The sequence below is a fragment of the Streptomyces sp. NPDC058525 genome, from assembly GCF_042719495.1.
Taxonomy (GTDB): Bacteria; Actinomycetota; Actinomycetes; order Streptomycetales; family Streptomycetaceae; genus Streptomyces.
The window spans coordinates 1-57,224 of sequence record NZ_JBHXNP010000043.1 but is presented as its reverse complement, the minus strand read 5'-3'; the positions used below and the strand labels follow the sequence as shown (position 1 = coordinate 57,224).

General features: G+C 69.5%; 49 protein-coding genes and 6 pseudogenes. 24 read left to right on the top strand and 31 right to left on the bottom strand.

All coding sequences use genetic code 11. The annotated features are described in order from the left end of the window. Window positions 1-259: 259 nt before the first annotated feature. Together ACFWP3_RS20990 and ACFWP3_RS20985 are read right to left on the bottom strand one after the other, a co-directional pair. Window positions 260-2,200 carry an MFS transporter gene (locus ACFWP3_RS20990; RefSeq protein ID WP_384223140.1) on the bottom strand — a complete coding sequence of 647 codons (1,941 nt, stop codon included), beginning with the start codon at window positions 2,198-2,200 and terminating at the stop codon, window positions 260-262. Between the two features lie 10 nt (window positions 2,201-2,210). Next, the gene (locus tag ACFWP3_RS20985; protein ID WP_384223137.1) at window positions 2,211-2,918 is read right to left on the bottom strand and encodes a DUF6585 family protein; all 708 of its coding nucleotides are present in this window, start codon (window positions 2,916-2,918) and stop codon (window positions 2,211-2,213) included. A 293-nt stretch (window positions 2,919-3,211) separates the two neighbouring features. Here ACFWP3_RS20985 and ACFWP3_RS20980 point away from each other — a divergent pair, with 293 nt between their 5' ends. Further along, window positions 3,212-3,568: a hypothetical protein gene (locus ACFWP3_RS20980; RefSeq protein ID WP_384223135.1), complete on the top strand. Its 357-nt coding sequence runs from the start codon at window positions 3,212-3,214 to the stop codon at window positions 3,566-3,568. 644 nt (window positions 3,569-4,212) lie between these two features. On the opposite strand, the gene ACFWP3_RS20975 is transcribed toward ACFWP3_RS20980, so the two are convergent. After that, window positions 4,213-4,335, bottom strand: a complete 123-nt coding sequence (locus ACFWP3_RS20975; RefSeq protein ID WP_384223133.1) for a hypothetical protein — start codon at window positions 4,333-4,335, stop codon at window positions 4,213-4,215. Between the two features lie 568 nt (window positions 4,336-4,903). Here ACFWP3_RS20975 and ACFWP3_RS20970 point away from each other — a divergent pair. Next, on the top strand, window positions 4,904-5,440 hold the full coding sequence (locus ACFWP3_RS20970; RefSeq protein WP_384223130.1) for a hypothetical protein: 537 nt from the start codon (window positions 4,904-4,906) through the stop codon (window positions 5,438-5,440). Between the two features lie 765 nt (window positions 5,441-6,205). Then, complete coding sequence (locus tag ACFWP3_RS20965) at window positions 6,206-6,997, top strand: hypothetical protein (RefSeq protein WP_384223128.1); 792 nt, start codon at window positions 6,206-6,208, stop codon at window positions 6,995-6,997. A gap of 160 nt (window positions 6,998-7,157) precedes the next feature. On the opposite strand, the gene ACFWP3_RS20960 is transcribed toward ACFWP3_RS20965, so the two are convergent. Next, window positions 7,158-7,469 carry a hypothetical protein gene (locus ACFWP3_RS20960; RefSeq protein WP_384223126.1) on the bottom strand — a complete coding sequence of 104 codons (312 nt, stop codon included), beginning with the start codon at window positions 7,467-7,469 and terminating at the stop codon, window positions 7,158-7,160. 110 nt (window positions 7,470-7,579) lie between these two features. Between ACFWP3_RS20960 and ACFWP3_RS20955 the strand changes: the two genes are divergently transcribed. Then, entirely contained in the window at window positions 7,580-9,436 is a 1,857-nt protein-coding gene (locus ACFWP3_RS20955) for a hypothetical protein (protein WP_384223123.1), read from the top strand. 738 nt (window positions 9,437-10,174) lie between these two features. Here ACFWP3_RS20955 and ACFWP3_RS20950 read toward each other — a convergent pair. The 4 genes from ACFWP3_RS20950 to ACFWP3_RS20935 form a co-directional block, all read right to left on the bottom strand. Next, a complete protein-coding gene (locus ACFWP3_RS20950) occupies window positions 10,175-11,362 on the bottom strand; it encodes a hypothetical protein (protein ID WP_384223121.1) in 1,188 nt (395 codons plus the stop codon). A gap of 227 nt (window positions 11,363-11,589) precedes the next feature. Beyond that, the gene (locus tag ACFWP3_RS20945; protein ID WP_384223119.1) at window positions 11,590-12,558 is read right to left on the bottom strand and encodes an SGNH/GDSL hydrolase family protein; all 969 of its coding nucleotides are present in this window, start codon (window positions 12,556-12,558) and stop codon (window positions 11,590-11,592) included. A gap of 678 nt (window positions 12,559-13,236) precedes the next feature. Continuing rightward, complete coding sequence (locus ACFWP3_RS20940) at window positions 13,237-13,722, bottom strand: VOC family protein (RefSeq protein ID WP_384223117.1); 486 nt, start codon at window positions 13,720-13,722, stop codon at window positions 13,237-13,239. Between the two features lie 220 nt (window positions 13,723-13,942). Then, window positions 13,943-14,980, bottom strand: a complete 1,038-nt coding sequence (locus ACFWP3_RS20935; protein ID WP_384223115.1) for a hypothetical protein — start codon at window positions 14,978-14,980, stop codon at window positions 13,943-13,945. 65 nt (window positions 14,981-15,045) lie between these two features. Here ACFWP3_RS20935 and ACFWP3_RS20930 point away from each other — a divergent pair, with 65 nt between their 5' ends. Both ACFWP3_RS20930 and ACFWP3_RS20925 read left to right on the top strand, forming a co-directional pair. Further along, window positions 15,046-15,330: a hypothetical protein gene (locus ACFWP3_RS20930; protein ID WP_384223113.1), complete on the top strand. Its 285-nt coding sequence runs from the start codon at window positions 15,046-15,048 to the stop codon at window positions 15,328-15,330. Window positions 15,331-15,455: 125 nt separating this feature from the next. Next, window positions 15,456-19,373 (top strand): CHAT domain-containing protein, encoded by a 3,918-nt coding sequence (locus ACFWP3_RS20925; protein ID WP_384223110.1) that lies wholly within the window; start codon window positions 15,456-15,458, stop codon window positions 19,371-19,373. A 29-nt stretch (window positions 19,374-19,402) separates the two neighbouring features. Here the strand turns inward: ACFWP3_RS20925 and ACFWP3_RS20920 are convergent. Next, window positions 19,403-19,492, bottom strand: a pseudogene (locus ACFWP3_RS20920) (IS5/IS1182 family transposase); the annotation flags it as partial. 258 nt (window positions 19,493-19,750) lie between these two features. Beyond that, window positions 19,751-20,821 carry an alpha/beta fold hydrolase gene (locus ACFWP3_RS20915; RefSeq protein WP_384223108.1) on the bottom strand — a complete coding sequence of 357 codons (1,071 nt, stop codon included), beginning with the start codon at window positions 20,819-20,821 and terminating at the stop codon, window positions 19,751-19,753. A 747-nt stretch (window positions 20,822-21,568) separates the two neighbouring features. Between ACFWP3_RS20915 and ACFWP3_RS20910 the strand changes: the two genes are divergently transcribed. From ACFWP3_RS20910 to ACFWP3_RS20880, 7 genes and pseudogenes are all read left to right on the top strand, one after another. Beyond that, window positions 21,569-22,759, top strand: coding sequence for an ATP-binding protein (locus tag ACFWP3_RS20910; RefSeq protein ID WP_384223107.1), 1,191 nt, complete (start codon window positions 21,569-21,571; stop codon window positions 22,757-22,759). A gap of 404 nt (window positions 22,760-23,163) precedes the next feature. Next, the gene (locus ACFWP3_RS20905) at window positions 23,164-23,709 is read left to right on the top strand and encodes a YbhB/YbcL family Raf kinase inhibitor-like protein (protein ID WP_384223104.1); all 546 of its coding nucleotides are present in this window, start codon (window positions 23,164-23,166) and stop codon (window positions 23,707-23,709) included. 127 nt (window positions 23,710-23,836) lie between these two features. After that, the gene (locus ACFWP3_RS20900; RefSeq protein ID WP_384223103.1) at window positions 23,837-24,730 is read left to right on the top strand and encodes an AraC family transcriptional regulator N-terminal domain-containing protein; all 894 of its coding nucleotides are present in this window, start codon (window positions 23,837-23,839) and stop codon (window positions 24,728-24,730) included. Window positions 24,731-25,129: 399 nt separating this feature from the next. After that, on the top strand, window positions 25,130-26,107 hold the full coding sequence (locus ACFWP3_RS20895; protein WP_384223101.1) for a hypothetical protein: 978 nt from the start codon (window positions 25,130-25,132) through the stop codon (window positions 26,105-26,107). 518 nt (window positions 26,108-26,625) lie between these two features. Further along, complete coding sequence (locus tag ACFWP3_RS20890) at window positions 26,626-26,946, top strand: hypothetical protein (protein ID WP_384223098.1); 321 nt, start codon at window positions 26,626-26,628, stop codon at window positions 26,944-26,946. Then, window positions 26,913-27,020: pseudogene (locus ACFWP3_RS20885) on the top strand (terpene cyclase); the annotation flags it as partial. The gene ACFWP3_RS20890 and the pseudogene ACFWP3_RS20885, both read left to right, overlap by 34 nt. A gap of 67 nt (window positions 27,021-27,087) precedes the next feature. Next, a complete protein-coding gene (locus ACFWP3_RS20880; RefSeq protein WP_384223167.1) occupies window positions 27,088-27,708 on the top strand; it encodes a hypothetical protein in 621 nt (206 codons plus the stop codon). Between the two features lie 365 nt (window positions 27,709-28,073). Here ACFWP3_RS20880 and ACFWP3_RS20875 read toward each other — a convergent pair whose 3' ends face one another. From ACFWP3_RS20875 to ACFWP3_RS20855, 5 genes are all read right to left on the bottom strand, one after another. Next, entirely contained in the window at window positions 28,074-28,457 is a 384-nt protein-coding gene (locus tag ACFWP3_RS20875) for a hypothetical protein (RefSeq protein WP_384223096.1), read from the bottom strand. Between the two features lie 111 nt (window positions 28,458-28,568). Continuing rightward, a complete protein-coding gene (locus tag ACFWP3_RS20870; protein WP_384223094.1) occupies window positions 28,569-29,354 on the bottom strand; it encodes a hypothetical protein in 786 nt (261 codons plus the stop codon). Window positions 29,355-29,693: 339 nt separating this feature from the next. Continuing rightward, on the bottom strand, window positions 29,694-29,957 hold the full coding sequence (locus ACFWP3_RS20865) for a hypothetical protein (protein WP_384223091.1): 264 nt from the start codon (window positions 29,955-29,957) through the stop codon (window positions 29,694-29,696). Beyond that, a complete protein-coding gene (locus tag ACFWP3_RS20860) occupies window positions 29,954-30,259 on the bottom strand; it encodes a DUF6247 family protein (protein ID WP_384223089.1) in 306 nt (101 codons plus the stop codon). Before ACFWP3_RS20860 ends, ACFWP3_RS20865 begins: the two co-directional genes overlap by 4 nt. Window positions 30,260-30,482: 223 nt before the next feature. Next, complete coding sequence (locus ACFWP3_RS20855) at window positions 30,483-31,721, bottom strand: hypothetical protein (protein ID WP_384223165.1); 1,239 nt, start codon at window positions 31,719-31,721, stop codon at window positions 30,483-30,485. 424 nt (window positions 31,722-32,145) lie between these two features. Here ACFWP3_RS20855 and ACFWP3_RS20850 point away from each other — a divergent pair, with 424 nt between their 5' ends. Next, complete coding sequence (locus ACFWP3_RS20850; protein ID WP_384223087.1) at window positions 32,146-33,246, top strand: hypothetical protein; 1,101 nt, start codon at window positions 32,146-32,148, stop codon at window positions 33,244-33,246. 175 nt (window positions 33,247-33,421) lie between these two features. Here the strand turns inward: ACFWP3_RS20850 and ACFWP3_RS20845 are convergent, their stop codons facing one another. Then, complete coding sequence (locus ACFWP3_RS20845; protein WP_384223085.1) at window positions 33,422-34,459, bottom strand: hypothetical protein; 1,038 nt, start codon at window positions 34,457-34,459, stop codon at window positions 33,422-33,424. A 233-nt stretch (window positions 34,460-34,692) separates the two neighbouring features. On the opposite strand from ACFWP3_RS20845, the gene ACFWP3_RS20840 reads away from it, so the two are divergent. Beyond that, on the top strand, window positions 34,693-35,064 hold the full coding sequence (locus ACFWP3_RS20840) for an FKBP-type peptidyl-prolyl cis-trans isomerase (RefSeq protein WP_384223083.1): 372 nt from the start codon (window positions 34,693-34,695) through the stop codon (window positions 35,062-35,064). Between the two features lie 126 nt (window positions 35,065-35,190). Here the strand turns inward: ACFWP3_RS20840 and ACFWP3_RS20835 are convergent. Then, window positions 35,191-35,262: pseudogene (locus ACFWP3_RS20835) on the bottom strand (PPOX class F420-dependent oxidoreductase); the annotation flags it as partial. Between the two features lie 109 nt (window positions 35,263-35,371). Continuing rightward, the gene (locus ACFWP3_RS20830; RefSeq protein WP_384223081.1) at window positions 35,372-36,199 is read right to left on the bottom strand and encodes a DUF3626 domain-containing protein; all 828 of its coding nucleotides are present in this window, start codon (window positions 36,197-36,199) and stop codon (window positions 35,372-35,374) included. A gap of 372 nt (window positions 36,200-36,571) precedes the next feature. Here ACFWP3_RS20830 and ACFWP3_RS20825 point away from each other — a divergent pair. From ACFWP3_RS20825 to ACFWP3_RS20805, 5 genes and pseudogenes are all read left to right on the top strand, one after another. Further along, window positions 36,572-36,676, top strand: a pseudogene (locus ACFWP3_RS20825) (transcriptional regulator); the annotation flags it as partial. Between the two features lie 52 nt (window positions 36,677-36,728). Continuing rightward, window positions 36,729-36,887 (top strand): annotated as a pseudogene (locus ACFWP3_RS20820) (transcriptional regulator); the annotation flags it as partial. Between the two features lie 15 nt (window positions 36,888-36,902). Then, window positions 36,903-37,031 carry a hypothetical protein gene (locus ACFWP3_RS20815; protein WP_384223079.1) on the top strand — a complete coding sequence of 43 codons (129 nt, stop codon included), beginning with the start codon at window positions 36,903-36,905 and terminating at the stop codon, window positions 37,029-37,031. Between the two features lie 302 nt (window positions 37,032-37,333). Next, window positions 37,334-38,980, top strand: a complete 1,647-nt coding sequence (locus ACFWP3_RS20810; protein ID WP_384223077.1) for a PP2C family protein-serine/threonine phosphatase — start codon at window positions 37,334-37,336, stop codon at window positions 38,978-38,980. A gap of 17 nt (window positions 38,981-38,997) precedes the next feature. After that, on the top strand, window positions 38,998-39,525 hold the full coding sequence (locus tag ACFWP3_RS20805) for an SMI1/KNR4 family protein (protein ID WP_384223075.1): 528 nt from the start codon (window positions 38,998-39,000) through the stop codon (window positions 39,523-39,525). Window positions 39,526-39,597: 72 nt separating this feature from the next. Here the strand turns inward: ACFWP3_RS20805 and ACFWP3_RS20800 are convergent, their stop codons facing one another. From ACFWP3_RS20800 to ACFWP3_RS20770, 7 genes are all read right to left on the bottom strand, one after another. Continuing rightward, entirely contained in the window at window positions 39,598-41,634 is a 2,037-nt protein-coding gene (locus tag ACFWP3_RS20800; RefSeq protein WP_384223073.1) for an ATP-binding protein, read from the bottom strand. A gap of 102 nt (window positions 41,635-41,736) precedes the next feature. Next, window positions 41,737-42,609 carry a MurR/RpiR family transcriptional regulator gene (locus ACFWP3_RS20795; RefSeq protein WP_384223070.1) on the bottom strand — a complete coding sequence of 291 codons (873 nt, stop codon included), beginning with the start codon at window positions 42,607-42,609 and terminating at the stop codon, window positions 41,737-41,739. Window positions 42,610-42,773: 164 nt separating this feature from the next. After that, window positions 42,774-44,066: a cyanophycinase gene (locus ACFWP3_RS20790; protein ID WP_384223067.1), complete on the bottom strand. Its 1,293-nt coding sequence runs from the start codon at window positions 44,064-44,066 to the stop codon at window positions 42,774-42,776. Window positions 44,067-44,254: 188 nt separating this feature from the next. Continuing rightward, window positions 44,255-45,469, bottom strand: coding sequence for a M20/M25/M40 family metallo-hydrolase (locus tag ACFWP3_RS20785; RefSeq protein WP_384223064.1), 1,215 nt, complete (start codon window positions 45,467-45,469; stop codon window positions 44,255-44,257). Beyond that, window positions 45,466-46,218 (bottom strand): amino acid ABC transporter ATP-binding protein, encoded by a 753-nt coding sequence (locus tag ACFWP3_RS20780; protein ID WP_384223162.1) that lies wholly within the window; start codon window positions 46,216-46,218, stop codon window positions 45,466-45,468. The genes ACFWP3_RS20785 and ACFWP3_RS20780 overlap by 4 nt, the downstream gene beginning before the upstream one ends. Window positions 46,219-46,226: 8 nt before the next feature. Further along, complete coding sequence (locus ACFWP3_RS20775; RefSeq protein WP_384223061.1) at window positions 46,227-47,189, bottom strand: amino acid ABC transporter permease; 963 nt, start codon at window positions 47,187-47,189, stop codon at window positions 46,227-46,229. A 2-nt stretch (window positions 47,190-47,191) separates the two neighbouring features. Further along, window positions 47,192-48,115 carry an ABC transporter substrate-binding protein gene (locus tag ACFWP3_RS20770; RefSeq protein ID WP_384223058.1) on the bottom strand — a complete coding sequence of 308 codons (924 nt, stop codon included), beginning with the start codon at window positions 48,113-48,115 and terminating at the stop codon, window positions 47,192-47,194. 341 nt (window positions 48,116-48,456) lie between these two features. On the opposite strand from ACFWP3_RS20770, the gene ACFWP3_RS20765 reads away from it, so the two are divergent. From ACFWP3_RS20765 to ACFWP3_RS20755, 3 genes are all read left to right on the top strand, one after another. Continuing rightward, window positions 48,457-49,563, top strand: coding sequence for a hypothetical protein (locus ACFWP3_RS20765; protein ID WP_384223055.1), 1,107 nt, complete (start codon window positions 48,457-48,459; stop codon window positions 49,561-49,563). 178 nt (window positions 49,564-49,741) lie between these two features. Then, complete coding sequence (locus tag ACFWP3_RS20760) at window positions 49,742-50,503, top strand: glyoxalase (protein ID WP_384223052.1); 762 nt, start codon at window positions 49,742-49,744, stop codon at window positions 50,501-50,503. A gap of 138 nt (window positions 50,504-50,641) precedes the next feature. Next, window positions 50,642-52,135: a M1 family metallopeptidase gene (locus ACFWP3_RS20755; RefSeq protein WP_384223049.1), complete on the top strand. Its 1,494-nt coding sequence runs from the start codon at window positions 50,642-50,644 to the stop codon at window positions 52,133-52,135. 16 nt (window positions 52,136-52,151) lie between these two features. On the opposite strand, the gene ACFWP3_RS20750 is transcribed toward ACFWP3_RS20755, so the two are convergent. Continuing rightward, window positions 52,152-52,844 carry an N-acetylmuramoyl-L-alanine amidase gene (locus ACFWP3_RS20750; protein ID WP_384223046.1) on the bottom strand — a complete coding sequence of 231 codons (693 nt, stop codon included), beginning with the start codon at window positions 52,842-52,844 and terminating at the stop codon, window positions 52,152-52,154. Between the two features lie 309 nt (window positions 52,845-53,153). After that, window positions 53,154-53,636 (bottom strand): hypothetical protein, encoded by a 483-nt coding sequence (locus ACFWP3_RS20745; RefSeq protein ID WP_384223043.1) that lies wholly within the window; start codon window positions 53,634-53,636, stop codon window positions 53,154-53,156. 498 nt (window positions 53,637-54,134) lie between these two features. Here ACFWP3_RS20745 and ACFWP3_RS20740 point away from each other — a divergent pair, with 498 nt between their 5' ends. Beyond that, entirely contained in the window at window positions 54,135-54,503 is a 369-nt protein-coding gene (locus ACFWP3_RS20740) for a helix-turn-helix domain-containing protein (RefSeq protein WP_384223040.1), read from the top strand. Between the two features lie 18 nt (window positions 54,504-54,521). On the opposite strand, the gene ACFWP3_RS20735 is transcribed toward ACFWP3_RS20740, so the two are convergent. The 4 genes and pseudogenes from ACFWP3_RS20735 to ACFWP3_RS20720 all read right to left on the bottom strand — a co-directional run. Then, window positions 54,522-55,055, bottom strand: coding sequence for a Fic family protein (locus ACFWP3_RS20735; protein ID WP_384223037.1), 534 nt, complete (start codon window positions 55,053-55,055; stop codon window positions 54,522-54,524). A gap of 112 nt (window positions 55,056-55,167) precedes the next feature. After that, complete coding sequence (locus ACFWP3_RS20730; RefSeq protein WP_384223034.1) at window positions 55,168-55,905, bottom strand: hypothetical protein; 738 nt, start codon at window positions 55,903-55,905, stop codon at window positions 55,168-55,170. A 457-nt stretch (window positions 55,906-56,362) separates the two neighbouring features. Further along, complete coding sequence (locus tag ACFWP3_RS20725; protein WP_384223032.1) at window positions 56,363-56,611, bottom strand: hypothetical protein; 249 nt, start codon at window positions 56,609-56,611, stop codon at window positions 56,363-56,365. After that, window positions 56,608-57,126 (bottom strand): annotated as a pseudogene (locus ACFWP3_RS20720) (molybdopterin-dependent oxidoreductase); the annotation flags it as partial. The pseudogene ACFWP3_RS20720 and the gene ACFWP3_RS20725, both read right to left, overlap by 4 nt. Window positions 57,127-57,224 lie beyond the last annotated feature (98 nt).

Sequence of the window (57,224 nt, the reverse complement as noted above, 5' to 3'; positions counted from 1 at the left end):
GGTCATCGGCGCGCTGCCCGGCCAGCAGAGCCCCTTCGGCCGCCGGCCCGCGCCGGGCGAGGACGCCGCGCGGGAAGCCATCGTGGCCCCGCGGTGCCGCTCAGCTCCCCGCCCACCGTGGTCCCGAGGGGCAGCAGGTCACCCCCGAGGAGCTGATGGCCGTGGCGGTTCGCGAATTCGCGCTTCGCATCGGCGCCGACCAGGCCCGCGCCGCCCTCTGACCGGTTGCCCGGCCCGCCGAGGATCTGCCCCCGGGCAATCAGTGGTGGTACCACCCCAGGGCCATGAGCAGGGCTACGGCGCCGACGTTGGCCAGGGCCACCGTGAGGAAGTACCCGACGGGGGCCTGCGCGGTGATGCCGGATGGCGCAGCGAGTGTGCCGGCCGTCCTGGTCTGCCGCCATACGAAGGCCGCGACCAGAATGCCGCCGAGGGCCAGCAGACTGAGCGCTCCCCATATATCCACGATGTGCAGGGTGTCCAGGCTGACGCCGTAGACGAGGGCGGCGATGCCGCCGGAGCCCAGCAGCACGCCGGGCAGGTCGAAGCGAGCGCCGGTGCTGCCGGGGTGGTCCTGCACCAGGGCTGCCACTCCGGTTACGGCGATCACGGCGAAAGGGATGCTGGCGTACAGGAGCCATTGCCCGCTCACGTCCAGGTGGGGCGCCCCGTGTAGCAACGAGCCGAGGGCTGGGCCGCTGCCCGCGACCGCGACGTAGATTCCGAAGGCCTTGCGGCGTTCCCTTGGTTCGGTGAAGGACATGGATACCAGGCCCGGTACGGACGAGGAGACCAGCGCGGCGAAGGCGCCCTGTAGGCCCCAGATCACGTCCAATGCGCTGGCATGGTCCATGCTGCCGCTGACTGCGGTGGCAATCGCGAAACCCACCAGGCTGATGATCAGCATCCGTTTGCGGCCCACGCGGTCCACGATGCGAGCGCCGAACAGCAACAGCCCGAGGAAGGCGAGCACATAGACGGACTCGGCGACGTCCCACCACCTCGACACGTCGAACGGAGACGCGGCATCGAAGAGCACGACCCACTGCGCCAGAGCGAGGACCAGCAGGCCCCACCAGCGCCTGGGATGCGGGGCCGGCGGGTCCGGGAGGCCGGCCGGTGACGTGGGTGCGCCCCAGACGCCGGGCGGCGGGGTCGGGGATGCGCCGAAGGCGGGCTCGGCCCCGGAGTGCGCGGGGGCTGTCGGGGCGTAGGCGGGCGGCGGGGTCGGAGGCTGGGCAGGGAGGATTCGGGGGTCTGGCCGCGCGGCGGGTGCAGCGGCGGGTGCAGCGGCGGGTGGAGCGGGGGCGTAGTCCAGCAGATGGGCGGCGCGGCGGCCGATCCAGGCCAGTACCGCCCCCGGCAGCCACTCACCGGCCTGCTCGGTCGCCGTGCGGGCCGCCACTTCCTGGGGGGTGGGCCGCTTGGCCGGGTCCTTGTGCAGGCAGGTGCGTACGAGATCGACAAGGCTGTCCGGTACGCCGGTCAGGTCCGGCTCCTCCTCGGCGATCCGGAAGAGGTGGGCGTTCAGGCCGGAGTCGGCGGCGCCGAACAGGAGGCGGCCGGTGGAGGCGTAGACGAGGAGCGCACCGAGGCAGAACACGTCCGACGCCGGGGTGAGTTCGAGTCCTCGTACCTGCTCTGGGGACATGAAGCCGGGCGAGCCGATCAGCATGCCGGTGCGGGTGTGCAGGCTGTCCCCGGTCAGGCTGTCCATCGCCCGCGCGATGCCGAAGTCGATGACGCGGGGGCCGTCCACGGTGACCAGGACGTTGGACGGTTTCAGATCGCGATGGATGAGACCCGCCCCGTGTACGGCTTGCAGGGCGAGGGCGAGCCGGTTGGCGAGGGTACGGACCGACTGCTCGGGCAATGGCCCGAAGTCCTGGCCCACGACGGTGGTCAGGTCGGGCCCCGGTATGTACTGGGTCGCCACCCACGGCACGGCGGCCTCGGTGTCGGCGTCCAGGACGTCGGCCGTCCAGGCTCCGCCCACCCGCCGGGCCGCGGCCACCTCGCGGGCGAACCGCCTGCGGAACTCGGCGTGCTCGGCGTGTTGGGCCTGGACGACCTTGACGGCGACCGTGCGTCCCAGGTCGGAGCGGCCCAGGTAGACCAGGCCCATCCCACCCGCGCCTAGGCGGGCGATCAGACGGTACGGGCCGATGTGCGTGGGGTCTTGCCCCGTCAGCTGTTCCACGGCGGCGGGGTCAACCCTTCAGGTTCGGGCTCAGATGGCGGCACAGCCTCATGAAGAGGTCGAGATTGGGAATCTGGAACACTTTCGCCATCTCCGGAGCCGTCGACCGCCTCTGCGAGCCGTTGAACATCAGGGTGCCGGAGTGGAGGCCGAATTCGGTGATCTCTGGCCAGGCGACCGAGTACTTCTTGTCCGAAACGCCGTGCTGGTCGGCCGTATAGGGGCCGAAGTTGACCCTCTCGCCCTGCTGGATGCGCGCGACCGTCCCGGCTAACTGGGCGCGGGTTACACACTCCTGGATGTGGTCACCCCACATGTGCGGATAGAGGAACCCGGCGCCGTTCACCCACGAGGTGATTCCGAGAGCCGTCTTGTCGGACTTGAACAAGGGGGGCCTGCCGAACCCTATGTTCAGCGCGTTCCCAGCCGGGTCGATCAGCGTCGAGCAAGCGTCTGATGCACCGCCGTTGACGGTGGTGCGGTACTGAAGGACGCGCACGGTCTGCCAGTCGTACGCGGCCGTGTAGCCGTCCGGCGCCGTCACGATCAGACCGCCCTTGAAGAAGTAGAGCCTCCAGTCCCGCCACTTCTTCCACCCGAAGCCCTGCTTCGTCGCCAGCGTGTCAACCCAGTCACCCAAGCCATTCTGGGCGGCGAGAGCAGCGGCGGACGCGGTCGGCCGCTCGGTGCGGATGTGCTCGATCTCGTCCTTGGCCATGTGGCGATCCCCCGGGATAGACAACGGAGATCCCAAGGTAGAACAAACATCCAAGACGCTGGCAGGGATTGCCCAGTATCGATTGCCCAGTATCGATCCTTCCCTGCCCACATCCGGCAGCCCGCAGTGCCAACCCGCGTCCCGACGCCCCCACCGCGGTCTCGCGACGGCGCGGCCCGGCCGGTGCAGGGCGTCAACGTCGACGGCCGTGAATCGTTACTCCCGGCCCGGCGGCCGGTTCTCCCTGGCACGGAGCCGGCGGGGCTCCCCTCCGTGAGCCGGGGAGGCACACCATGGTCCTGGGCAGCAGTCTGCACGTGTCGGACAACATGCTCGTCATCACCATCCACGAGCCCGTCACCACCGAACAGCGCGCCGCCCTGGTCCGCGACATCAATCTCCTGCTCGAGGAACACAAGCCCGCCGGCCTCGTCCTCAGCGTCACCGCCGCAGCCGCAGCCGCCACCGCAGCGACCGTCTCTGTGGTCCTGCGCGTGCACCGCCACTGCACCGACAACGGTCTGCCCATGACCGTCGCCACACCACCCGCCGCGGCCCGCTACCTCATCAAAGCCAACCAGCCCACCCTCCCCGTCCACACCGACACCCACGACGCCCTGCAAGCCGCCCGCACACTCCTGCGACGCTGACACCCACAGCCCCAGCCCCAGCCGGTCAGCGCGCGGCGTGCCTGAGCGGCGCGGGTCAGCCGTTGTTCGCGCGGTCGTAGAGCCGCTGATGCCACTCGTTGCCAGGAGCGGGCCTGCCGGACAGCACGGGGTAGGGCCCGTCTCGATGAGATGCAGCAAGCTCCAGGCCATGCCGTAGCAGTCGTCGGGGCCGAAACAGGAGACGAGAGCCTGAGCCTCTTCCCCAGTGACCGGCCCCGCGATCTGGCGGAGCTGCTGATCACGCCGGCAGATTTCCTCTTCGCTCGCGTCCCAGTCAGGGAGCGGGCCGTCAGAAACGAACGCCTGCACTTCGGGTCTCATGCTCGAATAGTCGGCCGCCACCGCCTCCGTGGGCAAGGCTTCTTCGCAGGTCAGGTGCGTGACGCTACGTGAAGCGATGCCCTCAGTGGGGGAGTCACGTGTCGCCGGGCCCTCGGGCGGGACGTGCCACAGGAGGAGCACACCGCCGGCGTCGGGGTGGGTACAGGCGTGGTCGAGTGCGGTGTCGGTCCGGTGGCTGGTCCAGGACAGGCCGGCCGCGCGGGCGCCGGGGATCCGCGCCCTGCTCCGTCGACTGGCCGACAAGGCCGGAGCCGAGGCCTTCCTGTTGGTGCACCGCCGGCTCAACGAGGAGTTTGCACCTCCACGCCGAGCCCGGCCAGCCGGCCAACGATGTGCGCGGCGAGCGATTCGCGGGCGACATTGAGGTGGCGCAGCTTGGTCTCCGAAGGCCTCGTTGACGGCATCCCTGGCAGCGTGCCACGCCTCGGAGAACGCCTCAGGGTCAACATGCCGGCCGCGACGCAACGCGCCGAAGGTGTCCAGAATGAGCACATGCCATGCCCGCGTGGTCGCGCGCATGCGGGTCAAGCGTTCTGTCGCGGCTATCTGTCGGGCACGTGTCTCGAGAGCCGTGCTCTCGCTCCGCAGCTGCCTGTCTGTCCAGTTCGGCCACCCGTAGCTCGAACTGCTGTTGACGCTGCAGGAGATCCTCCTCGCGACGCTGTTGCGCACGTTCCCGCCCCTCCTGCCGTAGCAACGCCTCCCGCCGCTCTGCCGCCTGCAGTCGGTGCAGCAGCAATGGCCCAAGTACTGCGCCCCCTGCACCAAAGACTGCCCCACCGACTGCCCCGATCAGCGCGTACAGCGCTGCCGCGTCCGCCATGGCGCAGATTCTGCATGGACGCCGTTCCCACTGCGGTACGTGACAAAGAACCCGGCTGTTCTGAACTAGCGGCCTTGAGATGCGCCCCCCTCAATTCCCTCATACTGTTATAAATCGGTCACTAAGAGCGACTTCGAGGGAGATCTCTCATGTCGGTGGAAGAACGGCAAGCCATCGCCGGCAGGGTGATGGCCCTCAGAGAGCTCATGTACGAGGTCGTTGATAGCCGCAGTCCGCTTGTCCCTGAGCCTCTTCGGCCAGGGTTTCAGGCCGCGCTCCGGGACCTCGATGACCGCCGCGCCTTCGAGGAGGTAGTTGCAGCCCTGCAACCGCCTGACATCGAAGAGGCTCTCGACCGTGTCGGTCTGTTGGGGCAGCAATTGGCGCTGAAGCTCACCGTCATCGACTGGGCCTGGGACCGTGCTGATGGAGCATGGCGGCTTGCTCAGCAAGCTGGTTCCCCTGAGGAGCCCGAGGCAGAGGACGCCGCGGCCTTCGACGCTGCGGATCCGCCCGGCGAGTCAGATCCAGGGCGCCGAGCCCGATGGAGGCGTGCTCGCAAGCTCCTGGCCAAGGTGCTCAAGATCATTGACGATCTCTTCGCCAGCCTGATCAAAGCCATTCCCGGTGTTGGGGAACCCATCGTTGAGGCAAAGCAAGCGCTGGAATCAGTCCTCGATCGGTGAGGCGTCAGGTGATCCTTGCGGCAATGTCACCGTACGCGGGCATCCCCGGTTGACTGTTTTTCGGTTTCGTGACCCCTGCGCATCTGGTTCGATCCCAGCAACCGGTTGGCCGGGCCGAACATAGCCCGCGCCACGTGGTAGCTCAACGGCCGAAACGGAGCATCCACCACACCCACCGCCCCGGCCCCCGCGGCACCCCTGCCCGTCACGCCTCCTCCTGGTACAGCCGCAGCCACACGAACGCGTCCGCCGACGACGGCACGTGCTGATACGCCGAGCGGGTAGGGAGTGCGGGGGGGGAGGGGAGACCGATGGCCGTGTAGAAGGTGGCCAGGGCACGGACCTGCAAGCCGCGGCAGGGCCCGGTGGCCGCTGCCGAACGGGCGGGCCTGTCGCCCGGCGGCTGCTATTCCTCCGGCCAGACCTGCGGGTCCTTGCCGCCTCGGACCCGCCTCTGTCCCGAGAAGGCGGGCCACACCGGTCCTGGACAGCGCGGAGCTGCGCCCAGGCCGAGTCGGAGCGCTTCTGCTAGCGGATCAAGTCATCAGCGAGTTCGGTATGAGCCAGGCCGGATCGCAGAACCCGCCACTGACAACGGCGGTCCTGTCTCAGCAATCCTTGATCGATCTCGCCGAAAACAGCCCTTCCAGGTTCGTGGCACTCAGGTGCGTGAGTGGCTCCTGGCCGCAGGGCAGGCATGCTGACGTGCAGGTATTGTCGAAATCGTGATCCAAACGTCCTTCGATCGCACGTACGATGCTCGGCATGCTCACCTCGTCCGTGGACACCACCTCGCAAAGCTTCGCCCTCGGCCAGGTGACCGGAGTCCTGTCTGTCGCCCTCATCGGCATCGTGCTGCTCTGGAAACTGACCGGCACCTGGCGCGCTCCCTCAACGCCGCCTGGCGGTGACCCCGCCGAAACCGCCCGGACCGAATCCCAGCGCCGCCTGATCGTCATCGGCGCCACCGTGCTGATCGCCGCCGTCGCCGGGGTGCAGGCCACGGTCTCCTACAACCCCGAGCCCCGAGCCTCCGAGGCCACTGCGGCTGCGGCCGTGCCGGCCGATCCGGCCAACACGGACGCCAGCGCACCGCGCTCCATCGCCTTGCCGGACGGTTTCGCGGACTACCGGCTGATGACCGGCGCGGCCGAGGAGCGGACGGCAGCCGAGGTCATGGCCGGGCGCAAGAAGCTGCCCGAGGGTACGAAAGTGGGGTACTACGACAGGGGCGGGGATGAGAACCTCGAGCTCGTCGTCCTCGTCCGCAGCGTGCAGTGGGACCCCAAGCTGTATGAGGAGAAGGCGAGGGACTCGATCTCGCAGGAGTTCATCAACTTCTTCGCCGGCGCCAAGGCCCGCGAGGTGACCGGCTTCGAGGCGGGGCCCCACGGCGGGCGCCTCAGCTGCGGCCTCTCCCAAGGCACCGTCGGTGACCAGGCCGTGTGTGCGTGGAGCGACGCCACCACCTTCGCCGCCGTACGGTTCGTCCGGGAAGCCGACCTCGCAGCCGCCGCCAAGACCACCCTCACCCTCCGCAACACCGCCACGCACTGACCACAGCCGCCCTCCCACGACACCCGCCTGCACCACGCCCGCCCCCAGACTCTGTCGGGCACTCAGACAGCATCACGTGGGCGTCAGCTTGTCGCTATCGTCCGGCTTCGGTGGATGGGCGGGCAGCGACGGACGTACCCGGCAGGGGCGGTTCGGCTGCTTAGTTCTGGCGGGCGCCTTGGACGATGCGGCCGACGATGGCCGCGGCCTGCTCTGGGTGCCCGTCCAGCCAGGTGCCGAGATGTTCCCGTACGGCATCGGCGACGCTGGTGCGCACTGCGTCGCCGTCCAGCACGCCGCGTGTGGAACCCGTGAACTCGGGCCGGTCATGTTTCACCGACACGACCGCCGTCAGACCGTCGCCGATCTGGTCGGGGCTGAGATCGGGGGCTTCCTCCGTCCCGGCACACCCTGTACTGCCGTCGGTCATCTGCGGCGCCGGCCAGGTGCCCTGCTCCGCCGAAGTTGTCACGTGCCCGGCGGGCGGCTGGCGAATGCCAGTACGTGTGCGGAGCCGTGTGACCATCTCATGATCGTTTCGTTGGGTGTGGTGTGGGACAACGACACCACGGCGGGACGGCTGTGCGGCAAGTCGAGGCCGTCGTCGTCGAGCGCTACCCGCGCTGGATGCGCCTTGCCTATCTGACGCTTCCGGCCAAGCTCGGCCGGCACACGCGCGTGCTACGCGCCCACCGCGCGGTGCAGCAGTCGCTGTACCCGGCCAGCCGGCGGGCCGCCCGGGGCGAGGACCCGCTCGACGCACTGCGTACGGAAGTGGTGCGGCGGGCGGCCGGGCGGATGCTGCCGTTGCCTCCGTGGGTGGGTGTCTGGGGGCTGCGGATCTGGCCCAGCGCCGAGGGTCTGGACGAGGCATCCCAGGACCTGGCCGCGCTGTCCGCCTTCGCGCGGGCCGCGCACGTGCTGTGCCGGTGGGAAGGCCTGTCCGAGGAGACTGCGGCCCGGATCCTGGCCTCGGCCGGGGCTCCGGATCCGGTGGGGGCGGTACGTGGCGGTGTCGCCGTCGTTCCGCAGGCCGCGGCGGGCGGCGATCGGGACGCGGTCATGTATCCCGGGCACGTGCACACCCGCCCCGCAGACCTGCTTCTGCGCCGGACCCGGGTGCGGACCGGCTGGGCGGGGCTCGGCGCACTGGCGCTGTGCGCGGCCGTGGCCACGGCGTCCGGGGGCGGCGGGGCTCCTGCGCCGGTTCCGAAAGCCGGTGCGCCCGCCGCCCTGGCCGCCCTCGACCCGGGGCGGCTGGTACGGGTGCCCGGCCGGGTGTGGTCCGACACCGGCCGCTTGGACTTCACGGCCTGGCCTGCCCGCGGGGGCCGCACGGCTGACCGGGCACTGCTCACCCGTGCCCTCGCCACCTGGGGCACGCCACCCGCCGGCACCGCCATCACCGCCGCACCCGCCACGGCGACCCGACCGCCCCTGCAATCACCACAGTTGCTGTACGCCGGGCAGCCGGGGAAAGGTGTCTCCGTCGTAGTGCTCCTGGACGCCGACCGCAGGCTCGTTCGCTACACGGAGCATGGCACTGCCCGGAGTCTGGACTTCGCCCGGACGGACGACGCGAACGTCACGACCGCGGCCTCGCTCGTCCTCCGGCGCGGCAGTGGCAACGCCGAAGCCGGACCGGTGGTGCAGTTGCTGGCGCCGTGGATCGCCACCGCCGCGGTCCGCGACTTGGGCGCACCCGCAACTCCGCCGCGTCCGCTGCCGATCGGCGCCGACGGCACCGTCACGTCGCAGGTCGGGAGCGGAGCGGGCTGTGGAATGGAACCCGCGCTGGAGATGGCGTCATCGGCGCGGATCGTGGAGAAGCACGCGTTCCTCCTCGCCGATCTGGGAGGCCTGATGCCGGTGCACCTGACGTACACGCCGCTGCCGGAGGCCGCCGGGGCGGTACATGTCCGCCAGCCCCGCGAGGCCACTGGCAAGGCTGCTCTGGAGCGCTGGGGCCGAGAGGCCTGCGTACTGCGGGAGGTGGACGGGCAAGCGGTCCGGTCCGTCAATCTGTGGGACTTCTCGCGTGCCGACCTGCCGGAAGGAGCCGGTCAGGCACTGTGGTCATGCGTCCGGGCAACGCACTGGACCGGCCGGGGTGACGTGACGGTCAGCGTCCGGCCTCCCGGCGGCGAACCGGTGACGGCGGCCAGGGTGCCGGAGACCGCTGCGTGCGGCCGCTTCGGGCAGCACGTGCTCGCGGGCGCCGTCTGGCGAGCCCCGTCCGGCCGCGCCTACCAGCTGGCCGCCGGCAGTCGTGAGGTGGCCGAGATCACCGCGTCCGGCTCGGTCCGCGCCCGCGCCACGGGCCGTACGTTCGCCGCACCTGCCGCCCCGCCCGGCGCCGCGCCGCCCGTCCTGACCGCCCACCTGCACAGCGGTACGTCCCTCACCGCGCTGGACGGAGCGAGCGGGGGGCGGGACTAGCGAATCCGGTACCCCGGCCATTCTGGAACCTCCCCGTTGATGTCAATCGGCGTGTGCGGTGGGCGGTCGAGGTGACCGAGCTGGCCTGCGGGAACCCTCACCCGCTTCCAGCCGCGGGGGCCCTGCCGCATAGGCGGGCATGGGGCGGGAGTTGGCGTCACCGTTTTCAACCAAGTGATCGTGTTGCAGTGTGCGATGACCGCACGTTGAACCCGAGGCTCAGTGCGTGCCAGGTGAGTTCCCGGGCATGAGGCCGGGCGGGAGGGACGGCAGGCTCGCGCTCCCGCCTGTGGCGGCAGAGCCGAGGGTGCTTTCCGAGCAGAGGCCGAAGACAGTGATGTCCACGGGGAAGCTGCCTGTGTTCCTGCCCGCGACCGACCACTGCTGGGGCCGGCTGTCGTGGGGGAAGCGGGGGCTGCTGCGGCTCAGGACGAAGGTGCTGTCCGGGTTACCAGTGTTCGAGGAGACGAAACTACCGCCCCCGGTGACCAGTTCCCCGGCTGGGCAATCAGGCGTGTTGGCGATTCCGGTCTGCCCGGGCGCCAGGCGCACCCCGCCGGCGACTACGTGCGTTACGGCTTTCCGAGAGCTTGCCGAGTCAGACTCCATTGGGCGTGCGGCGGCAACTCCTGCGCCGACGCCGAGGACCGCAACGACGACCAGAGCGGCCAGGCGGGTGTGTGTCATGACGACCTTCCGTACAGACGATGGACGGTGTCCGTCGTTTCCACCGGGACGTCATAGATGCACGGCTTCACGCAAACGTCGTAAGCAGAATCGATCTACCCAGGTCTGACCGGGTGAAGGCCGTGTACCACTGGGCCCGGTGGCAGCCTGGGACGAACCCGGGAGTCTCCCCTCACTGCCGACGAAGCCCCAGCCCTTGATCGGGAAGGCGTACAGGACGCGCTTGACGTCATTGGAGGCGCAGGAGGAGGCGATGCACAGGCCGTTGCCGAAGTCACCGGTGAACTTCCAGTACGCGTTGTCCTGCCAGTAGCGGGAGATGCCTGCCCAGCCGTTGGCGCGGGGCGTCTGGATGTTCGGGTCGATCAGGACCGGGAAGACCGTGCTGGGCGAGTCCAGCAGGGCCTGGTCCGGAGTGAGGACGAGGCTCTTCTGGTCGGCGGGCACGGAGACCTTGACGGCCGCAGCGTGTCCGGCTTGCGGGTTCGCCGTGAAAGCTGCCCCGGGAGCCGACCTCAGCGCGGCGCCGCCCGTCGGGCCCTGTACGGCAGCCTCCGGCACGGCAGAGGAAACCACCGCACCCTCGGCCTGGCCGGCCGCGGAGTCGAACATGACCGGCTTGGGCGCCTCGAAGACCGTCCCGCCTGCGGAGTCGGTCATCTTCAGGGCACCGTCTGAGCCCTGGCGCGTGGTCAGGCCCGGCGCGGAGAGCCCCAGCTTGAGCTGGTCCAGCTGCGGGTTCTTTGCCGCGACCGGCGTCTTGACCACGATCAGCTGGGTGAACCCGGTCTCGGTGGCTGTCAGCCGCAGGTCCACGTCGGGCAGAATCGAGCGGTACTCAGCGGTGTTCCCGTCCAGCACGGGGGCGGGCAGCGGCTTGGGCCAAGTCAGCTTTACTTCCTTGCCCGCCTGCGCGATACGGACCAGGGGCTGGCTGCCACCGCCGGAGAAGACAAGGTCGGGCAGCGTCGCGCCCGGGACCACGCTGCCGTCGTCCGCCTTGCGCAACGTGGTGTCGATGTCGTGCCATTCACCGCCCTTGAGCGTGCGCACGGGCTTGGTGTACATGGTGGCGACGAGAGAGCCGTCCGGCTTCGCGACCACGTCGCCGGTCTCCCGGCGCATCGCGGCGACTGCCACGTCCTTGCCGGTCTTCCTGGCTTCCGCCAGGGCAAACGTCTCCGGCGTGTCCTGCGGAGCGGCGCTGCCATCGGCCCTGGAGGCGGGCGGTGCAGCCACGGCAGGGTCGGTCGGCAGCAGACTGGTCAGGGCCACGCCGGCGACAACGCCGAAGACAGCAAGACGTGTTGCGGCGCGTCCGCGCCGCCGAAGGAGCCGGGAGCTCCGGTCCGGATGTGCCGTGGCATCCCCCGTCGGTCTCCGGAAAACGCGGGACTGGCCTCCGGCTGGTGCCGGAGGCCAGTCCACTGCGGGGTCGTCGGCCGGGTACCCGTGCCGAGCGCAGGTCAGCTGAGAGTGTTCAGCATCGCTTCTTCGACGTGGTCGGCGGCGTTGCGGTGGCCCAGGGCGTTGGGGTGCACGAAGGACAGCTGGTCAGGGAGGGTGACGAAGCCTTCGACCCACTTGCTGTCGTCACAGACGCTGTGGTCCCGGGAGGAGGTGTAGAGGCTCACGAAGCTGGCGGAGTCCTGTGTGCCGGTGGAGTCTTCGATGGCCTTGTTGAGGGGCTCCAGGACGTCCTGGCGCAGCCAGGCCAGGTCGCCCTGGGTGATCGTGCCGAACTGCGTCAGGTCGCCGAAGCTGCACTTGGAGGCGTCCCGAGGGATGACCGTGGGGTAGCCGACGGCCAGGATCTTCGCGTGCGGGGCGCGCTGGTGGAGCACGGCGAGCATCCGGTCGTAGTCATTGCGTACGGTCTTCAGCCGGTCCGGGACGTCGGCGGCCAGGGCGTCCTTGCACGGGGTGCCCTTGCCGTCGTTTTCGCCGCCCAGCTGCGCGCACTTGGTGAGGAAGTCGGCGAAACCGAGGGAGTTTCCGCCCACGCCGACGGTGATGACGTCCGTGTCCGCGCCTACCGCCTCGGACTGAGGGGGAACTGCGGGAAAGGGGTAGTCCGGGTCCTCGGAGATGGGCGGCAGGTGACGGCCGATCGGGTTCTGGGGTGTGTCGGTGACGTTCTCAATGGTGGCGGCGCCGCAGCTGACGTTGGTCAGCTCGAACAGTCCGCCGAGATCGCGGTCGATGACCTGGGGGTAGGACCGGTCGGTGCGTTCACAGCCGTCGCGCGGGACTTCGAAGGTGTTGCCCGCGGCCCGGATGACCCCGGCGGTGTATGAGTCGCCCAGGGCGACCCACTGCTGCTGCTCGGCCGCTGCGGCGGGGTGCGCCCCGGCGAACTGGGCGGGGACGGCGGCGCCTGCGGTGAGAACTGCGGCCGAGCCGAGCAGGGCCAGACGAATGCGGAAGCGGGTCACGATTCCTCCATGGATACGGTGTTGACGTCGCCTTTGACCCTAAGGAGGTAGTCACTAAACGCACTAGATCCAATACAGACAGTCACAACTTGCGGTGGGGCGCGCCCACGCGCGGGTGACGGGGATTCAGCGTGTTGACTGCTTGAACACTCTTGGCGACCGCTGCCGCGTGCTTCGTGCACAGCACAGGAAGGTTCTTGATCGACTGCAAGGTCCCTACTGAAACAGGTCCTCCCGGTGGCTGTCTTGTTCTCGATCACCGGCCAGCTCGACCTCCGGCATGCCAAAAGGTCCCGGCCCTCCGGCACCGTCAAAGCCACCGTCGTGGCCAGGGCGGGGAGGAAGGCTTGCAGGTAGCAGCGAGGTCGGTGAACTCTGGCGCCGCGGGACTGCGCCGGCTATCGGCGGAGGGAACGACGGCTCGAGCACGCCAGTGCCAGAGTGACCCTGTTTCACGGGGTCCAGGCCTGCGGCCCGTTGGGCGGGTCCGGTCCGCTCCCGCACCCCGGTCCTTCCGGCTCCGCCCCCAGGACCAGCCCACTCCGCGGGCGGCCGGCGGAGGAGCCGGGGCCCCTGCCGGCTCCCGACCCGCTCGGCCTCACCAGCGCTCCGGCCCGCCGCCCCTCTGAACGCGCAGCGTCCCGGCTACTCGGTCCGGTCAACGCGCACCGCGACCGGTCACCCTGCGGCGGCCAGGCGGCGCCGAAGCTCCTCTTCCGAGACATCTTCCAGATGGGTCAGAAATACCCACATGTGGCCCGAGGGATCCCTGAGGATGACGGTGCGGTCACCGTGGAACATGTCTGTCGGCGGCTGGAGGATCTCTGCGCCGGCAGCCTCTGCGCGCTCCGCCAGGCTGTCGACGTCCGCCACGAAAACGTGCAGCGTGACGGACGTACCTCCGCTGAGCGAGGTCGGCGCGGTGAAGGAGCCTGCCTCGGCCTCGTCCACGCTGGCGTCGCCCAGCATCAGCACCGACCGTCCTATGGTGATCTCGGCGTGCAGAATCCCGCCGCCAGGAGCGTCGATCCGGAAGTCCTCACGGGCGCCGAAGCCCCGCTGGTAGAAATCGATTGCTGCGGCGGCGTCGTCGACCATGATGTGCGGGATCACCGCATGGCGGTAACGGTCGGGAATCTCGATGTGGGCTGCGCTCTCGGCCATGGCGAACCTCCTTGAACGGCACCGCTGGTCAGTTCCTGCGGCTCTGGAACGAACCTAGAAGCTCAAGTTTGGTTCAGGTCAAGCGGCGATGTGACCACTACAGGTGCCCGCTTGCAGGGCGCCTGCCTGCTTCGCTTACCGCTGGCCGGCAACCCCGGCACCAGATGAATGCGAATCACCTTGGAGTCGTCCTTGGGAGCAGCGAGAACTCCACCTCACATCAGGGCGGCGGGGGGAGGGTACCTTCCAGCATCCGGGTGACACGCTCCCCCGTCTCCTCGGGCGTCCCCGTGCCGTCGAGGCCGAGGCGTTCGGCGAGGTCCCGGATGTGGAGTTGCGCGGCGGACTCCAGGAGCAGGGCGTACAGGTCTGTCGCGGCCCGGCAGCCCCGGTGGCCGCTGAGGAAGAGGACGGCTGCCACCGCCGCCGCGGGCCACCAGACGAGGGCGAGTACCAGGCAGAGGACTGCCCATGCTGTCCGTGCGGTGGCGCGGTTGATGCCTTGGCCGGCGGCCGTGATCTCGGACCGAGCGCTGTCGGGCAGGATGAGCCACACATGGGGCCAGACGACATCGAGCTGGAGGTGGAAGTCCCGCTCCAGGCGAATCGCCGCCGCGTGCAACCGGTCACCGCACCACGTGGGGCGGTCGGGACGTTCGGCACTGATGCGACTCATCGCTCTGTATGCGGCATGTCGTTCGGATGAATCGGTCCGCTCACCACGGACCGCTCCATCGAGGGCGTCGCGGCGCAACTGATGCCAGGCGGCGGCCCTGGTCGTCCAGCTCTCCTGGCGACGCCTGACCAACCGGCTGACGTACCGGCGCAGCGGCGACGGCCAGTCGCGCCAGTCCGCGGCCAGCGTGGCGCGTTCCACCAAGGCGGAGAGCGAGCGGGCGACGAGACCGACGGCTGCCGAACCGGCCAGGACGGCGACCAATGACATGATCTGCCCGCCCAGGGTGCCTGCGGCGGGGGTGCTCGCCCAGGCCGTGATCCGGTCGATCAGGAACGGCAGATCGAAGGGCCGATTGTGGCCGAGGGTGTGCGCGACGACGGCCAGGGCGAGATACAGCGCGCCCGGCAACACCAGTACGGAGAACCATCGCTCGGCGAGCCGTTTTCCAAGTTCGGAGAGGAAGCTGTTGACCATCATCACAACCGGGCGCGACGCAGGCCGGCGCTGCTGATCGTGCAGGTGGGCACGGCCTGTGAACCCTGCGGCATCCAGTTTCTGGCGCACCTCGCCTGCGGGCACAGGTAGACCGTCTCACCGGGGCCAGTGGAGGTGATCCCCACAGGGCGCGGACCACGGACGGGCCGGTGCGCTTCGTTGCCGTAGCCGTCCAGGCCGTGGGCGTCCCCGTCGGCTTGGAGCGCGGCATGCAGATCATTGAGCGGCGCATCGAGGTCTCCGCCACGGAGCACGGCAGCCAGAACCCGCTCCAGGGGTTCCGCGTCGCCCCGTGCTCCTGCATGGAGCTCTGCTCTGATCTCCTCCTGGTGCTCGCAGACGGCGGCCGTCCTGGTTCTCGTACGCTCGGCAACTTCGTCCGGTCGGTCGGCCACGGAGCTCCTTCGGTTCGTGCGTACGGCCAGGAGTGCTGACGCCAACTCCATCACGTCCAGCCATTGTTGCGCTTAGCCTTCAGACAAATCGGAGAGATGTCGGGGGCGATGTGTGGGAGGGACTACGGGCGGCGGCAGTGGCGAGGCTCCGTCTGATCGCCGACGTGCATGACAGCGCCGCATCTGCTGGTCCCGCTCAGGGGCCGCAGGCCGTCGCGGAAGCCGAACAGCTCGCGCAGCTCCTGGTGGAGGGACGGATCACGCCGCGCGGTCAACCCGGCCGCGCGACCCGCATGTTCGACCTGGGGAACGTACTGCTCGAGCGGTTTCAGGACGCCGCCGGCGACGCGGCCGAACTGGACGCCACCGTAGACGTCTTCCGCGTCGCAGTGCGGTGCACCCCGACCCATCATCCCCGGCGTGCGGACCATCTGACGAATCTCGGGACATCGCTGTACGCGCGGTTCGACCGGGACGGGGACCGGGCCGACTTGGAGACAGCCGTGGACGTCCTGCGCATCGCCGTCCAGGTGTGCCCGGCCGGCCACGCGGACGAACCGATGTACCTGTCGAATCTGGGCCGTGTGCTGCAGACGCGCTTCGACGAGACCGGCGACCTGGCAGATCTCGAACATGCCATCGAAGTATCGCGCCAAGCGGCTGCCGGCACACCGCCCGGCCATCCCAGCCGAGCGTCGCGCCTGACGACCTGGGGGCTGGCCAAGCAGACCCGCGGTGAGCGAACGGGCAATACGGCCGACTCGGACGCGGCCACCGGGATTCTGCGCGAAGCAGCTGAGCACACACCGCCTGAGCACCCCAAGCGGGCCGACCGGCTGACCAATCTCGGGAACGCGTTGTGGTCGGAGTCGAAACGGAGTGGGGCCCTCGGCCCGTTGAACGCCGGTATCGACGCGCTCAAGGCCGCAGTCGCTGCCGCTCCGGCCGACGATCCGGACCCAGGGATGTACATGTCCAACCTGGGGCGGGCCTTGCGCACGCGGTTTGACCTCACCGGGGACAGGGCGGACCTGGACGCGGCTGTCGACTGCTTGCGCACGGCGGAACAGCACACTCCACGGCACCATCCTGCGCGCGGCGGCCGGCAGGCGGCCCTGGGCGGCGCGCTGGCTGCCCGGTTCTCACAGACGGACGAAACGGCGGATCTGGACGCGGCCATCGCACTCCTGCGCGAGTCCGCTGACGCGACCCCGCCCGAACACCCGCTTCACACCTACCGGTTGACCGCTCTGGCCGGCGAGCTACACAACCGCTTCGACCGGACCGGGAACCTGCCGGATCTGGACACTGCCGTCTCCCTGTTCCGCACGGCCTTGCGCGCGACCCCACCCGAACACGAGGAGCGAAGAACCCGACTCACCAATCTCGGCGGAGCGCTCAGCTCGCGGTTCCTGAGACGCGGCGACGCGGACGACCTGAGGGCGAGCATCGAAGCGTTGCGCGAGGCGGCCGAGACGTGCCCCGACGACGATCCCGGACGGCCGATGTACACGGCCAATCTCGGCAGCGGACTCCTGTCGCGGTTCGAGCGGACCGGTGCCCTCGCAGATCTGGACGCGGCTGTCGACCTTCTGCGCGAAGCACTGCGCCAGACCGCGGACGAGGACCCGAAACGGGCCACTCGTTCATCGTCGTTGGGCAGTGCGCTGCACGAACGCTTCGATCGCACCGGGAGCATGACGGACCTACGGGCGGCCGTCGACGCCAAACAGGAGACGTTGAGGAGAACCCCGCCCGGCCATCCCGACCGAGCCCTGCGACAAGCAGCCTTGGGCAGTGTGCTGCAGTCACGCTTCGAACGCACTGGCGACCTTTCCGACCTGTACGCGGCCGTAGAACACAAACGACTGGCAATCCAGGACATACCGGCCGACCACCCCCTGCGTGCCGCCCTGCTGTCCACTCTGGGCAGCACGCTGATGTCCCAGTACAAGCACACCGGCGCATTGTCCGACCTGGACGCGGCCATCGAGGCCAAGGATCGCGCGCTCCAGGACACGCCCGCCGGCCATCCGGACCGGACCGGGCGGCTGACCAACCTCGCGATTTCTCTGCAGGACCGGTCCGAGCACGTCGGGAACGCCGCAGACCTGGACTCGGCCGTCGCTCTCGCGCGCACTGCGGTTGCCGAAAGCCAGGACGGCTCGCCCTACCAACTGCTCTACTGGGCCAACCTGGGACGCGCGCTGCAGTCGCGCTTCGAGCGCACCGGGGACACCGCGGACCGTGATGGGGCGGTGGCCGCGCAGATCGCGGCGTGGCAGGTGACTGCGGCCGCGCCCTCGGCCCGCGCCAAAGCAGCATGGCGGGCTGCCAGGCTGCTCGCACCGGTGGACGCCGAGCGGGCGGCGGACATGGCGGAGGCAGCGGTTCTCTTGCTGCCCGAGGTAGCACCGCGCCGCCTGGAGCGATCGGACCAGCAGCACGCGATCGGCGGCCTGTCCGGGCTGTCCGCCGACGCTGCAGCACTGGTCCTCTCCAGCACCCGGGGTACGGCCGGGCAGCGAGCCACCCGCGCCCTGCGGCTGTTGGAAACCGGGCGGGCCGTGCTGCTCAGCCAGGCGTTCGACGCCCGCGACGACCTCGCCGCCCTGCGACAGCGTCATCCCGAACTCGCCCGCAGGTTCGCGGAGCTGCGGAACGCTCTCGACCGGGCCACCCCGGAGAACGACCCGACGTACGCGGAGGGCCGGGACGCTGAGCACACGGCACGCGACCGTCACCGACTGGCCCATGACTTCGGCGAACTCCGAGCCGAGATCCGCTCACTGCCCGGCTTCGCCTTCTTCGGGATGCCTCCCCGTGCGGAGGAGCTCCTCGCCGAAGCCGGGGAAGGGCCCGTGGTGGTCTTCAACATCAGTCACCGCCGCAGCGGCGCCCTGCTGCTCGCGCCTTCAGGGGTGACGTACATGGACCTACCAGACCTCACTCAGACCCTCGTGTCGGAGAAGGCCGCCGTTTTCGGCGCGGCGCTGCGCGGAGCCGTTGAGGGCAAGACGGGAAGCGCGCGGCGCGGCGCGCAGGCCACGCTGGTGGAAGTACTGCAATGGCTGTGGGACGCGGCCGCAGGGCCGGTGCTGGACGCACTGGGATTCGACCGGCAGCCGGAGCAGGAGTGGCCTCGGCTGTGGTGGTCTCCGGGCGGGCTGCTCGGGATGCTGCCCCTGCACGCTGCCGGCCATCACACGGACCCTCCGCAGGAACCCGGGCGGCGTACGGTCATGGACCGGGTGGTGTCCTCCCACACACCCACCCTGCGTGCGCTGCGGTACGCCCGGGAGCGCGTCAGGGGCCAGGCGGTTCAGCAGGCAGGCGATACACGCGGATTGATCGTCGCCATGCCCACCACGCCGGGTCTGCCAGGTCTCGGCCGGCTGGACCACGTGGACGAGGAGACGCAGATGCTGCACCGGATGCTGCCCGCCTCCGTGCTGCTGCGGGAACCTGACCGGCGAGGACCGGCCGACTCTGGGGAGCTGCCGGCCCCTTCGGGACCGGAGGGCGAGGCGGAACGGCCGGGGAGCGACCGATCCGATGACACCGGTGCCGCACGGACTCCGACGAAGGCCAACGTGCTGGGTCAGCTTCCCGGTTGTGCTGTCGCGCACTTCGCCTGTCACGGCTCCGGCCATCCCACCGACCCCTCGCGCAGCCTGCTTCTGCTGCATGACCACGCAGAGGACCCCTTCACCGTCGCCGGCCTCGCCGCCGTGGAACTGTCCCGTGCCCAATTGGCCTATCTGTCCGCATGCCGCACCGCCTCGGCCGAGGCCGACCGTTTGGCGGACGAGGCCATCCACCTGGCCTCCGCATTCCAGCTTGCCGGGTTCCCGCACGTCATCGGCACCCTGTGGGAGGTCAGCGACCACCTCGCCGCCACGATCGCCAGGACGTTCTACGCCTCACTGCGCACCCCGGACGGACTACTCGACACGCATGGGTCGGCTCGCGCCCTGCATGCCGCTGTGCGCCGAGCCCGCGACGGTGACGATATGCCCGGTGGCTACGACCGGACCCGCACCCCGTACCTGTGGGCCGCCTACCTCCACACCGGCGCCTGACCATCAGGGCCTGCCGGCGAACAGGCAGCGCTCAGCGCTACCGCGAGCGGGATGCCTCGGCCGTCGGTCAGGATGCGGTGCTCGCTGCCCGGCCGTGCACGGTCGACCGGGCTAGACCCGCCGAGCCGAGGTTCCCAGTCAGGCACCGAGACCAAAGATGTGGGCCACCCCTCCGGGGAGGATGACGGCCCGCAGTTCAGGACATCTCGGTGGCAGGCGATTCGAACATCCGGTGGTCGGCGTCAGGACAGGCGTTCTGTGGCTTTCGACATTGAGCCGCGTGTCATAGCCACCATCCCACCGCCACGATCAACGTCGGGCTCCGGTCAGATCAGGCGTTAGACCGGGAACGTTCGCCGGGTTGGTAGTTGTGCTGGTCACCACTCGGGAGCGGGGGCTGGCGTACCCGCCACCAGGGCCTCCACCTGGGGCCGCAGCGTGGCCTCCGCGCACAACGCGAAGTGATCGGTCCGGCGCAGATCGAACATCCCCCGCACGCCATGCCGCCGCGCGTGCGCGACCAGATCGTTGAAGTGCGTCTCGAAGCGGGTGGAGAAATGGATCCGCACCGGGCCCGCGCACACCGACCGCAGCCGCTCGCACCGGCGCACGAACCGCTCGTAGGACCCCACCTCCTCCGCGTCCTCCCACACCTCGCCCGCATGCCGGCACACCTGCGCCAGGTCCTTCCCGACGATCCGGTGCAGGTAGTCGCAGAAGTTCGCGAAGGCGTCGAGGTCGCGGGTCCCCGCCACGATCCCGCGCAACGCCGCCGCCGGATCGGACAGGTCCAAGCCGGCCAGTGCCCGGGTGACAGGGAGAGTGGACCGGTTCATGTTCGGATCCAACAGCAACACCCCGGCGAGCGAGGGCCGCTGCTCCGGGCGCTCCGCCCAGCGCTCGGCCAGGCGCAACACGGTGTCGGCCCCGTACGAGAACCCCACGAGCACGAGCCGTTTGCCGGGGTAGCGCCGGGCGAGCGCCCGGATGGCGCCCTCGATCAACTCGGTATGCGTGGCAAGGCCGATCGGCCGGTAGCGCGCGTCCCGCGCCTCTTCCGGATGGTGCCCGAACGCCGTCAACGCGACGGTGTGCGGCCGGGCCGAGGCCATGAACGGGCGGAACTCCGAGGCGTCCGTGGCCAGACCGTGCAGCAGAACCACCAGGTCGCGCGAAGTCGTGGCTCGCTCCAGGTAGCGCAGCCGACGCCCGAAAACCATGTGGTCCGCAGGCAGGTCCACGTCGAAGTCGTCGGCACTGATCTCGAAGGAACCCTCTACCACCACGGGGCCCGCTTCCCGACCGCCCGCACCCACCCTGCTGGCGCTCCACCACCCGAGGCCGAAGCCGGCGCCCGCGGCGAGGAGCACTACACCGGCCGGCGCGACGGCATGCGCCCCGACCCAGGCGAGCACGGCGCGGGCCTCATCCGCGTAGATCCCGATCAAGATCCCCAGTGCGCCCCCGACCCCGGCCAGAGCCGCACGCGCGCGGGTCACCATGCCGGTGGTGGGTCCCGGCCCCGGAGCCGTCATCGCGTGCCCCGCGGCCCCGCCGACGCCCGCACCCCTGTCCGTTTCATCGCCCCGTCACCCCCGTCTTCCGCGCCGCGGCCCCCGTCGCACCGGTGTTCGCTCCCCTTACCCCTGGGGCGGGCGGGCGAAGCCCTTCCGGTTACGGGGAGCCTCAGGCAGGGGGTTGGGCCGGCCGGACCAGCAGGAGGTGTCGGTCGCACCGCGCGTTCCTGCTGGAGCGTGCTCTTCGAAGGCGACGAGCTAGGCAAGTGGTTGGCACGGCAGAAGCAGGTCTCCGACACCAAAAGCCGGAGCGAGAAGCTCACCGCCGCCGCCCGGCTCACGGCCCTCGCAGTACTCCTCTCCGCCGGCCTCAGTAGCGGGTCAGACCCTGCCAAAAACGCGAGGGAAAGGCACCTCAGGACCAGCCGAGAACACCCGCCGCACGCCTTCCACTGGACCTTTGCGATGCTCCGGTCCCAGCAGCGACCCTCCAGGCCGGCGGCCTCGGCAAAGCCGTCGACGCGACCACCTGTGACCTCATCACATAGGGCCTGACCTGCACATTTACCTCCAGATATCTAGGATGGGCATGCACCGGCGGCAGCGTGGAAGCAGCTTCGGCTGCCTCGGCGACCTCGACCCACCACCATGCTCAGGACAGCCCAGGGAGGGTGCTTCATGACCGAAACCGGCAACCCCAGTCAGCACGCGAACGTCAATCAGTACAGCGGCAGCCACATCCAGATACTCGAAGGCCTCGAAGCCGTGCGCAGGCGTCCCGGCATGTACATCGGCTCGACCGGCGAACACGGCCTGCACCACATGGTGTACGAGGTCGTCTCCTACGCCGTCAACGAGCACCTGGCCGGACACGCCGACGTCATCGACGTCACGATCACCGCGGACGGCGGCATTCGCATCGCTGACAACGGGCGGGGAGTGTCCGTCGAGGTGGAAGAGCCCACCGGCAAGTCTGCTGTCGAACGCGAACTGACGGAGCTGTCCTTCGGCCCCAAACCCCACGCCGGCTACGTAGTCTGCGGCGGCCTCAGCGGTCTGGGCCTGTCCGTGGTCAACGCGCTGTCGAGCCGTCTCACCGTCGAGGTCCACCGGGATGGCCACCGCTGGACTCAGGAGTACCAGAAGGGCGCCCCAATCACTCCCTTGACGAGGAATGAGGAGACGAGCAAGCACGGAACCACGATCGAGTTCCTGCCCGACGCCGACATCTTCGACACCACCCGCTACTCGTTCGCCACCCTGTCGGAGCGCTTGCAGGAACTGGCCTTCCTCAACGCGGGCCTGGCCATCTCACTCACCGACGAGCGTCCGGAGCGGCCTGTCCGCTACCTCCACACGGACGGCCTTCGGGCCTACGTCACCCACCTCAACCCCTACCCCCCGAGCCTCGTCCACTCCCCCGCCATCGCCTTCGAGTCGGAGAACCAGGACAAGACGATCTCCGTGCAGGTCGCCCTGCAGTGGAACACCTGGTCCCCGGGAGAATTCCACTCCTTCGCGAACAGCACCCGCACCCACGAGGGCGGCACACACGAAGAAGGCTTCCGTACCGCGCTCACGGACCTCATCAACGACTACGCGCGCCGGCAGCAGCAACTGTCCGCGGACGAGGCAGACATCACGGCCAGGGCCATCCACGAGGGCCTGACCGCAGTCGTCTCCGTAAAGCTCGCCCATCCCGTCTTCGAGGGCGCCACCAGGACCAAGCTCGGCAACCCCGAAGCAGACACCTACGTCCAGGAAGTCATCCGCGAACACCTCACCGACTGGCTGGACCACCACCCGAACGAAGCCGCGGCCATCATCCGCCACATCCTCAACGCCCCTACCAAACACGGGAGGCGGTGACGAAGAACTTCCCGCTCGGCCGGTCTCTGCCTCCATCACGGAACACCGCACCGGGGATCGCCAACAAGGAAACGAGCGTTCGGGATTACTCTTCATCAATCGGCCCGCCCCGAGCGGGTCCGGCCGAACCGAACGCCTGTCCGCGTCGATCACCGCGCTGCGATGTCGAAGCCGTAGCGGCGGGCAGAGGCCGGCCGCCTCAGGTCGCCGCTCTGCCCCCCGTCACCGGGCTCGAGCAGCCCGTCCGCTGGACCCGTTGAGCGCCTCGTGCCGGGTAAAGGTAGCCCGTTCTTGCATGATCCTCCTGGTGGCACCCTCCTGCCGCCGGATTCGTGCTCCGATGGGGACGTGCCCCGGGCCCCCGGGGCAACACCCCCTCATGGACACGAAGAAGGACGAAGAGAATGAGTGATCAGGTGCTACGGCGTCCGCTGCCGCACGACTTCCACCCGCCGGTGCCCGAGTTGTCGGTGAGCAGCACGGACCTGACCGACGGTGGCACGCTCCCAGAGGCCCATGTATACGCGAAGGGCAACTCCTCGCCGCACATCGGCTGGTCGGCCGGGCCGGAGGGCACCGGCAGCTACGCGGTCACGTGCTATGACCCGGACGCACCGACCGGCAGCGGGTTCTGGCACTGGACGGTCTTCGACATCCCGGCGGATGTCACCGAGCTGCCGGCGGGAGCCGGAACCGGAGGCTTCGAAGGATTGCCTGCCGGCGCCGTGCAGGTGCGCAACGACTACGGCAGCAGGGACTTCGGCGGGGCAGCGCCTCCGGAAGGGGACGGCCCGCACCGGTACGTGTTCACGGTGTACGCAGTCGACCGGGAGAATCTGGGCCCGGATGCGGACGCGACACCGGCCCTGGTGGGATTCCACCTGCGGTTCCACGCGATCGCCCGCGGCCGGCTGATAGCCCACTACGAGGAGAAGGGGACCGGGGCGTAACCGCCCGGCGGGCCGCTCCGCCCCTACCCCGCAGCCCAGCTCGCGGGAACTCGCCCGATCTCCGCGCGTCCTTGCACGATCCTGCTCCAGGTAGGGGATCGTGCCGGCCGCGTGGTGAGATGGGGACATGTCCCTCGACGAGCTCCGCGACCTGCTGGGCCGCCATGCGCGGCCCGATCTGAGCACGGCCATCGACGGCGTCCGGATCTGCCGAGCCGAACCGGACGCCGAGCCGGAGTACGCGATGTCCGGCGTAGTGCTCGCGGTCATCGCCCAGGGGGCCAAGCGGCTCGCGCTCGGAGACAGGGTGTACGAGTACGGCGTCGGCCAGTACCTGGTCGCCTCGGCCGACCTGCCGGTGGTCGGACGCATCGCCCAAGGACGGGAACTCGGTTTCGGCATGACGCTGGAGCCGGCCGTCATCGCGGAGCTGATGTTGCAGGCGGGGCCGGGCGACCTGCCGCCTTCGACCCGGTCGGTCCGGCCCGGGATCACGGTCAGCGACGCACCGGCGGAGTTGATCGACGCGATCGTGCGGCTGCTGCGCCTGCTGGACCGGCCGCGCGACCGTCGGGTGCTGGTTCCCTTGGTCAAGCGGGAGATCCTGTGGCTGCTGATGACCGGGGCGCAGGGCGAAGCCGTCCGGCAGCTCGGCCTGGCGGACAGTGGCTTGACCCACATCACCCGAGCCGTGGGCTGGATCCGCGACAACTATGCCGAGGCCTTCCGCGTCGAGGACCTGGCCCGGTCCTTTGGGATGAGCGTCTCCGCGTTCCACCGGAACTTCCAGTCGGTCACGGCGATGAGCCCGATCCAGTTCCAGAAGCAGATCCGCCTGCAGGCGGCACGGCTGCTGCTGGCCCGTCGCCCGAACGACGTGACCGGAGTCGCCTCCAGCGTGGGATACGACAGCCCCTCGCAGTTCAGCCGTGAGTACAAACGCCAGTTCGGCGCGCCGCCGCGCGCAGACGCGGCACGCATGCGGGGCCGTACCGATCACGCTGCGGTGGCGACGGCCTGACCGCGGGGGCTCCGCCGAAGGAGACGGCGACGGGTTTGGGGGCCATCGCGTGCTCACCAGGTCTGGCTGCGGGACTGAGTCGGACGGCGAGGCTGCGCACGGCGATCCAGGACGGGTACTCGGAGCGGAAGGCGAGGGCTTCGGCGTCCGCGGGGGCCGCTGTGGATCTCCATGCAGTGGTCGCGCTCCGGGCCAGACCTGCCTGCCTGCGGCGAAGGCTCACACCCCCTCTGACCTTGGCCATTACCCCAGGAGTAATCGACCCCTGCCCCGGCCGGCGGGCATGTTGGTCCACACGAGCGGCAGGGGGCCGCATCGGGCGGGAACGAGACGAGGTACGGAATGTTCGCGGGTCGGCGTGGTGTGGTGGGAGTTGCGGTGGCGGCGATCGTCGCGGGGGTGGCGACCTCAGCGGCGGCGCTGCCGGGCGGTGAGGAGAGCGCCACCCAACGCGACTGCCCGGAAGTGCGTGCCAAGGTCGAGCGCCTGGAGGGCCGGATCACCCCGAACGCCTGCGCATTCATGCGGCGTCAGATCGCCTTCGGTGAGCTGCCGACCGCCACCCCGCCGGCCACCGGGGACCTGAGCCACCCCCGGGTGAAGGCCTATCTCGACATCTTCGACGAGGAGGCCACCCTCTGGGAGGCGGGCAGCGCCCCGCAGCGCGGCCACACCGTGATCGGCACGTCCATCACCGGATCGCTGAGGCTGGTACCCGACCTGCGCTACAGGGGCACGGACGTGGTGGCCGACGGCGGTGTCGTGATGTTCGGCCAGTGGAACGAGGTCACGCTCAAGGGCCACAAGGTGGCCTACCCGCAGATCGCGCGCAATGTCCTGGGGGACGACGGCAAAACCCTCCAGGCCCGCCGCTACTACGATCGCTACGTGCTGTTCCGGGACACGGTCCCAGACCTGGCGCCCGAGGGCCTGTTCGACGGGATCGCGGACTCCGGCCCGGCTCCCTTCCGGGGCCCGGCGCCTGAGCGCTTGAGGGCTGCCGAGATCCCGGACCGCCTGGCGGCATGGAACGGGGAGAACGCCGACGCCCTGCTCGCCCGGATGGGAAACGCACGGCTGTCGGGGCCGGGGCTGGACGCGCCGCTGTCGACGCAGGCCGGCAAGCGGGCCTATCTCCAGCGGTTCTTCGGCACGGCGGACGTCCGCTTCAAGGCCGGCCAGGTTGCCTTCGGCAGGACCACGACCTACGTGGAGTGGCATGGCACGGTCTCCGGACCGAAGGGCAAGGACATCCCGTTCGGGATCGTGGAGCGCTTCGGCCCGGGCGGTGAGTGGGAGTTGTACTTCGACACCCTCCCGCTGGTCGCCGACCGGGCGGAGATCGGCGCGCTCTTCCACAAGCTGGCCCAGCCTTAGCTTGTTCCGCGGCTCCCGGTCTCGAACGAGGGCAGTCGGTGTCCGCCGGGCTGACCCTGCCCCGGTTTCCCGATGGGCGGCTGCAAGGTTGGGGGCGTCGGCGTGGGTATAGGCGAACCCGTCCCACTCCTCCAGGGCTCGTGGGGCGTCGGGCCGGAGGTGACCGGCGTGCGATGGCTGGTTCGGTGGTCCGGGGCGGCGGTGCTTTTGCTATGCGCTCGATGCTCCAGGCCGCGATGGGTGTCGTCGGGCGGCTGCGATTTCCTTCACGACACCGATTGGGCGCCGTGCACTTCTGACGCCGTGTCGCGGCCGAGATCGCGGGAGACACATGGACGGAGGAACGCAGGATGCTCAACAGGGGGTGACCCGCCGACTCGGTCAGCGTCAGCGCTTTCCGGCCACTAGTTGGCTGACAGCCAGCTTCGTCACGCGCGGAACCGAGAGACCGTGAGCTCCATATCGGAAGCTGGTGGGGAGTTGGCCCGGCTGCGACCGGCTCGTTTCACGGAGGGCTCGTGCCGCAGGATCTGGGGTGGGTGCGGCACACGGGCCTTGTCGGGGAAGGCCGCTCGCTGGAGTGGTACGCGTCGTGGGCCATTCCCCTCCTGGCCGCCTGCGGCTTCCCCTACGCACAAGGCCCCGAGCTGGACTTGCGCGGGGACGCGATGGCGTTCTTCTTCGTCTTCGATGACCAGTTTGACGGCCCTCTCGGCCAGAACCCCGCCCGCACCGCGACCGTGTGCCAACAACTGATCGATACCGTGCACGGCGCTGCCCTGGCCTCGGGGCCGACGCGTGCTCGGTGGCGTTCGCCGGCCTGTGGGCGCGCTGTGTAGAGGGCGCACCCCCGATGTGGGTGGCCCGTACCGCGTACGAGTGGGAGTACTACTTCGCCACTCAGACCCACGAGGCGATAGGCCGGCTCCGCGGGACTCCCACCGACATGGAAACGTACCACCGGCTCAGATCGAACCGCCGTGGCCGCCTACATCGACATCATGAGGGCCTGGATGAGCGGCTACCACACCTGGCAGACCCAAACACGCCGCTACACCAGCGCACCGCCCTGCGGCCAGGACGTCGAGATCGTCCTGACCGACCGGGTCGTGCACCGGGTGGCCGGCGGTAACGCGACCGCCGCCACCGCGTTCGTCACCGCACTGACCGCCGCTCTGCCCGAGCAGCGGGACCCGGGCGGCAGCGCCCGGGTCACCGTCACTTCCCTGGAACAGCCGCAAGAGGCGGAGAGCAGGGACTTCAGCGGCCTGCTCATGCTGCTCTTCGCGGCGGAGGAAGTACGGCTCCAGCTCAAGCTGAAGAAGCGCGGGATCACCGTGATCGGCAGGCTCGACTTCAGAACCACGGGCGGGGCCGCCTGGTACAAGTACACCGACGCCGACGGTGTGGAGCACAACCACCGGAGCAAGTTCCGCGGGCCGCAGCCTCCGCTCACCTACGACCCGCAAAGACCCGGGTGGGCTTCCACTGATCTGGTGTGGGGCCGCGTGCTGTTCAAGATCTGCGCCCGCAGTACGGACGGACTACTCCTCCTTCTGGCCGGCGGCGCATTGGCGTTGATGCCGTTGGTGCCCAACTGACACGATCGCCCGGATTCCGGAGCACCTGACCTATCCGCGTCTCGTCGCACTGGCCTGCTGACCCATGCACGGCGTGCCGAGGGAGCTGCCGGGACGCGGGCTCGGCACTGCGGAAGACGGACGGGCCGGTGGGACACCCCGCAAAGGTGGGGAACGCATCCGCCGGCCTGCCGCTCCCACCGGTACGGAAGGGCTCCCCCGGCCCCGGATCCGGAGTGCCGGCAGCCACGGCCGCCCCGTGCGCCGGCCCGAAATGGACCTCGTGCGGGCCCCGATGCTCCGCGAAGCCCTCCACACGGCAATCACCCAGCCGGAGGGTTCCCCTCACATAGCTCCTGACCTGGCTTTTCAGGGCCCAGAGCCTGCTACCAAATCCACATCCCACCGCGGACGGAAGTCTGGCCGCTCTCGTCGACGCCGACCAAGTGCGCCGACTCGGGGCCCAGGCTCGATCCGTCGTCCAGCGGAATGACGAAGCGGTGCTCACCGAAATGCAGGGCGAGGATCCGCTCCGGGTCCTCTTCGCATCCGTCGACGGTCTCGCCGATGTAGCAGCGCATGAGGTCCAGCGACCCCGGTACGGGGAATTGCCACTTGGCGCCCCCGTACACACCCGATGGGTCGCTCAAGGCCCTCAATACCGGCCCGTCGAAGTGCAGCTCGACGTAGTCGCGCACGAAGGAGACGGCGCTGACCTCCAAGCCCATCAGCTGCTGGAGTCCGCTGTCTGAGTCGCGCGCGATGTTCACGAGCCCCATACTGCCAGGGGCCATTCCCGCCCGGTCACCACCACCTGTATGACCCGTTGTACCGGAAGGCCTGCTTGCCTCCCGCACCGCAGCAGGATGCTCAGGGCGCCGTTACTCGAAGTGCTTCCACGGCAATGGGCCTTCGCCGTGGTAGTGCCCGTATCCGTCCAGCCAGTCGGAGAGGGTTTCGGCCGGCGGGTGGGCCACTTGTATGCCGTCCGCTGCCCGGGGGTCACCCGTCAGGAAGGCCCGGGCGAGCCGCTCGGCCTGCCGGGCGGGGTCCTCGTCGGTCACGGTCAGCCTCGCGCCGAACTCCTCGACCCGTCGCACGCTGTTCTTGCCGGAATGCTCGTCGCGGAGGAAGTAGACGAGCACCTGGTCCGGGCTGTCGGGATCGGTCCACACATTGCCGAGCTCGCACGACCACTGGTCCAGCGACGCCTTCTCAGCGCGCAGTGTGCCGCGCAGCAGCCGGGCGACCGTCTGCGCCGGCCACTCCCAGCTGGAATCCTGCCCGGCGCGCTGTAGCTCGGTGTCGTACTGCGCGGCGTCGAAGCGGTACTCCGGCAGTTCGGGGCCGCCTTCCTCTCCGGCCTTCCAGGTCCACACCACCGTGTCGGCCTCGCGCCGCAGCTTCAGGTGCAACAGGGGCGGGTGGCAGCCGCACCAAGGGTCGGCCACATCGACCCAGTGCGGTCTGATGCCCGCCGACAGCGGGCCGTCAGGTACCAGCCAGTCCCTGGGGTCCCCGCAGCGCGCTCCCTCGTCCGAGTCGGCGAACGCCTCCTCGAGCACGTCGACCCCGTCGATCAGAGGACGGATTTCGAGATCCACGTACGGGTCCTCGGCGTTCGGCTTTCTGATGTGTATGCGCAGTACGTTCTTCGTGGTGGTCATCGAACCAGGCTGACGTCGCCCCGGCCTGTTGTCACGCCGGTTTCGGCAGGCCGACGGCCGGTCGTACGGAAGATCGCCAAGGCTTGGCAGGCTCAGTCATCCTCGAATGGTTCGTCGCTCCACCTGAACCAAGCGCGACCGTCACTGATGTGCAGAAGGAACTCCGCGACCGGACCCGACGGGGCCACGAGCGACAAGGTGTCCGCGATCCGGTCGTAGGCGTCGTCGAACCGCTCGTACTCCTCCCCTCCAGGCAGTCAGTCCGGCCCCCTCCCGCCAACCCGGGGAGAAGTTCCGTGCGGAGGGCACGACGAACCCGGATCGTCCTGCTCCCCCGCTTCAGCCGAGCCAGACGATGCCGAGGACGGACAGCCGCCGGGTGAGCCGATTGGCCGCGTAGACGACGGAGAGTTGGCCCACGGATGCGGCGCGGACGTCCTCGCCCTCGGGATCGCCGGTGTTCCACTGGGGCCAGCCCCACGGGGAGCGCACCGCGATGTCCAGGACGTCTCGCACCGTTTCGCGGGCGGGCTCGGGGAGCTCGGCGAGGGTCTTCGCGGCCTGTGGGGACAGCCGCACCGCCCACGGCTGTTCTTCGGTCACGGGCGGCCGCCGAGAACGTCGTCCAGGTCCACGAAGTCGGAGTCGTCCTGTCCGGAGTCCATGAAGGCGTCGACGTCCGGGGCCGCGGCCACGCGCAGCTGCCAGGTGCGCACCACCTCGTGCAGAGGGGTGAGGCTGAAGGCGTGGCGGGCGTCCTCCAGAGCCTTGGCCCAGTCCCGCTCGAACGCCGGCACCCACTGCTCGGCGCGGCGGTCGGCCCGGAGCCGGGCAAGGAGTTCGGCCGCGGCGCCAGGTGCGGGCGCGTACGGGGCGGCCGGGGTGTGTTCGGGCTGGGCGGTCATCGGCTCCTCCTGCGGCGGGTGCTACCGCCAACGGTAGAGCGCCGTGGCCCCGGCCGTCGCCGTTCGGGCGGATGCGGTAGCCGCAATCCGAGGCGCGCGGCTTCGTGGATTCCACGATCCCCAACAGCTTGAACCCGCCCGCTCGACCGACGTTGTGGTCGTCGAGCGGGCGGGTTCATGGGGTTCATGTGCGGGGGCCGCGCTCACGGGGTGGGGGTGGTCGTCAGACTCCGGTCAGGGTGTACGTACCCGTACCGTCCTGCCTGCCGCTGGAGTACTGGCGGATCAACTCACCGTCCGCGTACCGGTCGTGGCCCATCATGGAGCCGGTGTACTTGTTCTGCACACCGATCTTCGAGCTGCCGGGTACGTCGCGGTAGATGTAGAACCGCTGGAGGTCGTCCTCCCCGCAGGTGACCGTCGTCAGGTAGGCCTGCTCCTGGTTGGCGATGTTCGCCGGGATGGTCGCGCATCCGCCGTTGCCCCAGTTCCACAGGGACGCCTCGAGGACTCCGTTGTTCTCCGTCACGTTGCACAGGCGCCAGTTGTCCAGATGGGCGCTGAAGAACGTGGATACGCGCAGGCGGATGCCGTCGTTGGCCAGGAGCGGTGCGCTCCAGTTCAGGGGCTTGCCGGGGACGTCGATCTTGTAGACGCCGGGCCGGCAGTTCAGGGCGGCCGCCTGCGCGGTACGCCCGGTGGCCTGGGGCTGTTCGGGGGACGTGCCGCTGGTGGGAGCCGGGTGCTGCACGAGGCGGTCCTGCGTCTGCTTCGCCGTCGGGGCCACCGCACCCGCCGGGTGCTCGGCCTTCGCGGCGGGTGAGCCGCAGTCGAGCAGGACCTTTGCCTTGGCCATGATGCTGTTGGCCGGCACCGTGTCCTCGCAGCGCACCGCGCCTTCCTCAAGGGTGGTGTACGTGGTGAAGCTGCCGCTGCCGGGCCCTTCGATCCACTTCAACGCCCAACTGCCATTGCCCTGTTGGACGCGGTTGCAGTTGAGGCTTCCGTACGTGCCGGTGACCTTCTTCGTGCCCTTGTAGACGCCGTAGTAGCCGGGCCGGGAGAAATTCCACGTGACCGTGTTCGACTCGCTGCTGGTGGAGGAGTAGTTGACCTGAACGTTCAGGCCAAGGCTCGCGCCGACGGTGGCGAGAGTCTCGACGGCGAAGCTGCCCTGGACGTTGCCGTTGAGGCCGACGGAGACCGAGATGGTGGTCTGGGTGCTGGTGGTGACGCTCTGGTAGCCGGTGGCGCCTTGGGTAACGTACCAACCCTTGAAGTGGGTTATCTCCGGGGTGACTTCGGTCGTCTTGACGTACGGGCGGCGTGTGCCGAGGTCGGCCGCCGTACAGGCGTCGCCGGGCTTGACCTGCGGGGCGGCGGCGGACTTCGCGGGTGCGGCCGAGGCCGGTGAGACGGCAAGACTGACGGTGGCCAAGGCCGCTGAGGCAGTACAGGCCATAAGTGTTTTGCCCATGCGGCTGACAGGCTTGATGGGACGCATCTCTGCCCTTTCCCCCTGGTCGTATGTGATCGGTCAAGGGGCGAACATAGCGGCCATTCAGGTAAAGGCGGGAGCCTACTACGGGCCAAAAGGGATCATGGAGAGGCCTATTCCGCCTCTGGCGCGCACGGGTGTTGGACAGGTTCCATCCCTAAACGCACCCGCACGTCACCGAATAGGGGACCATCCTTTGAAACACGCCTCACGTCGGCTCGCGACGGCAATCTCGCTCGCCCTCACCACAGTCCTCCTAACCCTGGGCATGTCACCAGTCGCCGCCGCACCGCCTCCTGCGGGCCGGGCGGCCCCCGAGGGCCACGGCACCTGCACGGCCACCACTCCCGGCTCCACGCTCGCACGCCAGGGCGCGGCGCGGACCTGCATGAGGGAGCGGCCCGTCAGCGCCGCGGATCTCGCCCGAATCCGCGGCGGCACCGCCGCTGTCCCCGGCACCGCCGCTGCCCTGGACGGCGTCGACCCCGGGGACGACCCTGATGCCGGCCCGGAAGCGCTGTGCACCTCCCAAAAACGCCAGGACGTCGTCGCCAACCGCCACGCCTACTGCATGCGGCACGGCATCCTTTACGTGCTTGAAAACCGCGCGGGTAACACGATCGGCACCGCCGAACTCCTGGTCACGGCCCGCTCCGCGCTGGACCCCAACAGCGTACGGTGGCAAGAGAACATCGCCGTCTACGCCGGCCCGTACGTCGGTGTTGCGACTGTGAGACTCGCTCTGTCGTCGTCGTGCACCGCGTGCATACCGGGGCCGCCCGCCTGGGGCGGCGGGGCCATCGAGCTGCGCGCGGGCGAGGAGGACCAGACCGGACACCTCTCCTACGAGACCACTACCCGGGGCGGCACCGAGCGTTCGCGCAGCATGATCGCCTACCAGAGCCAGACGGAGAGCCCCGATGCGGACTACCCCGTCATCAGCTACGGGCAGTGGGCGGGCCCCTCGGTGGCCTGTGACGGGCAGGTCGGCAGTACCCCCGGCTGTATAGCCACGGATAGCCTGGCCAGGGTGGTCCTCAGCAAGTCCCAATACGGGGCCGCCGCAGTGGCCTACGAATGGGCGCAGAACAACCTGAGCGACAACAACGCCATGGGAACTGCAAAAAGGCCGCTCACGCGTGACAGCGACGAAGCGAGGGCAAAGAGCAGGAGTTACTACACCTGCAAGGCTCCCCCGAAACCTTTCGTAGCCGACCCCACGGTCGTGAATGACGAATGCGACGAGTTCCCCTTTGCCAGGAGCCGCCAGGGCGGCACGATCGGCTCCATGTGCGCGGAGATCATTCCGCGATACGTGGGCGGCGGCGCATGGCGGGTAGACGTCGTACGCAACGAACCGGTCGCACCCTGCATCAGGGCCCATGTCCCCTCGGACCAGAACCAGAACGCGGGGCGTGCCGTGGGCCGTCAGGTTCAGTCCGAGCGCATCCTCCAAGGCGAGGCGTACCAGGTGGTCATCACCCCCTAGGCGGCAGGCCTCCCTCCCCGGGGGGGCCCGGGGAGGGAGGCGACTCTCACCGCGTGCCGCGGGAGATGGACGCGAGGGCCTCCAGGACACCGCTCCGAAGCCGCCGACCTTCAGGGGAGAGGGGGCACCTTCTCGCCGGGCGGGATCCCGTTGAGCCGTTCCAAGCTCCGTACGCTCAGCCCTCCCAGTCCTCGTCGTCCCCGCCCCGCATGGTGCGCCACCCCTTGAGGTCCTCCAGCGCCTTCCGCGCCAACTGGGCGTACTGCACCGGGCACTCCCACAGCTCGCGGTCCGAGAACTCGGCGGGCACCGGGGTTTCGGGGTGATCGTCCGGTGCGTAGAGGTGGACCACCGCGCGGTAGCGGGACCGCGTGGTGTCGTCGGCGGTGGACCACGGGTGCCGCGGATGCTCGCAGGAGACGTCCAGGTCGATGGTGGCGAGCGCGGCGGCCAGGTCGCGTCCGTACGAGGGCGGCAGTCCCCCGTACGTCTGGGCTATGCCCATCCACAGGCACAGGAACAGGCCGATCCGCTCCTCGTCCCGCACCTGCCCGGTGAGCCAGCGGCGGGCGGACCACAGGGCGACCGGGCCGGTGTTGTCCTCCCAGGTACGGCTGATCGCCTTCTGCATGGCGACGATGTCGAGGCGGCCGGCGTCCCCGACGAACTGTGCGTCCAGATGCGAGACGTCGATGCCGCCGAAGAGCTTCTGGCGCGCCTCGCGCAAGAGGCCCAGGGCCTCGTCGGCGAGGTCCGCGAGAGACCCCTCGCAGTCGAACGCCGCCAGTTCCTCCTCGTCGAGACCGTAGTCCTCGGCGAATGCGGCCCGGCCGGCCTCGGTCAGCATGCTCACCCCGGCCTCGACCTGGTACTCCGGGTCGAAGTCCGCGGGGTGGGCGCCGGCTGGGCAGGTGCACGAGGCCCGGTCGAGCTGCGCACGGAACCCGTCCAGGGCCCGCGTGTACGACGCGAGCAAGGACTTGCTGAAGATGCGTGAGCAGACGTACCAGCAGGTGGCATTCAGGAGGATCGTGTACCCGGACCGCTCCCACCGGCCCTCCGGGGTGGCGCGGCCGAGCGCCTCCGCCGCGTCGTCGGCGAGGGCGGCCAGGGCCGATTCGGGATCTGTGTAGGGGTAGTCGCTGACAATCCCGGACAGGTCGGATATCAGTTCGCGGTGGTCGGCATGCAGCGTGGGAGTCTCTTCGATCACATCCGTAACCGACGATCACGCAGGTCGGACGGTTCCCCAGCGCACCTGGCCGATGGCCGGTCGGTCCCATCCTGGGTCCGGGGGCGGGGAAGCAAGCGACGATCCGCTAGGTGGCAATGCGCGCGCCCGACCAGCGTCGGTACGGTACCGTACCGTGATCACGTGAACGCATGGAGTGACCATGCGCTTGATCGCCCAGCCGGAGGCTTCCGGCGGGGAGGAATGAGGTTGCAATGAGCCTGACGAAGCCCGAGATCGACTTTCCGATCGGTGACGCCCCCACCGATCTGCTGATCGAGGACATCGTCGTGGGCGACGGCGCGGAGGCAAAGGCCGGCGCGATGGTCGAGGTCCACTACGTAGGGGTCACCTATCAGACCGGTGAGGAGTTCGACGCGTCCTGGAACCGCGGCCAGACGTTCCGGTTCCCCCTGGGGGGAGGCAGGGTCATCAAGGGCTGGGACCAGGGCGTCCAGGGGATGAAGGTCGGTGGCCGGCGCAAGCTCACCATTCCCTCCCACCTCGCCTACGGCAACCAGTCCCCCTCCCCGCTGATCCCGGCCGGATCGACGCTCATCTTCGTCGTGGACCTGCTCGGCGTCTGAGGCAGACGCGTTGCTGCCCGGCCTCGTCGAGCGGAGCCGAGGCCGGGCAGCACTTCCCGGACTGCCCTGGCTCCGTACACAGCTACCCACGCTGTGCCCTCATGGGACGCGCCAACACCCGGTTTAGACACGAGGGTCGCGGCGCAGGTTTTCCTCCTTCACCCGACCCACCGAGGTGTTGAACGTCAGCTCCCCCTGTGAGCACCGCGCGGTCGTCGACCCGTCCATGACCGCCGCAATGCCGTTGCCTGGGGATCTGCGGTCTCGCAGCCCGGAGCAACGCCCGCAACCCTCCGTCACCAGCCCATCAACGGCGGGCGTCGGGTACAGCCCCCTCCATCGGTGCCGAAGCCACCGCGGTGTCCGTGTGCTTGGAGGGAGACCCGAAGCGTGCCAGGTAGTGCCACACCCTCTTGACCGCCTGGACGTCATAGAGGCCGGCGCGTGCAGCGTCTCCGATGATCCGAGGATCGAGCACGCCGTCGATCGCGATCTGCGTGCCCAAGGCGACGTACTCCTGGCCGCGGTAGCCGGGATGGCGTCGGAGCTCTTCAACCCCGAGTCGGAAGCCCGGGTGCCACTCCACCGGGCAGCCAAGACGCAGAGCCGCTTCCTCGACCGTCGTGTCTCGGTAGCAGGGGTCCAGTACCAGCGCCTCCACATCGCGGTGCAGTTGGACCGGCCCGTGCACCTGCGCCTCGATGTAGTCGTCCAGGTCGTCCTGACGATCGGCGCAAGCTAGCTCGATGAGCCCCATGCGGGCCGCGACTCCGAAATCCGACGGTTCGAGGAAGCTGTCCGGGTAGCAGAACGTGCTCCGCGTCAGCGTCTGGGGCCTCAGCCGGAAGTGTGCCGAGCCGAACCGCGGCGCCCCGCCGACCGGCTTGCGGCGGAAGTTCAACGCCCCGTAGACGGGCCGCTCGTGAGCAGTCGCTTCGTCGTACGCCCCGTCGAAGATCCGGCTCTCCCAGCGCCAGCGGTCGCCGCCTGGATGCGCGGTCAGGCCGCCGTTGCTGGTCCCCGTGACGAACTGCGAGTGGTAGACGCCGCCCTCGGCCATGGCGTCGAGGATCGGCTTGCCGTGCAGCTGACGGTCCGGGTGGAAGTTGAGGGTCACCCGCAGTGCCGTGTCCATCGGAGGACCTGACGCCAGTTCCGTGACGTGTCGAAGGGCCCGTTCCTGCGCTGTTCGGGAGGTTGCAGAGCTCATCGGCACAGTGTTCCCCACCTTGATCAACCGGTGCACGCGGATTGTGCACCGAGAGCCGGTTCAAGCGCGGAGGAGCGTTGATTGAGCACTATTCGAGACGATCTCTTGACTCCGCGGCCGAGCCGAGCCTGCCGAAGGACCGGTCCTGTGATCAGAACTCGCCCGCGACGCCACCGACCACGATCTGAAGCGGCTGAGCGGTGATGCCGAGCTCGGCGGCCTTCTCCGGCGAGTCCGGCAGGGCGACGTCGACTCGCGGCTCCGCGCCCCGCGCCTCGGCGGTGCGACTTCTCCGCCCTGCCCTCCGCCGAACGAAACCTGCTGCGGCTCACCTTCCTCGACCCGCGGATCCGCGCCCTGTACACCCACTGGGAGGCCAGTGCGCGCATGTGCGTGGCGTTCGTTCGCATGGAGGCGCGGCACGCCTCGCACGCGCGGGAGCTCCAGGCACTGACTGGTCGGCGAGCTGTCCCTCCGGGACGAGGACTTCCGCCGCTGGTGGGCCTCACACGACGTCGCCTACAAGACCTTCGGCACCAAGCGCTACCACCACCCCGTCGCCGGCGACCTCAACCTGGACTGGCAGATCCTCGCCTGCCCCCGTGACCCTGACCAGGCGGTCATGGTCATGACCGCCCCGCCCGGCATCCCCTCCCACGACGGCCTGCGCTTCCTGGCCTCCTGGGCCGCCACCCCGGCCGGGCCGCGTAGCGGGCCGCAGGGGGCCGAAGCCGAGGCCATCAAAGATCCGGAATGACCATCTCCGGGCATGGCGATGATCTGGTGCGCGATCGTATGTTCGCCGTGGGTCAGCTGCCGGTGGTACAGCCATTGGCCTCGTCTGCACGAGCCCGGCGGGCGGGACCGGGGGATCCTGTGCCTGAGGTACGGGCGGGAGATGGATGGCCCGGTCCGACCTCGGCGCCGGGCCGGCATCCGCCAGATGCAGGATTCGCGCCTCCAGGCCCCCGTCCTGACGAGACCGCGCACGGCCGCGTCGCCGCCTGACCCGCGGCGCCGTCCGTGCCCTCCACCCAGCGGTGATGACATAGGAGCCCCTTGATCCCGCAGGACCCCGACACGCTGGGGCAGCACCTCGCCCGCGAGGTGAGAGTCCTGCGGGAGGCAGCCCGCCACGGGGCCGGCGTCCGGCTCGACGCGGGCGCCCCATCGGCCGGCGCGCCACCTGCCGACGAGGGGGTCTGCTCGTGCGGTACCGGCGGACCCGGGCACAGCTGCGGTGACGAGGGCGAGGAGCACGATCCGTGGGCATGCATCTGCGCGACCCTGCCCGCCATCCCGCTGTCGGCCGCGCTGTTCACACCGGTACGCGACGAGACCGGGCGGACGGTCGACTTCACGGTCAAGGCCGGCAACCACGTGCGCGCGGCCGAGTGGCTCGAGGCTCCGGACCGCCAGATCGGCCGACGGCTGCTCGACGTCCAGCCCGGAGCCGCGGTCGGCGGGCTCGTCGGAGCCCTCGACTCCGTCCTGAGCACCGGCCGCGCCCTCAAGAGGTACGCCCTGGACTACACGGAGCAGCGCAGCGACGGCCTGCACCGCACGAAGCTGCTGTACGACGCCTCGTCCTGCGGCGGCAAGGTACTGGCGACGTGGCGGCCCGCCCACAACCGCATGGAACTGCTCTCGCTCGACGCGCAGTACATCGCGTCCATGGGCTGGGGCACCTGGGACCTGCTGTCGGGAGAGGTCGCCTGGTCAGAAGGGCTGTCCTCGATCTTCCGCAACGATCCGTCCCGGCCCCTGTCGCTCGCCGAGCTGTGCGACACGGTCCTGCTGGACGACGTACCGCGCTTCGGAAAGTTCCTGCTCGCCCTGGTCGAAGGAGAGGAGCCGCCGGGGACCGAAATCCGCTTCAGTGTGCTCGGTGAGGTGCGTACCCTCCACCTCGTGTGGCATCCCGTGATCGCGACCGACGGGCTTCCCTGGTCGGTGCACGTCATCGCGCGCGATCTGACGTCCCAGGTGCGCAGTCGGCAACGGCTCGCCGCGACACGCAGGCAGTCCGACCGGCTGCGGGAGGAGGCCGCGGCGGAGAGGCGGGTCGCCGCGGCCCTGCGCGAGGCCCTGCTGCCGACGCACTCCGCCGAGCTGGCCCAGGCGGGTCTGTCCGTGGCGGCCGCGTACGTACCGGCCGAGACCGACGCGGCGGTGGGCGGGGACTGGTACAAGTGCCGCCTGCTGCCGGACGGGCGGGTCCTGCTCGCCGTCGGCGACGCCTGCGGCCACGGGCTGAGCGCGGTCGCCCGGATGGCCCAGCAGCGGCATGCCCTGGCGGGTCTGGCCCACTCCCCCGACACCCATGCGGGCCAACTGACCACCTGGCTCAACGAGCTGCTGTGCGCGGACCCGGCCGCGGAGACCGCCACCGGAATCATCGGGCACATCGACCGGGAACGGCGGTTCCGCTGGGCGTGCGCGGGCCATCCGGCGCCGCTGCTGCTGCGCGAGGGGACGGCCTCGGTGCTGGACACCGAACACCGCGGGCCCCTCTTCGGTATGGTGCCCGGGCACGAGTACGAGACGGCCACCCTGGACCTGCTCCCCGGTGACCTCCTGCTGCTCTACACGGACGGCATGGTCGAGCGGCGCGGCGAGGACATCGCAGACAGCATCGATACGCTGCGCCAGGTGCTGACGGGCTGCATCGGGCTCGGCCCACAGGACACACTCGACCGGATGTGACATGTGAGGATAGGGCCATGCACGATTCGTACGACTCTGTCCCTCTCACGAAGGCCTCCCTCGCTGCCTGGCGCGAGGAGGTCTCGGCTGCTCTGTCCGCCCTGACCTGCGGTTTCGAGGAGAAGTACGGCTATGACCCAGGGGAGAATGCGATTTGCCCGCCGGAGGCGGACGACCGGGCCGCCGCAGGGCGCCTAGCTGCGGAATCACCGGCCTTCGCCGATCTCGCCGTGTACTACAACGAGATCGGTGCCGTGAACATGAGCGGCGTCGGCAACGCCTACTTCCTGCGCTCCGGTGCCCAGGCAGTTGACGAACGCGTCGATCTGCCCGAGGCGGGCGGCGCCGTCCCCGCCGTCCTGATCGGCTCCGACGGTGGTGGGATCCTGTACGCGGTCGGCGCGGACGGCGCCGTCTGGCGATCTCGGAATGCTTCCGAGGAAGGCGAGTTCAACCGGATCACCAACGACCTCGGTGAGTTCCTTGACCTCCTGCGACGCTCGGTCCACCGTTTCAACGAGTCCGGACAGCCTGGTTTCGTGTAGGCCGGGTTGCCCGGATCGTCTGGCTGACCAGATGCGAGCGCGGGACCGCACCGGGCGCGCCTGCCCGCGTTCTCACTGGTCCGGTCTCACCTCGGTTTCGCCGAGGGTCCGGGCCAGGAGCACGGCCGGCTCTTCACGTTCTGCGTTCTGGACCATCCGGGCGAAGCCATCCACGCCGAGGTGGGAGTGCAAGGATTTCTCGCACTGCGCGCGCACCGACGCCAGTTCGGGGGTGCCGCGCTGGGGATGGCCGACCGAACGCCAGTGCACCAGCCCCGCGGCGTAGGCGTACGCCGCCGTTTCCACCTTGCCCTCGAGGGCGAGTGCCGCGGCGAGCAAGTCCAGGCCGAGAGCGACTCCGAAGCTGTCGCCGATCTTCCGCTTCGACAACAGCATCCCGTGGGCGTGTTCCGCCGCAAGAGCCGGGCGGCCCTGGAACAGGGCGATGAGGGAGAGCTGGTACTCGGCGTAGGAACGAGTCCAGCCTTCACCGATCAAAGCGCACTTCTCACGCAACGACTCGGCCTCCTTCTCCGCTTCAGCCAGGTCGCCGCCGGCGGTGAGCGCGAAGACCACCACCAGTCGGCAGAAGAGGCGAGCCTGCGAGAGGAAGGGGTCCCTGGGCACGTCGCTCAGGGCTCTTTGGACGGTTTCCTGCGCCCGTTGCGGATTGCCGGACATCAGGCCGACCAGCCCGTCCAGGTAGGCGGCCCTCAGGTGACCCTCAGGATCGAGGTCTGGGTCGGCCCCGTCGCGGCACGCGCCGGCCAGGGCCTGTGCATCGTCGTGGTCGCCCTGGAGCAGCAGTGTCACGCCAAGCGCCCATACGGCCTTGGTGTGCGCCGTGCCTTCGAGATCCGGTGCCCGGTCCAGGCAGTGCTCCAGATAGCTGCGGGCTTCCTGCAGGTGTCCGGTGCACGCCCAGAAGAACCCTAGGCTCCCCATCAGTTCGACAGCCCGGCCGGGGGCGGCGGCCAGGAGATGGTCCAAAGCGGCGCACAGGTCCGTGTGGGCAGCCTCCACGCGGGCGTACGCGTCGGCCTGGCCCGGCCCCGGCCACTCCTCTTCGGCCTGGACGGTGACCGCGGTGAAGTGGGCGGCGTGCCGGTCGGCGAGCTCATCGTCTTCGCCCAGTTCGTCCAGCCACATCCGGCCGTACTCGCGCAGCGGCTCCAAAAGTCGCAAGCGATCCCCGACCCCGATCAGGATGGACTTGCGAGCGAGGCCTTCCAAGGCACGCGAGACCTCGTCGGCCGGGAGCCGGCGGTCCGCGCAGACCTCCTGTGCGGCCTGAGCGCCGAACGGCCGGCGGAACACTGTCAGCCGCGCCCACAGCAGCCGCTCTTTCGGGTCGCACAGCTCATGACTCCACCCCATGGCTGTCCACAGGCTCCGGTGGCGCTCGGGCTGCACAGGCTCTGGTGTGCGCAGCAGTTCTGCACCTGCCCTCGCGCGCAGCCGGGCCGCGAGATCCTGCGGGGAGCTGTATGCCAGCTGGGCGGCGGCAAGCTCGAGAGCCAGCGGCAGACCGTCCAGGAGCCGGCAGATGTCCGCTACCGCGGCCTCCGCTTCGGGCCCGCGCCAGGATGCCGCCGCCGCGGACCGATCGCGCAGCAGGTCCAGGGCTTCGCCGTCGCCCAGGGGGCCGAGCTTGAGGACGTGCTCGCCCGGGATTCCGAGTGGCTCACGGCTGGTGACCAGGACCCGCAGCCCGGGGCCGGCCGCCGTCAGGAGGTCCGCGACCACGCTGCGTACAGCGGCGGTCAGGTGCTCACACGAGTCGAGAACCAGCAGTGTCCGACGCCCGGCCAACCATTCGCACAACCCGGTCAGCGGCTCGCGGTTCTGGTGGTCGGAGAATCCCACCGCATCCGCGATGGTCGCCACCAGCCGCCTGTCGTCCTGCAGCGGCCACAGGTGCGCCCACCCGACAAACCATTCATCAAGAACGCTCCCGAGTAACGCCTGTAAGGCCAAGCGGGACTTGCCCATGCCCCCGGCACCCGTGAGCGTCGTCAGCCGCTGCTCGGTGAGCGCGGCCACGAGATGGGCCGTCTCGCGCTCGCGGCCGACGAAACTCGACGTCGCTTCGGGAAGGTCGGAAATCACCACAGCATTCTCGACCGAACCGCATGGTCTGCGCTCGGAAACGACCAGACGCCAACCGGGCTCGGATCAGGAGCCGCCGTCCGCACGCCGCAGAGCGTCCCGTCAGTAGAGGCCCATGCGGCGGGCGGTGTCCTCCCCGTGCCGCATCCGCTGGTGGGCGCCTTCGCCGAGAGCGGTGAGCACTCCGGCGACGACCGTCTCGATCACGGCGAGGGTGGGGACCAGGCTGTCATAGGGGGAAGGGGCCGCGACCTGGCTGGGCAGGACCACGTCGGCGTGGGTGGAGGTCGGCGAGAGCCACATGTCGGTGAAGAGGATGACCTTGCCGCCCTGTCCCTGGACGAGTTCGGCCATCGTGACCTTGTCCTGCTCGTAGCGCCGGTAGTCGAAGACGACGAGGACGTCACGCCGGTGGAGAGCCGCGAACACCGCGGTGCGTTCGACATCGCGGTCGGGCAGGAAGCGAACGTCGTCGCGCAGTTGCATGAGGTGCAGGCCGAGGTACTGGGCGAAGAGATGGGTGAAGCGTCCGCCGGCCAGGGTGATGCGGCGTTTGCGGTCGGACAGCAGCCTGATCGCGTGTTCGAGGTCGTGCGGGGGCAGTTCGGCGAGGGTCTGTGCCACGGCGCCGCTGAAGACGTTGCTGCCCCGTTGGAGGAGGGAGACGTCCTCGTCAGGCCCGCCCTTGCTGCGCCCGTAGTCGGTGGCCTCGTACAGGGAGAGGGGGGAGGCGTTACGCTCGTCGAGCTCCGCCCGCAGCGCGGCCTGGAAGTCGGGGAAGCCCCGGTACCCCAGCCGGTTGACGAACCGCAGGACGGTCGGGGCGCTGACGGCGGCGCGTTCCGCGAGAACTGCCATGGTCTCGAAACCCGCTGAGGGATAGCCGGCGAGCAGCACGCGCGCGACCTTGCGTTCGGCGGGGCTGGCGTCGCCCAGCTTGAGGCGGATCTCGTCGGCGAGCGTGCCAGGGGTCATGCGCCGGATCTCCCTTCGGGACTCTGGGATTGAGGTGACAGGTGACAGGTGACAAATGACAGGTGGCGGGTCGAGCCTACTGCCGCTGGTCGGGGGGTGGGGCCGGCCGGATCCCCTCCCGGTGTCCGGCCGGCCCGGTCGCCCGGAGTGAGGTCAGGGCGCAGTCACTCCGGAGCGACGGCTATCCGCAGGCCGGTGACGGTGCGCGCGGTGGCGCCGTCGCTGGTCCAGGCGGTGAATCCGGGCTGCTTGCTGAAGGTGACGGTGAACTGGGGTCCTCTCTCGAACGTGCGGGCGGTCGCGGTGCGCTGGGTACTGCTGGCTGCGAGGGCGCGCGCGGTGCTCAGGAAGGAGTAGGGGACGCCCGCGGGGTTGGCCACGGAGTGGAAGACGTCGGGGTTGGCGGGGACGGGTGCGGAGGCTGTCGGCACCAGGGGCCGCTTGCCGGCGTCGGGCAGGACGCGCCGGCGGTTCGGGTCGTATCGGTCGCCGTCGGTCAGGTAGTTGTAGCGGGCGCCGGTGAGGGACCACGCTCCGGAGGGAGTCCTCCCGGTTCGGGCCTGGCGGAGATCGAGGACGGCGACGCCTTGGGGGCCCAGCACGCGCATTCGCTCGTGCGGTGTGCGGGGAGCCTCGACGACGAGGGCCGTGTTCTCTTCCAGTGCGTACACGCGGTCGTGTCCGGTGTCGGCGGCGAGGCGCAGGGCCCTGCCTTCGCGGCCGTAGGCGCCGGTGTGGGTGTCGATCAGTCCGGAGCGCAGGAAGCCGAACCCGCCTGCGGGCAGATGGCCGAGCCGGGTCGGGTCGTCGAAGTAGCCCGGGCTGCTGCCGTCGCGCAGTCCTTCGTACGAGTCGCCTCCCGTGACCATGTCGGCTCCGGCGGCGATCTGCGCTCCGGCGCTGGAGCCGGATACGACCGCGCCGGCCGCGAGCTTGGCACGGATCGCGGCCAGGACCTTGGAATCGGTGTGGGCGGCGCCGTGGAGCAGGGTGGTGACGTAGCGGTACTGGTCGCCGCCGCCGAAGAAGAAGCCGGTCATGGTGTTGACCTGCTCGACGACCTCGTCGGAGTCGGCGTTGGCGATGTGGTCGAGGTCGACGGGGATCCACTGGGCGTCGGCGGCGCCGTGCCGCTCGAACAGGCCGGCGTAGTAGGCGCCGTTGCACTCCGAGTTGCTGCACTTGTCCGGGTCGGCGGCGTGCGGGTCCTGGCTGGCGGGGACCGAGGAGGCGGTGATCACTCCGATCCTCGCCGAGGCTCCGCCGGCCCGCTTGATGATCTCGCCGTAGACCTGGGTGTTGTCCGCTTTCAGTCCGCCGCCGACGAGGACGAGGGAGCCCTGGTCGCCCGCACGGCGGGTGGTGTCGGCGCCGGCTGATGGGGCGAGGGCGAGGGTGAGCAGGAGAGCGGCGCCGGCCGCGAGGGTGGTGCGGCGGGCTCCGGTCGGGACGCGCATGTGGTGCCTCCTGTGGATGGGGGTCGGTGGTGGCCGGGACCGCGGCGACGGGCCTGCCGCGGTCCCGGCGCGGGCCGGCGGCCGGGTGCGAGGTGGCGGCCCGGTGCGTGGTGGTGGACCGGGCTGCCGGGGCCGGTCCCCGTACCGGGCAAGGGCGCGATCAAACCGGTACGGGGCGTTCTGGGGCGTCAGCCGGTGCGGCTGTCGCCGAGGTCGGCGACGAGGGACGCGAGGAGCGCGACGCGGACGGGGACGGTGGAGGTGTCCAGCCATTCCTCGGGGGTGTGGTCGGCGCCGCCGACCGGGCCGAGGCCGTCCAGGGTGGGTACGCCGATGCCCGCGATGAAGTTGGCATCCCCCACGCCGCCCGTCGCGGCACTGCCGAGCGGAACCCCGAGGTCCGCGGCGATCCTCCTGGCCCGGTCGAACATGCGGCGCGAGGCGGGAGTGTCTTCCATGGGCGGGCACAGGTCCAACTGCTCCACCGTGGCGGTGGTGCCGGGTACGGCGGGCCGTGCGGCGGCGGCTTCGATCGCGGACCTGGCCGCCCCGATGCCGGCGGCGGTGGCCGAGCGCACCTCGACCCGCAGTTCGGCTTCCGGGCAGACGATGTTCGCGCGGGTCCCCGCTCGGACGACGCCGACGTTGACGGCGACTTCGTCCCAGTGGCCGTTGAGCGCTTGGAGGGCCACGACCAGGTGGGCGGCCGCCAGGGCGGCGTTCGCCCCGCGCTCCGGCTCGATGCCGGCGTGCGCGGCCCGGCCGGTGACCGTCACCCGGAAGTCGGCGACGCCCTTGCGGGCGATGACCACGTCGCCGTTCTCCCGCGCGCACTCCAGGGCGAGCGCGAAATGGGCTCCGCACGCCGCTGCCTCCGTCGCCGGGCGGCTGGCAGGTGAGCCGATCTCCTCGTCGGGGGTGGCGAGGAAGACGAGTTCGGCGTACTGCCGAGCTCCGGTCTCGTGGAGGATGTCCAGGGCGGTGAGTCCCGCGAGCAGGCCGCCCTTGTCGTCGCTGACGCCCGGCCCCCGTGCCATGTGGCCCTTGAGCGCGAAGGGCCGTTCGGTGGCGGTGCCGTCCTCGAACACGGTGTCCAGGTGGGCGACGAGCAGCACGCGTCGGCCGCCCTCGGCGACGGGCAGGTCGCCTAGTTTGCGGGCGATGACCACGTCGCCGACCGGGTGCCCGTGGGTGGCCGCCGGAGCGATGCGTTCCACGTCGAATCCGATCCTCCGCAGCCGTTCCCCGGTCCAGTCGGCCATCCGGTTGACCCCTGCGGGGCTGTACGAGCCGGAGTCGATGGCGACCAGCTGGGCCAGGTCGGCGAGGTAGCCCTCAAGACGCGCCTCGGCGTACGGGAGCAGCGCGGTGGTGCGGAGCTGCTCCCCTGACGGGGCGGTCACAGGACCTTGGAGAGGAACGCGCGGGTGCGCTCCTGCCGGGGTTCGACGAGGACCTGGCGGGGATCGCCGGATTCGACGACGACGCCGTCGTCCATGAAGACGGCGGTGTCCCCCACCTCGCGGGCGAAGCCGATCTCGTGGGTCACCACGACCATCGTCATGCCGTCGGCGGCGAGCCGGCGCATCACGTCCAGGACGTCCCCGACGAGCTCGGGGTCGAGCGCGGAGGTGGGTTCGTCGAAGAGCATGAGCTTGGGCTTCATGGCCAGGGCGCGGGCGATGGCGACGCGTTGCTGCTGTCCGCCGGAGAGCTGCGCCGGGTAGTGGCCGGCCCGGCAGCCGAGGCCCACCCGCTCCAGCAGGTCGTGCGCGTCGGCCTTGGCCTGTGTCTTGTTGACCCCGCAGACGTTGACCGGGGCTTCCATGACGTTTTCGAGGGCGGTCATGTGGGGGAAGAGGTTGAAGCGCTGGAAGACAATGCCGATGTCGCGGCGCCGCGCGGCTACTTCCTTCTCCCGCAGTTCGTGCAGTCGCAGGCCGTTCTGGCGGTAGCCGACCAGGTCGCCGTCGACGGCGAGTTTCCCGCCGTCGACCCGGTCGAGGTGGTTGATACAGCGCAGGAAGGTGGATTTGCCGGAGCCGGAGGGCCCCAGCAGGCAGCACACCTGGCCGCGTTCGACGGTGAGGTCGATGCCCTTGAGGACTTCGAGCTTCCCGAAGTGCTTGCGTACGCCCTGAGCGTGGACCATGGGGACGTTCACGCGGCCGCCTCCTTGGTGTCCTTCTTCGCGCGGGCGGGTCGGGTGAAGGCTCCGGCGAACATGCGGCGCAGCGGCGAGATGTGGCCGTTGCGGCCGGTGCCGCGGCCGTAGCGGCGCTCCAGCCACGCCTGCGGAATGCTGAGCAGGGTGACCAGGGCGAGGTACCAGAGGCTGGCGACGACGAGCATGGGGATGACCTGGTAGTTCTGCGCGTACACGGCCTGGATGTTGGACATCAGGTCGTGTGCCGAGATGATCGACACCAGGGCGGTCATCTTGAGCATGTTGATCGTCTCGTTGCCCATCGGGGGGATGATCACGCGCATCGCCTGGGGCAGTACGATCCGCCGCATCGTCAGGGCGGGCCGCATGCCGAGGGAATGGGCCGCCTCGGTCTGGCCGGTGTCCACCGACTGGATGCCGGCGCGGACGATCTCCGAGGCGTAGGCGGCCTCGTTGAGGCCGAGGGCGAGCAGCGCGGCGACGGCCGAGGTGAGCAGGGAGTTCGTCTCGATCTGGAAGAAGGTGATGTCGGTGAAGGGGATGCCGATCATCACGTACTTGTAGAGGGCTGCGGCGTACCCCCAGAAGATGATCTGCACCAGCAGGGGTGTGCCCCGGAAGAACCAGACGAAGAGGGAGGACATCCCGTACAGCACGGGATTGGTCGACAGCCGCATCACCGCGATCAGCGTGCCGAGGCCGAGCCCGAGGGCCATCGCCGCGGCGGTGAGCCAGAGGGTGGTGACGAGCCCTGAGAAGATCAGGTCGGCGAAGAGGAAGTGGCCGATGATCTCCCAGTGGAGATTGCCGTTCTTCGCCAGTGATCCGGCCACGCCCACGAGGGTGGTGACCGCCGCGAGGGCCGCGATCCAGCGGCCGTAGTGGCGCAGGGGAACGATGGTGAGCTGCTCGGGCGCCGTGCGGTCGATGTCCGCGGGCGCCGTGGTGGTGGTCATCTCTAGTCCACCGCCGCGTTCTTGGTGGCCTCCTTGACGGCGATGGAGGCGACACCGTACTTGTCGAAGATCTTGGTGACGGTTCCGTCGTCGATCAGGGCCTGCAGTGCCTTCTGGATCGCGTCGCTGAGCTGCGGCAGCTTCTTGGAGACCGCGATCCCGTTGGGCGAGGCACCGTAGCCGCCCGCGGCGGCCGGGTCGTCGACGACCTCGAAGGCGTTCCCGTTGTCGGCGGTCTTGGCGGTCCAGCCCGCGGCGGGCTTCGTCTGCACCTGGGCGATGACCTTGTCGGAACGCAGGGCGAGCTGGGCGTCGGAATCCTTGGGGAAGGTCTGGATGTCGATCTCGGCCTTGCCCGCGGCCTTGCACTTCGCCTGATGCTCCTGGAGCAGGTCCAGCTGGTTGGTCGCCGCCTGCACCGCGGCCTTCTTGCCGCACAGGTCGTCCAGGGTCGTGATCTTCTCCGGGTTGCCCTTGACGACCATGATCCCGGAACCGGACACGGAGTAGTCGACGAAGTCGACGACCGCTTGCCGCTCCTTGTTGTCGGTCATCGCCGACATCGCCGCGTCGAACTTTCCGGCCTGGATGGCGGGCACGATGCCGTCGAACTTCTGCGGCGTGAAGGCGAACTTCACCCCCAGCTTCGCGCCCAGTGCCTGACCCAGGTCGTAGTCGAGCCCGGTCAGTTCGGGCTTGCCCTCGGCTACGAACATCTCGAAGGGCGCGTACGGGACATCGGTGGCCACGCGCACCACACCCGATTTCCTGATCTCCTCGGGCAGGGCGGCGTGGAGGGCCTCGTCCTTGGCGACCGTGACTCCGGCGACGGCGGCGGGCGGCTCGGCGGCACTGTCAGCGGCATCGTCCCCGCAGGCCGAGACCGCCATGAGGATCGCCACGGACAAGGCGGAGGCCGTCGACACGCGACGGAGGGACGGGGCTGGCATCACAGGTAACCCTCTCGGCAGATCGGCCGGTGACGACTGCGTGCGTCACCGTCTGACATGCCAGGAAATTACATGCATGGCTTGTAGTTGGCTAGATGTAACGCATGTTTCATCAAGGTAACGAGGATGCGATCCGTCGCGGAGCAGACAGCCCAGGGCTCTCATCTGCCCAATCGATGCTTCGGCCGCCCTGAGGGCCGACTGCTGCGTTACATCTATCGCGGATGGCGATCGGCCTGTACTTTCCGTTGCTGCAAGCTGCAGTGCTGCTTCGCCACTTCGCTGCGGCACCCCTCACCGCTGCTTTCGGAGGACCCATGCGTCCGTTCCCCCACCCCGTCTTCCCCGTCTCCCTCGCCTCCTCTGCCGCATCGCCGGCGCGGCGCCGGCCCGCACACCGCATCGCCGCATCCCTCGCGGCCGCCCTGACGGTCATGGCCGGCGGGTTCGTCCAGGCCGATCCCGCCGAGGCCGCCGCCAGCCGCATCCGCCTCGGCAGCTACGCGGACGCCGGCCGGGGCACCTGGTCCGGCCCCGCCTTCACCATGAACGGGTCCGGCGGCATCGTCGCCGCCTCCATGACCAAGGCCGTCGACACCATCCGCGGCGGAACCGGCTCGCTCGACGTGGTGGTACTGGCGGCGTCCACCCCCGGGTCCGGCAGCAGGACACCCGAGTGCGATGCGGTCATGCGCCTGAGCGGCGTCAACTCGTGCACTACGTGGACGCTCACCAAAGCCGGTGACGGCAACAACACGCAGGCCAACACCGACATCCGCAACGCGGAGTTCGTCTACTTCGCCGGCGGCGACCAGTGCAAGTACGCCGCCTGGAAATCCACCTCGCTGCGCGCATCCGTCCAGTCGGTGGTCGCCAAGGGCGGCGGCTCCGGCGGAGGCAGCGCCGGTCACCACATCAACAGCTCCGTCGTCTACGACGCGTGTCGCGGCAGCATCACCTCCAGCGAGGCCCTGGCCAACCCCTACGACTCCTACGCGACCTTCACCACAGGCATGTTCGACTGGCCGAACTACGCCGGCACCATCAACGACTCCCACTTCGTCACCCGCGACCGCATGGGCCGCACCATGGCCTTCGTCGCACGCGCTCTCAAGGACGGACTCACCACGGGCGGAAAGGCCTGGGGCGTGGGCGTCGAAGAGGGCGGCTCCCTCTTCATCGACAAGAACGGCCTGGCCACCCTCTCAGGCGCCGACACCTACGTCGTCCTGGGCGACCACCAGCCCGAGAAGGCCGTCTCGGGACAGCCCCTGACCTTCTCGAACTACAAGATCTGGCGCCTGACCTCCGGCCAGACCTTCGACTTCAAGAACCGTCCCACCTGCGGCTACTACCTCAGGAGCGTCACCAACGGCGTCGCCGACGGCAACCTGTACAGCGGCACGCCCGTCACCGGTTGCTGAAGCCGGCGATCAACGGTCCCGGAGGCGGGCAATCAGCTCACCCGAGCCATACACAGGGCCGAAATCGGCTATGCGACCTGGGCTGATAAAGGGGAGATAAAAGCTCCATAGGCGAGAAATCTTGCTGTGCCCGAGTCTGGAGCGGTCCCGTACGAGGAGAAGACGCAAGGTGGATGACGTGACGGAAGCAACGACGCGAGCGAATGAGACGACGGTGCCGGTGATGCCGTGCGCCGCGGTGGACGAAACGTTGGAGTTCTACCAGGCCCTCGGGTTCGAGGTCATCCACCAGCAGAAGAAGCCCTACGTCTACCTGGCGTTCGCCTGGAGCGGTTTCGAGCTGCACTTCGGAGGCGCCCCCGCACATCTGGACCCGAGCCAGGAGGACGGAGGAGGGTGCCTGGTCATAGTCGACGCAGTCGCGCCGTACCACGCGGCCTTTACGCATGCCATGCGCAAGGCCTACGGCAAAGTGCTGGCCAAGGGGCGGCCCAGGATCACCCGGTTCCGTCCAGGCGCAAGCCGCTTCACCCTTGTGGACCCATCCGGCAACTCGATCATCTTCATCCAGCGGGACGAGCCCGCAGAACTCGAGTACGGCGGATCGAAGCAGCTCGAGGGGCTGGCCAAGGCATTGGACAACGCCCGGATCTTCAGCGAGTTCAAGACCGACGACCGGACCGCCCTCAAGGCCTTGACCGTCGCCCTGCGCAAGTACGGGCACTCGGCGCCCGCCGTGGACCAGGCCCGGGCACTGGCCACCATGATCGAACTGGCCACGGCACTGGACGAACACGACAGGATCGACCAGTGGCGTCGGCAGCTGGCGGAGATGGACCTCACCGAAACCGAGAAACAACTGGTGGAAGGCACGCTGGAGAACGGTGCCGAACTGCGGCTATGGCAGACGTACCCCGCCACCGGGCCCGAGGCTGGCTGAGGCACCCGGCAACCGGCACCCGGCACCCAGCACCCAGCCATGGGCATCAGCTCGCGAACCTCGCGGTGACCTCCGGAGGGGCCAAGGCACGGCGCGGCGTAAGGCAGGGCGCTCGGGGGCTGGGGCATGATCGGCCGCGTGAAGACTTCCGGACGTCTGACCGCCTTCGTGGTCGCGGGCCTGCTCGCCGCACTCCCCGCGTGCTCGGAGTCCGACGGCAGTCCGGACCGTGGGACGGGTGCCCGTACCGGCCCAGATGCTGCGGCGGGTGCTCGTAAAGGCGCGGAGGGCGCGCGGACGGGGGCTGCCCGCACGGTGTTCCAGGGCGGGCACCCCGGCTCCGCGGGCGCCGGTGATCCGTACTTCCCGGAGCTCGGCAACGGCGGCTACGACGTCACGCACTACGCCCTGACCCTGTCCTACGACCCCGGCCGCGGGCGCCTCGAGGGCACTGCGGAGATCACCGCGAAGGCCACCGAGGATCTCAGCGCCTTCAATCTCGACCTCCTCGGCATGGAGGCGCTGGGCGCCACCGTCGACGGCCACAAGGCGCTGGTTCGGCAGGACGGGCAGGAGCTGACCCTGCAGCCGCGCGATCACCTCCGGAAGGGCGCAGCCTTCCGCAGCGTCGTGCGGTACGCGGGCACGCCGGAGTCGATCACGCACGACCACGGGTGGCGCGAGGGCTGGCTGAGGACGGACAACGGAGCGGTCGCGTTCGGTGAGCCGACGGGCTCGATGTCCTGGTTCCCGGGCAACCACCACCCCTCGGACAAGGCCTCGTACGACATCACCGTCACGGTCCCCAAGGGAGTGCAGGCGATCTCCAACGGGCGGCTGCGAGCCCGGCGCACCAGCGGAGACCGCGCCGTCTTCCACTGGCACCAGGCCGAGCCCATGGCCAGCCATGTGGCGACCGTGGCCATCGGCACCTACGACATCAGGACTTCCCAGACCCGATCGGGGGTCCCGATCGTGTCGGCGATGGACACGACCGCGCGCGTCGACGAGGACGGAGAGGTCCTCGGCCGGTTCCCCGAGATCATGGAATGGGCCGAGGGGAGGTTCGGTCCCTACCCCTTCTCCTCCGCCGGGGTGATCGTCGATCAGGCGGCCGACGTGCCCTACGCCCTGGAGACGCAGACCAGGCCGACCATTCCGGCCGACATCTTCCACACCACCAACGTGGTGCACGAGCTGGCCCACCAGTGGTTCGGCAACTCCGTCACCCCGCGAACATGGCGGGACATGTGGCTCAACGAGGGCTTCGCGACCTATGCGGAGTGGCTGTGGACCGAGGACCACGGCGGGGCCAGCGCCCAGCAGCACTTCGACCGCAACCACGCCAAGGCCGCGGACGACGACGAGTGGGACTTCCCGCCCGCCGAGCCGCCGAGCGCCGCGGACATCTCCGGCCAGCCGGTGTACGTGCGCGGGGCGATGGTGATCCACAAGATCCGCCAAACCGTGGGCGACGAGACCTTCCGTACGCTGGTGCGCGGCTGGCCCCTGCGCCACCGCCACGGCCATGCCTCCACGGAGGACTTCACTGCGTACGTGGAGGCCAAGGCCGGCCGTGACCTCGACTCGATCTGGGACTCGTGGCTCTACGGCGACGGCAAGCCCGCGTGATGGGGCCGACGCGGTATCAGGTCCTGATGCGCGGGCGGGCGGTCTCGACGAGCTGCATGTACTTGTCCCAGTTCCACGCAGTCCCCGGGTCGTCGTGAGTGGACAGCGGGACCTCGACATGGCCCAGAATGTGGTCCCGGTCGACCGGCACGTCGTACTTCGCGCAGATCGTGGCCGTGAGCACGGCAGATGCCTCGTACATCTCGTCGCTGTAGACCGGCTGATCGGTCCAGCCTTCGTGCTCGATACCAATGCTCCGGTAGTTGTACCACACGCTGCCGGAATGCCAGGCGACGTCGCGCTCACGCACGCACTGGGCGATCCGCGTGCCGGTCGAGCTGATCACGTAATGCGCCGACACTCGCTCGGCGGGGTCCTTGAACTTGGTGAGCATGATCGGCAAAATGTCTGTTGTCAGATGAATGACGACGTATTCGATGGGGTACGCCTCGGGGCGTTCGGAGGACGTGTAATTGGATTCGGAGGCTTCGACCCAGACGGCTGGGGCGTAGTCGACCGAGTGGTCCGTTCGCAGGGCCGCAGGCGGCCCTGCGGCAACCGGGGTCCTGCGCTTGGCGATCGGCAGCGCGGCCTTCGCCTTCTCCTCGGGCCTGACCAGCTGGGACAGCGCTCCGGAGGCCACAGTCGCACCCGCCACGCCGGCAGCCCCCCACAACAGACCTCGACGGCTAAGTCGGCTGTCTTCCATGGCCACTCCTCATGAGGTCAAGCAGGCAGGCAGAGGACGCCACGCCGTGAATCGCTGCATGGCGATAGGTAGGCGGGACATCACGCAATCTGATCGTTGACCAGGGCCCGCATGCCAGCAAGCCGATCGTCCGCCACTCGGCGCACTGGCGGCGCTTCTTGCTGGGGTAGGTGGAATCCCAGTGCGATTGGCTTTGCCTGCATTCAGGCGATGGAGGATGACGTGAGCGTTGGAGGGACCGCCCGCCGTTCGCTCACCGAGGGTCTGAAGCAGCGGCAGCGGTCCCGCGGTGAACCGCCAAACGTGCATTCACGGTGAGCGCTTCTCCGAAGGACCGGCCGGGCCGGGGCCGGCGGCTGCGTCCCGGTGGACGAGGCGGTACGCGGAGCCGGATCTGCGTCCGCGCCGGTGTCGTCCGTGGAGGGTGGCGGCTTCGATCAGGCTGTTGACCTGTGGGCTGTTCTGGCGGATGCGCGCGAGCTGTTTGAGTGTGATTCCTGCGGAGGTCGCGGCTGCGCCAAGGCGGCCGCTTCGGGCAAGGGAGCGCAGGAGGAGACGGAGCTGGAAGCCGTTCAGCTGTCCCGGTGAGGCCACCCGGTGCGCGCTGGCCAGCGCTGCAGCGGCGGTGAGTGCGCCGTCGAAGGCAGGGTCCTTACGCCATTCGCCGAGTAGGGACTCGCTGATGCCGGCTGCGGCCGCCCACCCCCGGGGGCCGAGGCCCAAGGCGGCCGCGTGGACGGCGTCGGCGCGCCGCTGATTCGTTTCGGCGGCCAGGTCCTGGTACCCGCACACTGCGGCAACCAGGGTCTGGTCGAGGGAGTCCCCTGCGCCTACACGGTCGATGACTGACTCAGCCCAGCTGTGGAGCGCGTCCCGTGAGTCTTGTGCCGGTGAGTTCGTCAACGCCGCCGTCCTCCTGCCTCCGGGATCTCGGCTCATTGTTGCGTGCGACTCGCTCCGGTCGCCGATCGCCGAGAGCGACCCATTGGTCGGTCTTTCGGCAGATGGCAAGCATGACCCTCCGGAGCCGCGCTGACGAGCCGGGGTACGACGATCACCGAGCTCATCAAAGAGCTCGCCGAGTACAGTCTGCTTCGCGTGGCCGGCCTTCCTTACTCCATGCCGACGAGACCCCGAAAGAGGATGCTGCCGTTCCGGGCGGCTGCCGCACGCGGTCGGCGCAAGTTTGGGGCCCGGTTGCCATCCGGCTGATGACCGCTAAGCCTTGAAGGGCGGGTTGCCGGATGGGTCGGGCGACCCTAGTTCATGGCGATCGTGAGGGAGCCTTCAGTGGAAGCACTGTCGTTCGATCAGTGGGCGCTCGGGTGGGCAGCCGGTGCCAGGGCGGTTCCCCACGGCGCGGTCGTGGCAGGACTTCTGGTGGACCTCGCGGCCGATCCGCGCGCGGTGTATGCCGTCCCGACGGTGGCCTTCCCGCTCAACCCTGCTGCCCGAGCTCTCGGCGTATCGCCCGTGATCGTCCGAACAGCAATGCACCAGCTCGCGGACGCCGGACTCGTCCGGCTTCATGCCGAAGACCGCCCCGACGGCTCATGGATGACGGTCACCCTCCTGCCCCCAGTCGACTCAAGCTCGGTGCAGGGCCACGCTCCGGCTTCGCTCACCCAGCACGACGACATGGACGATACGCCCGCATGAGCGTGGCCGGCGCCAGTCTCAGGCTGACCTGCGTGCCGATCGGTGCTGCTGGTGTTCTCGTCCGACGGGGTCAGTGCGGCGGCGGTTGAGCACCCCGACGAGCGTGGCGAGGTCCGCGGCGCCCGCCGGGTCATCCGCGTAGCGGGTGGTCTGGAGGGGGCCGACCTCAGGAAGGACGATGTCTTCCCGGGCCAGTACGTGGACCAAGGTCAACAGGGCTGCGCGGGCGTTGCCGTCGGTGAAGGGGTGGAAGAACGCCACGTCGAGGTACGCGCGCGCCGCTCGGGCGGCCAGCGGAATGTCCGCGTCGGTCGCCTCGCGCAGGCAGGAGGCGAAGTCGGCCCGGGTGTGCGGGGTCAGGCCGTACCGCTCGCGGCCGGCTTTCGCGTAAGCGTCGTTCGTGCGGAATGGTGCCTCTGCTGAGCCGAGGACCGTGCGCTGCCAGCCGGCCAGCAGCGCGAAGTCCAGCGGGGCGCGGCGTGCGGCATCGGCCAGGGCCAATGTGTGGGCGGCGAGCAGGCGCTCGGCGCGGACGGGGTCGCGTCGGCGCACTGGCCCTTCGCACCAGGTCCGGAACCCGTCGCTCGGGGTTGGAACCCGCTGTAGGACTGGTGCGTGTTGCCAGTCGGCCTCACGGCGGATGCGCAGCCAAACCGAGAGGCTGTCAGCAGCGGTCATGGAGATCCTCCAGGGCTGTCCTCTCACGGTGGTACCAGGAGGGGGCGTGGCCGGTGAGGCCGGCGGCCAGGTCCTCTCCTACGGAGACGATCAGTGTCGGTTCAGGGGTCACCCAGCTCTCGAACCGGCCGCCGATCGCGCTCTCCACCGCTCGCCTTGCTTCTGCTTGGTCCATGCCCGTGGTGGTGAGGAACCAGTGCAGCACCATCGAGGCCTGTCCGTGCCAGCCTCCCTCCGCTCCCGAGTCCAATGCGTGCGTCACGAGGCGGACGCAGGCCCGCTCCAGGTGCCAGCTGCGGTCCTCGGGTGAGGCATCTGGCGGCGGGGCCAGGTCGGCGAAGCGCTGAGCGGTCCGTTCCAGCCACTCCCGCCACTCCAACAGCGCGGCCACGACGCGGTCTGCGGTCGCGTCGGGGGTCGTCACCGAGCTCGGCCCGCTGATCCAGCTGCCGATGGGCCCGCCGAAGCGGTAGCACCAGTTCCATCCCCAGGCCCAGTTCCCGTATCGCTCCTGGATGATCGCTTCCACCTGGCTTTCACACCAGCGTTCACCCTGCCACCAGCCGGCCATCCCGGAGAGCACGGGTGGCACCCACTCGCGGACCAGCGAGCGGAGTTGGGCTTCCTCGTCCTCGTCCCAGGCGAACGGGTTCCGGGCCGGGTCGAATTCATGCCAGTGCCGTGTGCCGTTGTAGCGGGGAACACGGTTCTCGGGGAAGGGCAAGGTGTCACGGTTGTACGTCAGAGCCGGGCCTTCTTCTGTCCGATGCGATCGATCCACCAGTCTCGGCTCGAAGCGCTTCGGAAGGCGAACGGATTTCCGGACGGCACCCCAGTGGGGTGCGGCCTCCGTGCAGGACCCTGTGGCCCGCCGTCATCGTGGTCCCCGACGATTCTCGCAAGGGCACCCTCATCCCTCAGACCGACCGGAATCAGCACAGCGAGCAGCCATTCAGGTATGACGTCCCCCCAGACACCTTCCCGCACCCCGTCGAACCAGCATAGGTGCCCCCACTGACACCACTTCGGGAACGGCGAGCGGTGGGCCTCAGGGCTGGCGCGTCATCGCGTCTCCTTGGGCGCCGGCCGCCGACCACGCCTGGCTCTCCGTGCCCGCCGGGAGGCCAGTTCTCTTCGGGTCAGGGCCCAGAGTGCCGAGGCTGCGAAGAGCGCGGCGGTGATCAGCAGCCAGCTCCCGAGGAACACGTCCGCGGGCAGGGCCGTCGCCTCGGTGAAGTGGTCCACCCGGCCGAGTACAGGGGCAGCAGGACGAGGTCGTGCAGCAGGGCTGCGCCGACGAACCATACGGCCACGCCCCAGGTGTCCCCGTCCAGGAGTCGGACTCCTGCGTAGAGGGCGAGGGCGAACGAGCTCAAGGTGAGCGCGAGGTGGAGGGCGGAGGCACCGTAGCGGGCGCGCAGGCGGTTCATGCCGGCTCTCCGAAGGTGAGGCGGCCGACCCATTTGGTGTTGTGGACGCCGGGGGCGTTGGGGACCATGATCCGGGCCGGGTAGCCGTGGTCGTGGGAGAGGACCGCCCCGTTGACCTGGAGCGCGAGCAGGGAGCGGTGGTCGCGCACCTGATTGGGGGCGAGGACCACGGAACTGAACGGCCCGCCGCGCTGCACCGACTGGACGAGAACCTGCGGGAGATCGTCGGTCAGGCCCACGAGCGCCGCGAGGTCGGCCAGGCGTACTCCGCTCCACTCCTGGTCGTCGGTGGACCAGCCCTCGACGCAGGCGATCGGCAGCCAGGAGGTGTGCCGGGGCAGGGTGTGGAGGTCGTCTCGGGTGAGGACGGCCTGCCGTGGGCCCGCGCGGATGGTCAGCCGCCATGCGGGCCCGATGTCGTCTGCCCGGATGCCGACGGACGCGGCGGTCTTGTTGATCTGGAAGCCGTTCGGGCCGGTGCCGGGTTCTTGTCCGTGCGGGGCCAGCAGGGCGGTCGCGCTAGGGCCTGTTGCGAAAGTGGATCTTGTTCATTCATGATCACGTCTTGTGGGACGTGGAGATCTGACGAATGGCCAGTGGGCCCGGCTTGAGC

What these genes read in the sequence shown, in the direction of transcription:
- ACFWP3_RS20790 (WP_384223067.1), bottom strand. Translation starts at nt 44,066, where the DNA reads ATGCGCGTCCCGACCGGAGCCCGCCGCACCACCCTCGCGGCCGGCGCC.
- ACFWP3_RS20725 (WP_384223032.1), bottom strand. Translation starts at nt 56,611, where the DNA reads ATGAACCGCCTGCGCGCCCGCTACGGTGCCTCCGCCCTCCACCTCGCG.
- ACFWP3_RS20780 (WP_384223162.1), bottom strand. Translation starts at nt 46,218, where the DNA reads ATGGTCCACGCTCAGGGCGTACGCAAGCACTTCGGGAAGCTCGAAGTC.
- ACFWP3_RS20815 (WP_384223079.1), top strand. Translation starts at nt 36,903, where the DNA reads ATGACCGCCCCGCCCGGCATCCCCTCCCACGACGGCCTGCGCTTCCTG.
- ACFWP3_RS20965 (WP_384223128.1), top strand. Translation starts at nt 6,206, where the DNA reads ATGCTCACCTCGTCCGTGGACACCACCTCGCAAAGCTTCGCCCTCGGC.
- ACFWP3_RS20870 (WP_384223094.1), bottom strand. Translation starts at nt 29,354, where the DNA reads ATGACCACCACGAAGAACGTACTGCGCATACACATCAGAAAGCCGAAC.
- ACFWP3_RS20940 (WP_384223117.1), bottom strand. Translation starts at nt 13,722, where the DNA reads ATGGCCGAGAGCGCAGCCCACATCGAGATTCCCGACCGTTACCGCCAT.
- ACFWP3_RS20840 (WP_384223083.1), top strand. Translation starts at nt 34,693, where the DNA reads ATGAGCCTGACGAAGCCCGAGATCGACTTTCCGATCGGTGACGCCCCC.
- ACFWP3_RS20830 (WP_384223081.1), bottom strand. Translation starts at nt 36,199, where the DNA reads ATGGACACGGCACTGCGGGTGACCCTCAACTTCCACCCGGACCGTCAG.
- ACFWP3_RS20860 (WP_384223089.1), bottom strand. Translation starts at nt 30,259, where the DNA reads ATGACCGCCCAGCCCGAACACACCCCGGCCGCCCCGTACGCGCCCGCA.
- ACFWP3_RS20750 (WP_384223046.1), bottom strand. Translation starts at nt 52,844, where the DNA reads ATGGAAGACAGCCGACTTAGCCGTCGAGGTCTGTTGTGGGGGGCTGCC.
- ACFWP3_RS20900 (WP_384223103.1), top strand. Translation starts at nt 23,837, where the DNA reads ATGTCCCTCGACGAGCTCCGCGACCTGCTGGGCCGCCATGCGCGGCCC.
- ACFWP3_RS20850 (WP_384223087.1), top strand. Translation starts at nt 32,146, where the DNA reads ATGAGGGAGCGGCCCGTCAGCGCCGCGGATCTCGCCCGAATCCGCGGC.
- ACFWP3_RS20980 (WP_384223135.1), top strand. Translation starts at nt 3,212, where the DNA reads ATGGTCCTGGGCAGCAGTCTGCACGTGTCGGACAACATGCTCGTCATC.
- ACFWP3_RS20970 (WP_384223130.1), top strand. Translation starts at nt 4,904, where the DNA reads ATGTCGGTGGAAGAACGGCAAGCCATCGCCGGCAGGGTGATGGCCCTC.
- ACFWP3_RS20775 (WP_384223061.1), bottom strand. Translation starts at nt 47,189, where the DNA reads ATGACCACCACCACGGCGCCCGCGGACATCGACCGCACGGCGCCCGAG.
- ACFWP3_RS20905 (WP_384223104.1), top strand. Translation starts at nt 23,164, where the DNA reads ATGAGTGATCAGGTGCTACGGCGTCCGCTGCCGCACGACTTCCACCCG.
- ACFWP3_RS20910 (WP_384223107.1), top strand. Translation starts at nt 21,569, where the DNA reads ATGACCGAAACCGGCAACCCCAGTCAGCACGCGAACGTCAATCAGTAC.
- ACFWP3_RS20765 (WP_384223055.1), top strand. Translation starts at nt 48,457, where the DNA reads ATGCGTCCGTTCCCCCACCCCGTCTTCCCCGTCTCCCTCGCCTCCTCT.
- ACFWP3_RS20805 (WP_384223075.1), top strand. Translation starts at nt 38,998, where the DNA reads ATGCACGATTCGTACGACTCTGTCCCTCTCACGAAGGCCTCCCTCGCT.
- ACFWP3_RS20985 (WP_384223137.1), bottom strand. Translation starts at nt 2,918, where the DNA reads ATGGCCAAGGACGAGATCGAGCACATCCGCACCGAGCGGCCGACCGCG.
- ACFWP3_RS20975 (WP_384223133.1), bottom strand. Translation starts at nt 4,335, where the DNA reads ATGCCGTCAACGAGGCCTTCGGAGACCAAGCTGCGCCACCTCAATGTC.
- ACFWP3_RS20795 (WP_384223070.1), bottom strand. Translation starts at nt 42,609, where the DNA reads ATGACCCCTGGCACGCTCGCCGACGAGATCCGCCTCAAGCTGGGCGAC.
- ACFWP3_RS20855 (WP_384223165.1), bottom strand. Translation starts at nt 31,721, where the DNA reads ATGGCCTGTACTGCCTCAGCGGCCTTGGCCACCGTCAGTCTTGCCGTC.